The organism is Flagellimonas pacifica, assembly GCF_900215465.1.
Classification (GTDB): Bacteria; Bacteroidota; Bacteroidia; order Flavobacteriales; family Flavobacteriaceae; genus Flagellimonas; species Flagellimonas pacifica.
Window position 1 is genome coordinate 57,672 of the sequence record NZ_OBEH01000009.1, and the last position, 40,663, is coordinate 98,334.

A 40,663-nucleotide genomic window follows, 5' to 3' on the forward strand; every position below is an offset into this window, starting at 1 on the left:
GTTTTTTGGGGTTGTGGTCAATCGTTCCCCAATTAATTCATGTTTGTAATCAGCTCCCAAAGCTTTCAAAAGGTTTGGAAGATCGCTGGTCCCAAAATATTCATCCACATTAGGGATTTCCTTTTCCAAATCCGGTTTGTACCGTTCGCTAAGGCAACCTGTCACAAAAACCTTGTCCACATCTCCGGCTTCCTTTTTTTGAACATATTCCAAAATAGTGTTGACACTTTCCTCCTTGGCATTTGCTATAAATCCACAGGTATTGATGACCACCACGTTGCCCTCTTCCTCATGTACCACTTCTTTGTTATTGGCCTTTAATTGACCCATGAGCACCTCAGAATCGTAGACATTTTTACTACAGCCAAGTGTAACCACATTGATTTTGTTCTTCTTAAGGGATTTTGTGCGCATAATTCCTGTAAATGGGGTGCAAAAGTACAAAAGTTAATCCCATTAAAACTATCAGGTCAATCCTTATAGGTTTCAGGAATTTTGCGTGCTTTGACCAAGGCTTCAAAAGCAGCCCCAAGAGTGTATAATTTTCCTTCTTGGTATTGCTTTGCAATAAAAGTCAAATTAACAGGTTCTCCCGAATCTTTGTACCCCATTGGAATGGTTAAGGCGGGATATTCTGCTACGGCTGCAGCTCCAGCATCATAGTTATTGATGGATAAAACCGCATCCAATCGATGTTCTCGCATGGGAATATCAAAATAGGTTCGGCCGTTGGTTTTCAATGTTTTTTTGATGCTTTTAAGCCCCTCCGCAGATGTAGTGTCGTTTAAAATACCATCAAAACGGGCTTGCCCGTATGGAATTCGCTTCAAACTATCTTGCAGATTGAATTCCGCCATATCTTGCACAGTTTTAAGATGAAGAGAACCCTTATTCTTTATCTGGGTTTCAATATAGTCAGGCAGGTCGTTTTTCATATCAATGTTCAAAATGGAAAGAAAGCCTTCAAATTTCACTTCTGGTGGTTCAAATTCAATAATGGTAGCACCAGCTGCTTTCAATTTCTCCATGGTTTGAACATAAATGGAATCGCTTTTTATATAGTTTTTGAAAGCTCCAAACCTCTTGCCCTTAAGCGTAGATTCTTCTGCATACCATTTCTCTGGCCAATCTGCCTGCACCGATTTATCATCAGACTCGTCAAAACCACGCATGGCATCCAACAAAATCCCATTGTCAATTACATTTTTGGTCATAGGGCCAGGGGTATCCAGCGTGCTGGAAATAGGAACGATTCCCGTCCGACTTAAAAGACCAACGGTAGGTTTCATACCTACTACGGAGTTTTGACCAGATGGCGACAAAATAGAACCTGAGGTCTCCGTACCCACCGCTGCAACGGCATAATTTGCAGCTACCGAAGTTCCACTGCCCGCGCTTGAGCCTCCTGTATCAAAAACGCGACGACCATACGGGTTCAACGTTTGACCTCCCACTGCACTTTGTCCGTTTGGACAATCACAAATAAAATTTGCCCATTCGCTAAGATTTACTTTTCCCAAAATAAGAGCGCCATTCGTTTTTAGTTGGTTTACTATAAAGGCATCGTCTGTCCGATTGTCTTGAAAGGCAATCGCCCCGGCCGTTGTATTCATTCCTACAACGCCAATATTGTCTTTTAACAGTATGGGCATCCCGTAAATGGGATGATGGCCATCGGAATTGGCATCCAACCTTTTTGCTTTATCCAATATAGTTGGGTTCAAGGCTATTATTGTATTGAGTGTAGTTCCATTGGGCAATTCATATTTATAAATACGATGTAAATAAAAAAGAACCAAATCAACATAAGTGAATCTTCCACTTGAAATATGTTTTTGAATGGTCGGGATATCCTGCTCCAAAACCAAGGGTTTCATCATTTTATAAGTTTCCTTTGGAAATTTGGCAACCTCAGCATATAAAGGCGTAAAAACTTCATTCTTATCCAACACTTTGGACTGAATAAACTTGTACCGCATTCGCTCCTGTTCATGATTGGCATTCTCAGCAACTTCCGCTGAATCATTGTAAGGAATCCAAAGTGGTTGTTCTTTTTCAATTTCCTCAATTTCTTCAACATCAACTAGTACAGGAGACTCCTCAGTTTTATCCTTTGCATCTTTCTTTTCCAAAAATTGACAGGATTGCAACATGAAAAACAGTAGTAATAAACTTAAAGCTATTCCATTGGTATTTCTTCCCATAATTATTTCTGTTTTACCAGTTGTTTCCAGGCATCAATATTTTTCTGGTTCATTCGCACGAACTCGTCTTTTCCAAGGGAATCCGCTATTTTCAATGATTTTTCTGCAGATTTGACTGCAGACCCATAATCCCCAAGCTTTTCTTCCACCAAAGATTTTACCCTATGAGAATAATAAGTGTCCCCGCCCAACTCCAAGGCTTTGTTCAAATAATCCAATGCTATTGTATAATCAACCCCCTGTTCCTGCAAATAGCGAGCCGCCTCATAATACGTTTGTGCTGTGGGATTTTCCGCTAGCTGTTTGACAATTTCTTTTTTCATTTGGTCATGGGTATCCACTTCAAAAGGAACGGTTGCCATGGTATTGGCCCAAATCAATTTCATATTGGCCGTATTGTGGGTAATAGAATCAAAAGTGATTAAAAAATTCTCTTGATGATATGGTAATTCTTGAGGCATAACCGAAATACGAAACAAATCCTCTTTAGGATTGTAGTTTTTTCTGCCATCTCCCCAATGTTCGGTATTGGTATGAAAAACCACCTGCCAAAATTCTTTCTCTGGAAAAGCATAAAGGGCATAAGTACCTTTTGGTAAGGTATTCCCTATCACTTTCATGTCTGAATCGACCTTGATTTTGGTACTCTCATTTGCGCCAACCCTCCAAATTCTGCCGAACGGCACAAGTCCACCAAAAATTTTCCGCCCTTTTGTTGCAGGGCGTGAATACTTCACGGTTATTTTAGACAAACCAACCTCTTGCTCAACCTCAGAAAATGGACTTGCTTTAGGATGATTAATCTGAGCCATGCTTTGCACATAACTAAAGAGAACGACGAAAAACAGGACGCGAAACATCATAATGTCATTTTTAATCAATCTCTATCTCCCAATCATCTGTCCGAAAGGCAGAAGCTGGCAATCCGGCGCTATTGACAAGATTTGGAAGCGCTTTATCATAAAAAGCAAATCTTACCGCCACAGGTTCTTTCACTTCTTTAGCGTATACTTCAATCTGGTTTCCTTTAATTCTAGCTTTTGCTTCAACAAATTGTTTGTCCACACCAGCTATTTGGAATTCTTTCAATGTTTTTCCTTCCATTTTTAAACCATCTTTAGCATAGTCAAAAGACAGGATAATTTTATTCCTTTTGATTTCCATGCTCTTGTACACAGGCCCACTATATACCACATCTTTTACGCCATAAGTTTTGGCCAAGGCCCAAAGGGCCAATCGTCTACCAACTTCTTGTTTATTGGTAGGGTGAATATTTTTTAAGTTGCCGATGTCGTTGGTGACAGCCATTCCCGTATTTGGCACATTCAGCATGGTGTACAATTGGGCATCGCGTACCACGGCAGCTTTGATATCTTTTTTGTCTTTTTCATAATCGTACGGGGCAATCTGAGCAAAGTAAAACGGAAAATCTTTCTTCCAAAGATTTCTCCAGGTTTTAATTAGCAAGGGAAAAGATTTATAATAAGACTTCTCATTGGCCCGGTTTGATTCTCCTTGATACCAAATTGCCCCAGCTATATTAAAGTTCAACAATGGATGGATCATCCCATTGTATGTTGCTCCCGGCAGATGAGGCCACCATTCATATTCAGAAATTTGTTGAGCCGCAGCTTTAAGTTCACTATCATCTTCTATCAAAGCTTCAGGTATCCAAACCTCTACCGGGGTGCCTCCCCAATTAGAGCTTATCAGACCTATAGGTACAGATAGATTTTTATACAGTTTTCTCCCAAAGAAATAGGCGACGGAACTAAAGTTCTGCATGGTTTCTGAAGAACAAGAGACCCATTCGCCTGGAGTATCATCTTGAGGAGTGGAAGACTTACGTTGCGGCACCTGAAAGAAACGGATATCAGCATAGTTTGCATTTTTTATTTCTTCCTCTACATTGTCCAATCCCATATTAGGCGTCCATTGCATGTTGGATTGGCCTGAAGCAATCCAAACCTCACCTATCATAACATTGGAAAATGTAATTTCTTCGTGTCCCTTAATGGTCACTGTGTATGGCCCTCCAGCAACTGGAGTAGGCACTTGTACAGACCAGATACCTTGATGAGCTTTGGTTGTAACCTCAACATTATTCCATGAACCGATAATTGTAATGGTTTCACTGGTAGCCGTTGTCCATCCCCAGATGGTTGCCTCAGATTGCTGTTGCAGTACCATGTTATCCGATAGAATTGTGGGTGTCCATATTTTGGCAAAACTGAAGTTGAACAGCAATACAAGTATTAAAAAGAGTAATTTTTTCATTTCATTGTGTTTTTATGGTTGGTTGATTTTATCAAATTGTTTTCGAATATACATGGCCCATGTTTCATAACCTTTGGGTTGAAGATGAATTCCATCGTTACTGAAGTCCTCATTTTTAAGGGTTCCATCTTCATTGCTGAAATACTGTTCCAAATTATGATATTGTATGTTCCTGGGATATTTAAATCTTCCAAGCTTGGCATGGATTTTTCTATACTTTTCCCGCCTATCGGATGTTGGATCCAATCCGGTAGGAAGTGGACCAAAGAAAAGTATGGTTGATTTTGGAAACTTTTTCTCCGTTATTTCCAATGTTTTTTTAAGTCCTTCTACAATCTCATCAACAGAGTCCTCTGGAAAATTATTCACCCCAATGGCCAAGCTAACTATTTTAGGTTTGCAGGTTTCATATTTTCCTTTTTCCAATCGCCAGGCTATGTGTTGAGTTCGGTCTCCAGAAATTCCGGCTCCAATCCATTTTATGCCTTTAAAATGTGCTTCAGCAGCTAGCTGCCCTGGTTTGTATGTAACCCAACTTCGAGGGCCACCCCAACCTTGGGTTATGGAGTTGCCAATCAACAATAAATCTACGTCACCAGAAGCTTGGCATAAAGAATCAATTTGTTTGGCCTGGGACCACCAACCCCTTCCCTCTATCCATCCCGCACCGGAGCGATATTCTGAACCCGGAGCCGGAATTGTAGCAAAATTGGTTTTTTGACCAGTAGCTCGTAAAATAAAATTGACAATGGGGGTTGGGTTTTGCAAGCTATGTGGATGGTGTCCAACACCATTTTTGTAAATCGTTTTGATATTTCCTCCAAGCTCTTCAATTTTCTTTGCAAACAGTCGCGTATTTTCATCCACAGGAACCACCTCATCAGCTTCTCCACACACATGGAGCATTGGAATGCCAGATTTAGCAAAGAGTTCAGCTTTGCTAATGGGCCATCCTTTAAAATCAGCTCGAAGTGTGTCAGAATTCAATCCATATCTCATTTTGGCCTGCTCCCAATCCGTTGAACTACCCTTACCTACGCCAAATCCTCCAGGCCAGCTTTGAGCATCCAAAACTGGAGCATCTGCATAAATACAGGCCACTTTATCCAAGTTTTGTGCAGCCCAATTATACACAATCAAACCTCCCCTGCTCATTCCTTCCAAAGCAGGTTTTTGGCTTAGGCCTGCCTTTGTCATGATATCGTAACATTTGTTCCAACGTTTCACTGCTTCAGGATTGCCAAAATAGGTCCCAACCTCGCAGTAAACTATATGATAACCCCTTTCCAACAGCGCTACATCGGTCTGGGGTTCATGTCCAAAAAAGCGCGCCCTCCAAACCCAAGGTTTATCTTCCAAAGTTCTTTTGGGTTGAACAATTTTAAGTTGAAGCCCCTCAAGCTCAAAATCATATTGGGCAAAACCATGAAAATTTGACTTTTGGGCATCTTTAACCTGCAGTGTTTGTATCAAATTAAAGGTATCCGGGAGTTGTTTTACCGCTTCGTAAGCCCGCTTGGCCATTATTGTAGCTCCTAGGGAAGAAGGATGTATTTCATCAGGCATTAAACCTGGGTTACCTACAAACAATTGGTACAAATCAATGGTTTCCAAATTTAAGTCATACGCCACCTTTTGGGTTATGGGTGTGATTTCATCTTTGATGATTGGATTCCAAATACCAGTACTATCATTTGAATAAGAAGGAACAGGTAACAACAATACAATTCTGGCTTTTTCATTTTTATTTCTGAAAGACGCAATGAGTGATTTGTAGTTAGATTCAAATTCACCCATATGAACTCTGTTTTGTTGCTTTGCATCATTGGTTCCAAGCTTTATAAATACAATATCCGGGTTGTAACTCAATGCTTCCTGATATTGTTCGGTTTCCCAATAGGGAAAGTCTCCATTTTTGAGCAATGTTCTTCCATTGACCCCGAAGTTTTTAACCTCATAAGCATCACCCAACATATTTTGTAGCTGAGCAGGATAAGCATTGTTTTCCCGGTCTGCCATTCCAGCACCATAAGTAATGCTATTTCCCACACAAGCTATCTTTACAATCTCCTTTTCTTGAATTTGTGATTTTTTCTTCCCATTACAACCACAAATTGTTATGGCAAGGATAAACAGGATGCTGTATTTTCTCATTGTTGATTTTCTATTTTGGAGTCCCCAAAAGGTATAACACCACACCAGGACCAGATTTCACTCGTTCAGTTTCCCAATCATAGGTGTCTTTGTTTTCCAGTTCGTTGACCAATGCATTCATTTCGTTGACAGAGTAAGTGCGCAATGACGAAACCACACCATCCCAGAGTACAAACAATGGAACAATAGGAATTAGATACGTAAAAATTAGTCTACCTACCTTAAAAGGCCTTATAAAAAGAGTAGTCAATAAAACAGAAATAGGCGAAAAAAGCATGGCCAAGATACTTGGCACACTTCTTTCCTGTGCCTCAAAAATGCCAATAACGCTTTTAGTGTCAACAGCATTTTGTAATATCTGTTTGGCATCCTGTGGTTTAAAATGATGTAGGGACAAAAACTGCGTTCTAAAGCCCTTTAGACTTTCTGGTACTTTCTTAGCATCAATGGATGTCGTTATGAATTCAAAATTATCCGCCTGTTCTTTAGTGTATTCAAAGGCTTTTAGGTTGGGATAATAATCTGTCAGAATAATTTTTAGATCAGGATTGGTTTTCTTCAGTTCGGAATTCAACCAAAGTAATCCACCTCCCCCACCTGAGCCCAAATCCACAATTGTATTTGTTCCGTCAGCATTGAGGCCCTTTTCTAGTATAGGGATAACTGGCTTGTAGAGTTTAGTCTTATTGGATAAAAATTGAAGGAAATCGGTACCATAATCGCGTAGAAAACCAGGAAACCATTTTTGGTCTTCAAATTCGAACAAATGCATTCTTCCCATGATTTAGTTCTAGGTCGACTAAATTTAGGAAATATTTGGCTATCTAGAATAGGTTTGCCTTATTGCTAGATTTTGAAGAAAGAATCGACAAATTCATACTTATTGAAGACCTGAAGGTCTTCGATACCTTCACCAACTCCAATATACTTTACCGGTATCTGAAATTGGTCAGAGATTCCAATGACCACCCCACCTTTAGCAGTACCGTCCAATTTGGTCACTGCTAAGCTGGTTACTTCGGTTGCCTTGGTAAATTGTTTAGCTTGCTCAAAGGCATTTTGCCCCGTGGAACCATCCAAAACCAATAATACATCATGTGGAGCATCTGGAACTACTTTTTGCATTACCCTTTTTACCTTGGAAAGCTCATTCATCAAGTTTACTTTGTTGTGCAATCTACCTGCTGTATCAATTAAAACCACATCGGCATTATCCGCCACGGCTGAATTTAGGGTATCGAAGGCAACAGAAGCGGGGTCGCTTCCCATTTTTTGTTTTATAATAGGAACATCCACACGCTTGGCCCAAACTTCCAACTGATCAATGGCTGCAGCCCTAAACGTATCCCCTGCTCCCAAAACCACTTTTAAACCTTGATTTTTGAATTGGTTGGCCAATTTTCCAATGGTAGTGGTCTTACCTACACCATTAACGCCAACCACCATAATTACATAAGGTTTTTTATCTGTAGGAACGGTAAACTCTGAATCTTCACCAACATGGGTTTCAGAAAGTAATCCGGCAATCTCCTCCCTTAAAATGGTATTGAGCTCTTCCGTGCCCATGTACTTATCTGTGGATACACGTTCTTCTATACGCTCAATAATTTTAAGAGTGGTATCCACACCAACGTCGGAGGTAACCAAAACTTCCTCCAAGTTATCCAAAACCTCATCATCCACTTTGGATTTACCGGCAACAGCTTTGCTCAATTTGCCAAAAAAACTGGTTTTTGACTTTTCGAGACCTTTATCCAAGGTCTCCTTTTTATCTGAAGAAAATATTTTTTTAAAAAGACTCATATGCATTCATCATCAATGGCCAAAGATAGGAAAGTAAGGGGAGTTTTGTTAAATCCAATTTCAGTTTACCCTTCAAAAAGATTAAATTTTAAAACAAAAAAAGCCGCTTTAGAGCGGCTTTCAATTTTTTATAAGAAGGATTGGTTATTTCTTATTTAACCAATCGTTTACCAATTCTGGTGACATTACCGACTCTACAAATGTATAAGCTCCTGTTTTAGGAGATTTTACCATTTTGATGGCCTTTGTCAATCTTTTTGAACTTCCTTGAAGTGTTGCTACCGTCTTCTTTGCCATGGCCTAATTTATTTTATTTCTTTGTGAATGGTCATACGCTTAAGAATAGGATTGAATTTCTTAATCTCCATTCTATCTGGCGTGTTTTTCTTATTCTTAGTGGTAATGTACCTTGAAGTACCTGGCATACCAGACTCCTTGTGCTCTGTACACTCTAAAATAACTTGAATTCTATTTCCCTTCTTTGCCATTGTATCGTACTTAAAATCTTATTCTACCTATTTCTTGGAATTGATTTCCTTTAAAACAGCAGAGATTCCTTTTTTATTGATGATCTTCAATCCTCTTGAGGAAACATTAAGAGTCACCCAACGATCTTCTTCTGGAATATAAAATCTCTTTTTAGAGATATTTACATCGAATCTCCTCTTGGTTTTATTAATAGAAAAGGAAACGTTGTTTCCAAACATTACCTTTTTTCCTGTAACTTCACAAATTTTGGACATCTCCCTAACTTTTGAGTGATTTTATTGAGGCTGCAAATTTATAGCATTTTAATGGGACGCACAAAATTCTTTTTTAGAAATTTAAAATTTCTTTTAATAAGAGTTCAAATGCCTTATTCACGGACCTTTGTACTATGCGTTCCCTGCTATTTCCCATAGTGAATTTCTGGGCAAATGTACGCTTTGGAGTACTAATGGCAATATATACTGTTCCAACATCAGCATTAGAATCGCCTTTTGTTGGACCTGCATTACCTGTTGTTGCAATTGAAAAATCCGTATCCAACTTACACTTTACGTTCTTGGCCATGGCCTTGGCTACTTCTTCACTTACAACTGAATGCTCGGTAATCAAATTTTCAGGAACTTCCAATAGTTCGATTTTAGCCTCAGTCGCGTAACTGACTATACTTCCTTTAAAATAAGTTGATGCTCCTGGAATAGCCGTGATTTGCTCAGCAATCTTGCCTCCAGTGAAGCTTTCTGCGGTAGCCAATGACATATTTTTTTGAACCAGTAACTTACCAACTTGGTTTTCTATCGTTCCTTCTTCCTCTTCTCCGTAGATAATATCTCCAATCAGCTTATACAGTTTTTTTATTTCTGTTTCCACCGCATCTACTAAACTTTGTTTATCTGCTCCCTTGGCAGTAAGTCTCAATCTAACACGTCCTAAATTGGGAAGATAGGCTAGCTTAACAAAGCTCGGAAGATTATCTTCCCAGTTTTCAATTTTATCCGCTATGGCACTTTCTCCCATTCCATAGGTCATTATAGTCCTATGAAAAATATGCGGGCGGTCATATTCGCTTATAATTTTTGGCAATACCTGATCTTGAATTAGATACTTCATCTCAAAAGGTACGCCCGGCAAGGAAACATATGCTGTATCGCCTTTTTTCATCCAAAGTCCTGGTGCGGTTCCATTAGCGTTGTGCAAAACCGTCGCCTTTGAAGGCACCAGTGCTTGTTTTCGGTTCAAATCTGAAATAGGAGTTGAAATGTACTTTTTAAATAGTTCTTCAATATGCTCTAACACAGCATCATCTTGAACCAGCTTATCATCAAAAAACTGACACAAAGTATGTTTAGTGACATCATCTTTGGTTGGACCCAATCCACCAGTAATTATAACTACGGATGACCGTTTTCCTGCAGTCGCCAAAGCATCCAAAATATGGTCGCTGTCATCCTGTATAGAGGTAATCTGATAGACCGAAACGCCAATCTTGTTAAGTTCTTTGGAAATAAACGCAGAATTGGAATCCACAATCTGCCCAATGAGAATTTCATCCCCAATGGTGATGATTTCGGCTTGCATTTATAAATTGAAGTCTTTTTGTAATTCGGATATCACTTGTAGAACATCTTTTTTTAGCAAAGGGAATTTCTGTTCAATTTCCTCCATGCTGGTAGAACTCTTCCCTAATGTTTCTATCTCAAGTGCTGTAGCCCGGGTCTGTTCCATTCCCAATAAATCCACATTTGGTTTTATTTTATGGGCCAACTTGTACACGTTTTCATAATCCCTTTCATTGATGGCTTTTTCCAAGTCTTCCAAATCTGCAGGGACTTCTTCCAAAAATACAGAAACAACAGAGGTTATGAAATCTTGGTCTCCTTCCGCCATTTCATTTATCTTGTCGAGGTTGTAAATCATTATCTCACATTAATTTCAAATAGCTGCTCTCCTTCGAGTATACCAGAAAGGTAATCATTTGGACTTACTTTACCAACCCCGGCAGGAGTCCCTGTGAACAGAATATCGCCCTTTTTAAGGGTAAAATAGGTCGAAACATAGGAAATAAGTTCGTCTATCTTCCACAGCATCAAGGAAGTATTGCCATTTTGCACATTTTCCTCATTTTTTAACAAGGAAAACCCCAGTTTGTCAACGCTTTCGTACATATCTTTGGAAGTCCACTTACCAACAACGGCTGAGCCGTCAAATCCCTTAGCTTTTTCCCAAGGCAATCCTTTGGCTTTGAGTTTAGATTGAAGGTCTCTTGCCGTGAAGTCTATTCCCAATCCTATTTCATCATAATATTTGTGTGCGAATTGTTCAGAAATGTGTTTGCCCACTTTTTTGATCTTGACCAATACCTCAACTTCATAATGTATTTCTTCCGAAAACTTTGGGATATAAAAATCTTGTTCTTTAGGCAAAATGGCCGAATCTGGCTTTATAAAAACAACAGGTTCCGTTGGGCGTTCATTTTCCAACTCTTCAATATGGGCAGCATAGTTTCTGCCGATACATATCAGTTTCATAGTGCAATATTTAATTTTTCTTCTAAGACAGCTTATTGTTCAACTTGCTGAGTTTAATTTGGGTAAGCACTTTCTTGGTATACAGAGGAAAATCTGCATTTAAAATCCAACCAAAATAACCAGGTTCTGCCTCCATAACTTCATCTACAGTTTTGCCCTTGTGCTTGCCAAAGGAAAAGATAGGTTGTTTATTCTCATCCAAACCTATAAATCCTGCAAAATCCAATGATTGTTTTCGGGTAGTGAACTCTGATAGTTTTTTAACGTTGTTCTCCAACTCTGGGTATCTATCCAATTGCGCCAATAATACTTCGTAGGTAGCCAGAGTATCTGCTTCGGCACTATGGGCGTCATCAAGGTTTTTATCGCAATAAAATTTATATGCTGCACCCAATGTTCGCTTCTCCATTTTATGGAAGATGGTCTGCACATCCACAGAAACCATGTTTTTCATATCAAAATCAACTTCTGCGCGTAACATTTCTTCTGCCAAAAGTGGTATATCAAACCTATCAGAGTTAAATCCTGCCAAGTCACTATCCTTTATCATTTTATAGATTTCTTTGGATAGCTGCTTAAAGGTTGGCTCATTGGCCACCTTGTCATCAGAAATACCATGCACGGCAACAACGACTGGCGGAATAGGCATCTCTGGGTTTACCAGCCATGTTTTGCTTTCTTTGTTTCCGTTGGGAAAAATTTTAAGAATTGAGATTTCAACAATTCTATCTTTGGCCACATTGGTTCCCGTAGTTTCTAAATCGAAAAAACAAATGGGCTTGCTAAGTTGTAATTGCATAGGTTTATTTTATCTTGATTTGGAGAATACCCATGCCAATAATTCCGGTTCGGCAAATGCATTGTCCCAACTGTTATGGCCAATACCTGGATAAACGGAATATTTTACATCGATATCTATTTTTTTCATTGCTTTCACCATACCAGCAGAATACTTCTCGGGAACTACTTGGTCCTCATCACCATGAAATACCCACCAATCGGGTTTAGCTAGTTTTTTGCTAATTAAAGGGTTTGCTCCTCCGCAAATGGGAAAAGCTGCTGCAAACATTTTAGGGTTTCGTCTTACAAGTTCAAAAGTCCCCATACCTCCCATGGAAAGTCCTCCTACATAGATTCTATTTTCATCGACCTTATAACTCTGCTTAAGGTTCTTTAAAAGGTTTTCCAACAAAATCATATCTTTAGTAGGCTCAGGGTCTTCGTAAAAAATGAACTCTCTATTAGGATACCTTCCTTCAGAATCTACCTTAGCCCAAGAGCTATTTGCCGCACATTGTGGAAAAACAACTATTGCTTTATACTTTTCCCTTACCTCATCTTTCAAAAACAAACTAGATCCGTGAACCAGTTGGGACTTGTTATTATCTCCTCTTTCTCCAGAACCATGCAAAAAAAGTAGTAAGGGATACTTTTGGGAAGAATCATAGTCTTTGGGCAGCAAAATTCGATAAGGCATTGTTTGCCCGTTTTTTTCAAAAACTTTTTTCTGATACGCGGAAAGGTCCTGTCCCTTCATATTTGTACAAGACAATAATAAAAGGCTTACACCCCAAGAGGCTAAAAACTTCATGAACTGATGAATTTGATTAGACCTCTAAATTAAGAATAGTGGAAAGAATAAAAGTGATTTTAATGTTAGATTTCTCTATTAATATCCCAGGCTTCAAGATAATCTGCCACGGTTTTTACAAACATTCCCCCCAAAGCACCATTGACCACTCTGTGGTCATAGCTATGGGAAAGAAACATTTTACTTCGGATCCCTATGTATTCTCCTTGATCTGTTTCTATGACCGAAGGTATTTTTCTAATAGCTCCCAATGCCAAAATACCTACTTGTGGCTGATTTATGATTGGGGTTCCAAAAATACTTCCGAAGGAACCTACATTGGTAACTGTATATGTACCGTCTTTTATCTCATCTGGCTTCAATGCATTATTTCTTGCCCTATTTGCAAGATCATTCACAGTCTTGGCCATACCGACCAAGTTTAGCTGATCTGCATTCTTAATTACAGGAACGATAAGGTTCCCATCTGGAAGTGCAGCTGCCATTCCTAGATTTATATTTTTCTTTTTTATCACCTTGTCCCCATCCAACGAAATATTGATCATGGGGTACTTTTTTAAAGCTACGGCTACGGCCTCCATGAATATTGGGGTAAAGGTCAACTTCTCCCCTTCTCTTTCTTCAAAGGCCTTTTTATGTTTATTTCTCCAATTAACCACATTGGTCACATCCACCTCAACAAAACTTTGCACATGTGCAGAGGTAGATATGCTATCCACCATATGCTGGGCAATCAATTTACCCATTCGGGTCAATGGAATAATTTCATCTCCATCTGATACTGGAACAGGAGCAGCTTTTAATTGTTGTGTAGGTTGTTTTGGAGTTTCAGCCTTAACATTGGTTGTTGGTGCTTCAGTAGTTACAGGTGCTACCTGTATTGATGTGCTTCCATTTTTGGAGCGATTTTCCAAAAATGCTTTGATATCATTTTTAGTGACCCTACCTTCTTTACCTGTCCCTACAATAGCCTCAAGCTCATCCATAGAAATTCCTTCTTCTTTTGCAATATTCTTCACCAACGGAGAGTAAAAGCGCTCGGAGCTTGAAAAATCTTGTACTGGAGGAGCAATTGTTTCTTTTAGTTGGGCGATTTGGGATTCTATTTCAGCTACCGGAGCTTCCACAACATCCTCAACCGCTTCAACAGAGTCAGCGCCATTTGAACTGACTTCGGCAGAACCATCCGTTTGTATTACCGCAACTACCTCCCCCACTTTTATGACATCATCAACGTTAAATCGTCTTTCTAGCAATACGCCTTCCACCTCACTAGGAACCTCAGAATCCACTTTGTCCGTTGCAATTTCAAAAACTGCTTCGTCCAATTCTATGGTATCTCCTATTTCCTTTAACCAAGTGGTCAATGTTGCCTCAGCAACACTTTCTCCCATTTGCGGTAATTTCAATTCAAATTTTGACATATTCTTATTTAACGAAGTGATATCGACTTATATTTTGCAAAAATACTAAAGAAATCCACTTTTTATTAATTTATATGTATTATTTCTCTTCTAACTTGCCTTTATGGAGTTTTCAAAAGGAACCCTGTTCAGGATACTCCTACCCAAAGTGACCTCATCGGCGTATTCCAATTCATCTCCTACCGAGATACCTCTGGCAATGGTAGAAGTGGTAACATTTAAGCCTTCCAATTGCCTGTAGATATAAAAGTTGGTCGTATCGCCTTCCATTGTTGAGCTTAATGCAAAAATCAATTCTTTGACCTCTTTTTCCTTTACACGCTGAATCAAAGAAACAATATTCAAGTCTTGCGGACCAACACCTTCCATGGGTGATATTTTACCTCCCAGTACATGATACAATCCATTAAATTGAGATGTATTTTCAATGGCCATAACGTCTCTTATGTCTTCCACCACACATACTATTGTTTCATCTCTCTTGGGGTTGGCACAAATTTCACAAACCTCAGTATCTGAAATATTATGGCAGCTTTTGCAAAAATTAACCTCACTACGCAGTTTGGTTATAGCTTCGGACAGTAAATTGGTTCTTTCTTCTGGTTGCTTTAGAAGATGCAGTACCAACCTCAACGCTGTCCGCTTACCTATACCTGGGAGCTGGGACATTTCATAAACCGCATTTTCCAAAAGCTTTGATGAAAATTCCATATTTCTTATTCTCAAACAAAATTACAATTTTACAGTTACCAATTTACTTTTGTACTTTGCAAATCAAATTCCATATATGTCCGCAACACAGATTCTATTGCTCATTGGAGCCTACTTCATTGTACTGATGATTATTTCTTATTTCACAGGAAAAAACGATTCTAATTCAGATTTTTTTAAAGCGGGCAAACAATCACCATGGTATTTAGTGGCCTTTGGTATGGTTGGCGCCTCTCTTTCTGGCGTCACATTTATTTCTGTTCCAGGATGGGTAGAAGCTTCACAGTTTAGTTATATGCAGGTGGTCTTGGGTTACTTATTTGGATATTTTGTGGTTGCCTTTGTGTTATTGCCTTTGTATTATAAACTAAATCTTACTTCCATTTATGAATATCTTTTAGAACGTTTTGGAGCTGTAAGCCATAAAACCGGGGCGTTTTTCTTTTTTATATCCCGTGTTTTGGGCGCTGCGTTCAGATTATATTTGGTGGCCATAGTTTTACAGCAATTTGTTTTTGATGATTTAGGGGTACGGTTCGAATTTACCGTGATTATTTCGATACTTCTAATTTGGATCTATACTAACCGAGGAGGAATAAAGACCATTGTCTGGACGGATACTTTGCAAACGTTATTTATGATTCTTGCGGTAATTCTATCCATTATTTTAATCAATCAGGAGTTAGACTGGAGCTTTGGAGAATTTTTAGCTTCCGAAGAGTTAAAAACCTATAACAGATTTCTTTTTACAGAAAGTTTTTTAGATCGTAATCATTTTATAAAATCCTTTGTTGGAGGAATGTTCGTGACCATTTGTATGACTGGTTTAGATCAAGATATGATGCAAAAAAACCTCACTTGCAAATCACTGAAGGATGCTCAAAAAAATATGGTGTCCTTTAGTTTTGTTTTGGTTGGGGTTACCTTTCTTTTTATGCTGTTGGGAGCTTTGCTCTATATTTTTTCAAGTAAAAACGGAATCTCCATTCCACTTATGGACGGGGAACCAAAAACGGACTTGCTATTTCCAGAAGTTGCACTAAACGGAGGTCTAGGGTTACCATTGGCCATAACATTTATGTTAGGCTTAATAGCAGCTGCCTATAGTAGCGCTGATAGTGCACTAACTTCATTGACCACATCTTTTTGTGTTGATTTCTTGAATGTTGAAAAAAGGGAAGAGGCTGAGCAGAAAAAGATAAGAAAGCGCACCCATATTGCAATGAGTGTGATGCTGATCTTGGTAATTATCGCTTTTAAATATATTCTGAGCAGAAACGTTATTGATAGTCTTTTGATTGTTGCAGGATATACCTATGGTCCTTTATTAGGGCTTTTTGCCTTTGGAATTTTCACAAAACATGCGGTTAAGGATAAATATGTATGGATTGTAACCATATTATCTGTAGTCATAATTGCTACAATCGCCAATATTCCATCTTCCTATTTAGGTGGATATGTTGTAGGTTATGAATTATTGCCATTAAATGGATTATTGACATTCTTTGGACTATGGCTCATTCGTGGTAAGAAAACTGATTAATTTTTGTATTGCCCTGTGGCCAATAATACTAGGGTACAAGCTACCTCTACTTCGATTCCAGCTTCGCGAAGCATTTGATAAAACTCAGGGTTTTCTGTTCCTGGATTAAAAATCACCCTTTTTGGTTTTATACCAAGTATTTTTTGGTAGTATTCTTGTTGCCTAACCGGGTTTAGGTACAAAGTAATGGTGTCAATATTTTGAAAATCATCTAACTTAACCTTAACTTGCACTCCAGAAACAGTTCCCTCTCTTGCTCCAAAGGCCACTGTTTCCACGTTATTGTCAACCAAACGATGGATTGCCAGATTGCTATATCTACTTGGATTTAATGATGCTCCAAAAACAAGTGTTTTAAACATTTGTTAATTTATATGTTAAACTAATTCAAAGATTGTAACTAATCAAAAAAAAACTCGTCTATTGTACGTATAAAATATATCATTGGTAAGACTGTATTTTTTATAGTTAATGGTTAGTGTTTAGTATAGCTTATCAATGTAAAAGACCCTGGTGTTTCAATATTTATTGGAAGCCAGGGTTTCTCTTTTTCAATTGATTTCACTTTTTTGTACGGTTAAGACGAAAACCCTTACAAGCAATTATAGACCTTTCCATTGTTAAAAAATGTTAAACTTATGTTTAGGTGTAACATCTTTTATCAAATGTCGTCTTGTAGACACTATCAATCAATCAAAAACAAACAAACTCATGAAAAGGGTTACACTACTTTTTACACTGCTTATATGCGGTTTTTATTCCATTAATCTATCGGCAAACAACAATTCGGAACCTCCAATAGGTTCCATTTCGGGAATTGTTGTGGACAATAGCCTTAACCAACCTGTAGCTTATGCAGCCATTGTGGTCAAATCTGAAGATGGCAGCGAGACCATAACGGGTGGAATCACAAATGAAGACGGTAGTTTTGAAGTTAAAAAGCTCCCTGAAGGTTCTTTTATCTTAGAAGTACAGTTTATAGGTTATAAGACCCACTCACAAAAACTGGTCATTACCAAAAAGAATAGAAAAGTAAATGTGGGCACCATTACACTAACTGAGGAAACCGCAGAACTTGATGAAGTTGAAGTGGTTGCCGAACGCACCACTATAGAACAACGTGTAGACAGAAAGGTAATCAATGTTGGAAAAGACTTAACAACTGCGGGAGCCACGGCATCGGACATTATGAACAATATCCCATCAGTCAACGTGGATTCGCAAACCGGTGATATTACCATGCGAGGAAACTCAAATGTAAGGGTAATGGTAGACGGTAAGCTTTCCAATGTTCCAGTAGCACAGTTACTCCGTCAAATACCATCGACCTCTATAAAATCAATAGAGTTGATCACCAACCCATCTGCCAAATACAATCCAGAAGGTATGAGTGGTATTATCAATATTGTTTTGCACAAGAATGCCAATATTGGATTTAACGGAAGCATAACCACTGGTCTTACCAAAGGTGTTGAAGCAAAATTCAACTCTTCAATAGATTTAAACTATAGGAATGGAAAGTTCAATTTTTATGGTAATTATGGTAATAACACTGGTAAATATGTAAACAACGGTAATATTTCAAGAATTGATGAAAACTCACTTCAATTGTTTGATTTCTTCAATAACAACAAATCGCATTTGTACAAGGTTGGGGTAGACTTTTATTTAAATGATAAAAACACCATTTCCGTATTTACAAATCAGAACATATTTGATGGAAAAGGAGAAGGGAATACAGCTGTCACCTACAATAACGACCCATCCCGAAACTTAACTCAGATTTTTAGAGATGTTAGTGAAAATACCAGTGAACAGTACAATTTTGACTATAAATTAGATTTCAACAAAGAAGGACACAATATAGAACTGGAAGTTGACTACAACAGGTTTGATAGTGGTCAAGATGCTGATTTTAGAACCACAGGAGCTTCGTTGTTCCCTGATTATATGGATTTTGTGGATACAGACCGTACACAAACCATCGCTAACTTGGATTACGTTAATCCTTTGGACAGTATTTCTAAATTGGAAGTAGGTCTGGAGTCCAGAAATTTTGAGACAGATGTGGATTATTCATCTACTGGTCAATCTTTCAATTCAGAAGGAAATCTGATTCCAACACCAAGCACCAATTTCTTGTATAATATGGATATCTATTCTGCCTATGCAACTTTTGGACAAACCAGGGAAAAATGGTCATATCAAGTAGGGGCTAGAATTGAAGATGTTGAAGTGAAAGCAGATGCTAATGGGACCAACGCCTTTACCGACAACTATACCGAAATATATCCTTCTGCTTTTGTTACATATAGTCCAAACGAGAAGGACCAGTTTCAAACAAGTTATAGCAGACGTGTAGACAGACCTGGCTTAGGCCAAGTAAACCCAATTAGGGAATGGGCCACTCCTTTAATATCTTCCTTTGGAAATCCAAGTCTGGAGCCTCAGTTCACCAACTCATATGAAGTAAACTATACCAGAAGAATTAAAAATGGAAGCATAACCTCTGGCATTTTCTATAGAACCATCTCTGATGAAATAAACCGGGCCGTTTACGTGGATAGACTGGATTTTAACAAGTTGATCTTAACATTTGATAATTTTGATAACACTTCTGCTTATGGTTTTGAGCTTTCCACTAATTACAAACCCGTTAAATGGTGGAGCATCAATGGAAGTTTTGACTTCTATTCCCAAACACAAAGAGGAATTACGGAAAGTTTAAGTGGCAACAGTCCAAACCCTACCGAAAATGATATTGTTGTTGAGGAAGTAGAAGTGGACAATACCGCCTGGAATTTAAGATTGAACAATAGCTTTACGGTAACCAAAAAACTTACCTTACAGGCATTTGGTTTTTATCGCGGTGAAAATAGAACGCTACAGTTCAAAATCAATCCCATGTATTTTGTAAACCTTGGAGCCCGATACAGTTTTGCACAGGGCAAGGGAACAATAAGCATCAATTATAATGATATCTTCAACACCATGCAGTTTGATTTCAATGGTGAACGTCCATATGTACAAGAAGGCGATTTTAATTGGGAAAGCAACAATCTTTATGTAGGCCTCAACTATCGCTTTGGTGGTGGTAAATACAGAGCTAAACAACGTAAAAGAAGAGATAGTAACACCAAGCAGTCCGGAGGTGGAATCTTATAGACAAGATTTGATTTTCCTTGAAAGCGTGTTGGTTGGTTAGTCTTTCAAGGTTTATCAATTAAAAACCCGGCTCTTTATGAGAGCCGGGTTTTACTTTTTGGTCAAAAATCTATAGAGTGACCATCAAAACTAGTAGTATTTTTCTTTTCCCAATACTTTTTCAATCCATCCTCACCTTGTTTCTCTGCCCAGTCAATAAGTGATTCCCTTTGATTTTTATACTCCATCATAGGCACACCCATTCCGCAAGATGTTTGAACCAAATCAATCTCAACATCTATTAACTGTCTGCCACCTGCTATGTCTGGAAAAAGATTTACATGTTCCCTCCAAAAAGAAGAATCGGTATGGTGCACAGTTGCTTTGCCATACAATCTCAATATCAAGGGAGGTCCATCAAACGCGCAGAACATTATGGTAATACGATTGGTCTTGCTTAAATGAGCAGCAGTCTCGTTGCCACTACCGGTCAAATTCAACCAAACTACCCTATTGTTGTCCAAAACCCGTAAGGAATCCAATCCCTTTGGGGATAAGTTAACAGAACCATTCTCCATGGCAGTGGCTACAAAGAAAAGTTTTTGATTCTTTATGAAATCGATAAGGGTCTCATTCAATGCAACAAGTTTTCTACCCATATAGAATTACCATTTGATAATTGCACTGCCCCAGGTAAAACCACTTCCAAAAGCAGCTAAAACCACTACATCTCCTTTTTTAATTTTATCCTGTTCCCAGGCCTCTGTCAGCGCAATAGGAATTGATGCTGCCGTAGTATTTCCATAATTCATGATATTATTGAAGACCTGGTCATTAGAAAGACCAAACTTCTTTTGAACAAACTGCGAAATTCTCAAATTGGCTTGGTGAGGAATCAACATATCTATATCCTGTGGGCCCATGTTATTAACCTGTAAACCCTCCATAATTACCTCACTGAACCTGACCACTGCATTTTTAAACACAAACTGCCCATTCATATAAGGAAAGTATGAAGTATCTTCAGGGTTTTCATCCTCAATGATATCGGTAACCCATCTTTTTCCCATGCCAGGAGCAATCAATGACAGCTCTTCTGCATGTTGCCCTTCTGAATGAAGATGTGTTGATAAAATTCCTTTTGAAGTATCCTCTTCCCGTGTCAATACAGCTGCGCCAGCTCCATCTCCAAAAATTACTGACACTCCCCTACCTCTGGTTGTCATATCCAAACCATGTGAGTGCAGTTCAGAACCAATGACCAATACATTTTTGTACATACCACTTTTAATATATTGGTCCGCAACTGATACTCCGTATACAAACCCTGAACACTGGTTTCTAACATCTAAGGCACCCACTGTCTTTATGCCTAAATCACGTTGAACAAGTACACCAGGTCCAGGAAAGTAATAATCAGGACTTAAGGTGGCAAAGACGATAAAATCAATATCATCCTTATCTATACCGGCACGCTCAATGGCAATTTTGGCAGCTTTCACCCCCATAGATGTGGTTGTATCCGTTCCTTTTACCACGTGTCTTCTTTCCTTTATTCCAGTCCGCTCCTGAATCCATTCATCACTGGTTTCCATTACTTTAGACAGATCATCATTGGTCACAACATTTTCAGGAACATAAAAACCAAGTCCAGATATTTTTGAATTGTACATATTTTGAATGCTTATATAATTAATTAAAAACTACAGGCTAGTTAATGGAAAAGTAAAAAATATATTCATAGAACTGTGGATATAATGGAAAAAATAGCTCATGTGCCCATTAAAACGATTTGCATCGTCAGTCTTAGATATGTATCGAGAAACAGCAAACATCATTTCTCAAAACATTTTAAATAGGGAACGCACTTTCAATGAAAGTGCGTTCTCAACAACCTAACCAATAAATAAACAAACTTGTTGCAGCTTGACTTTTTCATAGCAATCTTTCCACAACAATGCTAAAATAGCAATTTTGTTTAATATTTATATATAAAACTTAAACAAAATTATGTTAAAATTATATATATCCATCAAAAGATTCCTTGCAGTGTCAGTTTGTCATATTAACCACTATGGTATTTTTTTTGCCATTCATCATAAAAATCAAAGAAAACTATTTAACAATGGCTACAGGTAAAATCAATGTTTCAGTAGAAAACATATTTCCCTTAATTAAAAAATTTCTATACAGTGATCATGAAATTTTTCTAAGAGAACTTATATCCAATGCTACTGATGCCACACTAAAGTTAAAGCACCTGACCTCTATTGGCGAAGCCAAAGTGGAATACGGAAATCCAATGATCGAAGTGAAGATTGACAAGGATAAAAAACGTATCCATATCACAGATCAAGGAATTGGAATGACCGAGGATGAAGTGAAAAAGTATATAAATGAAGTGGCTTTTTCTGGGGCGGAGGAGTTTTTGGACAAATACAAGGACGCAGAAAAGGATGCTGGTATTATAGGGCATTTTGGACTTGGCTTCTATTCTGCATTTATGGTTGCAGATAAGGTAGAGATCATCACAAAGAGTTTTAAGGACGAACCGGCTGTTCATTGGTCATGTGATGGATCTCCTAAATTTACCTTGAAAGAGGCAAAGAAAAAGGACCGGGGAACTGAAATTGTACTTCACGTTGCCGAAGATTCCACAGAATTTTTAGAAGATGGAAAAATCCGTGAATTGTTGAAAAAGTACAACAAATTCATGCCCATTCCCATAAAATTTGGCACAAAGACGGAGACACTTCCAAAATCAGAAGGAGCTAAAGAAGAAGATCCTGCACCCACTCAGGAAGTAGATGACATCATAAACAACCCTACACCAGCTTGGACAAAGCAACCAGCGGATTTAAAGGAGGTAGATTACAAAGAGTTTTATAGGGAACTCTACCCCATGCAGTTTGAAGAACCGTTGTTCAATATACATTTGAATGTGGATTACCCTTTTAACTTAACGGGTATCCTATATTTTCCAAAACTGACCAACGATCTTAATGTTCAAAAAGATAGAATCCAACTATACCAGAACCAGGTTTTTGTTACTGATAATGTTGAAGGTATTGTACCTGAGTTCTTGACCATGTTGCGCGGAGTTATCGACTCTCCTGACATTCCATTGAACGTTTCAAGATCTTACCTGCAGGCAGATGGGGCTGTAAAGAAAATATCATCTTACATCAGCAGAAAAGTTGCGGACAAGTTAAATTCCCTGTTCAAAAACAATCGTGAAGATTTTGAACAGAAATGGAACGACATTAAAGTGGTTATTGAATATGGTATGCTTTCCGAAGAGAAATTCTTTGAAAAAGCAGAAAAATTTGCACTCTACCCTACTGTAGATGAAAAATTCTTCACTTTTGAAGAACTGGAAGCTAAGATAAAGGACAATCAGACAGACAAGGATGATAAATTGGTGATTCTTTATGCTTCGGATAAAGAAGCACAGCACAGTTATATTGAAGCCGCCAGGACCAAAGGTTATGAAATACTTTTGATGGACTCTCCAATTATATCGCATTTAATGCAAAAACTGGAAACTTCTAAAGAAAATCTGTCTTTTGTCAGAGTAGATGCGGATCATTTGGATAATCTCATTAAAAAAGAGGACACAGCAATTTCCAAACTTTCAGATGAAGAGAAGGAAAAGTTAAAAGGTGAGCTTGAAGAAGTAATCAAGGAAAAAGGATACACCATTCAAATGGAATCCATGGACAGTTCTGCATCACCATTTATTATTACTGAACCAGAGTTCATGCGCAGAATGAAAGAAATGCAGCAAACTGGAGGTGGAGGAATGTTTGGCATGGGCAATATGCCGGAAATGTATAACCTCATCGTAAATACCAATCATGAATTGGTTAGCGAAATCCTTAACACAAAAACTGCTAAAAAGAGGGAAAGATTGATTAATCAATCCCTGGATTTGGCAAGATTGTCCAAAGGACTGTTGAAAGGTGAAGAATTGACCAATTTTATTGCACGTAGCTACGATATGATCAAATAAATCGAGATACACATTCTAAAAAAAGCCGCAATAGTATTGCGGTTTTTTTTATTGGTTTATAGCTGTCTTTCCATGAATCGTTTCAAGGTCATGATCTGGATACAAGAAAAAATGGCTAAAAGTACGCTTCCAATAACCACGGTATCGGAAAAATGGATTCCAGAGAAAAAATCAATGGAAATTGAATCGAATACTTTGTTCAAAATAGTCTCTTCTTCATTTACTCTGTCTCTTCCACTATAAAAGGACAATGCAAAAACCACTATTACGGAACAGACAACCAATGCCCAGCCTCTTTTGGTAATTAGTGGTCTATAAACAATCTGAGGTGATTGTATTTCTTTCTTCGGAAGTTTTGACAGTATTTGATGGGTAAAGTCATCTGATGGACTTTCCAGCCCAACCTCCTTGATCCCTTCTTCAATCCAATCTTCCAAGCTTGTTTTCTTATCTTTTCCCATAACACTTGATCGTTTCCGTAGTCATTTTTTTAGATAAAATTTCAGCCAAACGTTGCCGACTCCTGTACAAACGTACTTTTATCGCATTCTCTTTTATTTCCGTAATTTTTGAAATCTCCTTTAAAGATAGTTCTTCAAAATAAAAGAATACCATCAAGGCATTATCTTGGGGCGATAATTGCCGTAAAGCATCTTTAACGACCATTTTTCTATCTTCCAATTCAAAACCTCTTATTATTTCATCATCCAATGGTTCGTTGCTCTTTTCATAAGAGTCCATTGCAACCATTATTGAATTTCGATTGCTCTTTAAATGATCCAACGCCCTATTGTAAGCTATCCTATACAACCACGACGAGAACTTGGACTGTTTCTTGAACTTCCTTAAATTCTTATGGACATTCAGAAAAACATCTTGAGAAACCTCTTCAGCGTCCTCATGTCTTTTTACCATTCTAAAGGCAATAGTATAGACCATATGCTTATACTTTTCCACCAACTGTGCAAAAGCATCCACATTGCCATCCAATATAAGTTTAATAAGTCGTTGGTCTTGATTGGTGCTCATTCAGCATATAAGACGAAAGTTTTGTGCCAAGGGTTACATATTTTATAAATAATTGATCCTTATGTAACCTCAACAAGTTGGGTGTCGTCTTATTAAGTGTAATCAAAAAAAGTAAAAAAATGCCAGAATTAGTATTTATCTCCTTGTTTTTAATCATTTTCGGAATCTGCTACCTCTATTATTCTACCAGAAATAAAGAGCGTATGGCCCTTATTGACAAAGGTGCTGATGCCAGTATTTTTATTGGAGGGAAACGAGAAAGAAAAAAAGTTGCGCCCGTATGGAAAATTATCATTCTAAATTTATCCTTGTTACTTATGGGGATAGGTTTTGGAATAATTCTATCTACGCTATTAGTCGAGTATGTGGATTATAGGGACAACGGACCAATTTATGTAGGAACAACATTTCTATCAGCAGGCATAGGGCTCTTCATTGGTTTTTTTATGACCAAAAGGTTGTATAAGGAAGAAGAGTAAACAAGACTATTGGCTATTTAACATTGACCTCCTCTGAATTAAGAATCACAATCCCTTTAAAAGAATGAGATTAGTAATCATTTTCATATTCTTGTCAACGATCATCTCCTGCTCTTTTAGGGATAAGGTTGCGCCAATGAAACTAAACGGGCAATACTCCATTATTGGTTATGGTACTGCTCAAAATTTCTTGGAGGATTATGACAGTAGATATGAACTTATCTCAATTTTAAAGGAAAACCATTTTCAATTTGATTTTTCAGAAATTGATTCAACCGTCAGAATTGACAAAAGATTGGGTAACAAACTATTTGGAAGTTCCACTTTTAAATATAAATTGGGGCATAAAACCATTACTCTTATAAACCATGAAAGAAGTATTGAAATACCATATTGGAAAGTCAATGAAACAATAATGCTAAAAATCACTAGACATGGAATAATGCACTTTTCAATTACCTCTTACCATAATACGAAAAAGCATAATAAAAGATCTTAACCTCCTTTCTTTTATAGAACATAAAAACAACTATAAACCATCGCTATCTGCGATGGTTTATCTATTTTCATTGTATGGAAATAATAAGCACTAACATTGCCCGACCAACCAAAATACAATGGAATGGACAAGAATTGATTACAGGTATCTATAAACAACCTGTAAACCAACCCATTACTCTAGAAAGGGAAATTGTGGCCAATGATGTTATTGCAGATAGAAAGGTGCATGGAGGTGTTTACAAAGCCTGTTATCTTTTTTCAACGGACCACTATCCCTATTGGAAAGAAAAGTATCCTGATTTAGATTGGAATTGGGGCATGTTTGGCGAAAACCTTACTGTCGAAGGTTTGGATGAATCAAAACTACGTATAGGCAACATATATCGCTTAGGAACAGCTTTGGTTCAGGTTACACAACCAAGAGAACCTTGTTTTAAATTGGGAGTAAAGTTTGAGACACAAGATATTCTGAAACAATTTATAGACCATGGATTCCCAGGAACCTACGTCAGTGTTTTGGAGGAAGGAGAAGTAACAGTTGGAGATGTTCTAAAATTGGTCCAAGAATCTGAAAACACCTTGACCGTTCAACAATTTTATCGATTATTGTTTTCTAGAAAGAAAGATAAAGACATTGTAAAACTGGCCATTGACAATGAAGCTTTACCCCAATATAAAAGAGAGCGTTTAAAAAAAATTTTATAGCGGGCTTAATGGGACTGTTCTCAGAAAAAATAATCTTGTACCTACCCGATAGTGATATCACATATTATCCAAATTTCTTTGAAAATAGAGATGCGGACTCCTACTTCAAAACATTGAAAAGAGAAATTCCCTGGCAACAGGACAAAATAAAAATCTTTGGAAAGGTTTATGACCAACCAAGATTAACTGCACTTTATGGAAACAATGATAAAACCTATACATACTCAGGTATCACTATGCAGCCCCACGAGTTCACCCCAGAATTGTTGAGCATAAAAAAAATGGTTGAAAAAAAAGCGCAGACCAAATTCACTGCATGTCTTTTAAACTATTATCGAGATGGAAAGGACAGTAATGGTTGGCATGCCGATAATGAAAAAGAATTAGGGCAAAACCCAATTATAGCTTCCGTATCCTTGGGAGGTGAACGTTTTTTTCATTTACGGCATCAAAAAAATAAGAGCTTAAAACACAAAATACTATTGGAAAATGGTAGCCTATTGTTAATGCAAGGGGAAACACAGCACTTCTGGCATCATCAAATACCAAAAACCTCTAAAAATATTGGGGAACGAATTAATCTAACATTTCGGGTAATTATCTAACTAATCAAATAAGTCGTTCAACACTTTGGCCAGTCTTAGACCTCCTTTTTGCAGTTGTTGAAATAGGATATCATTATACTTATAGCTGTATTGATACCCAAGCTTTTCTCCAACCTCAGCAGACTCATAGATCTTACCACATAACTTATGAGACTCATCAACCCAATTATAAATGGTTCCTTCTTGTATTTTTTTGCGTTCTTTCCTTGAAACCTGATCTAGTTCATTGGCAAGTTCGGTATAAGTCATTCCATAAGAAAGAATCAAATTCTTATCCCAGACCCGATGTAAGTTGGTTCCCTCTCCAAACCACTGTAACTGAATATCGTTCCCTCCTTTATCTTCAGCCCTACTGGCATGCATAGGTTGATGCAAATCACCAATTAAATGAATCAGCATTTTAAGATAAAACACCCTATCCTCCCTGCTTCTATCCTTATCCTTAACAATCTGCGTGCATTCTTCAATAGCAGTTATCAAATCCCCATATTTGCTTTTGGGTGCATCCTCATAACGCATGTCCAAAGGATAATTGACATAATGCCAGGCTGAAAACTTTGAATATTTACGGTCTGCTTTGATCTCATCGGCAAAAGTTGAAACAAAAGCCAAACTATGCCCATCCAATAAATCCTTCAAAGCTCGCTTTGCTTTTCCTGTAAGATGGTTTTCCGCAATATGTCCAGTAACCCTATGGCCCGTTTTACCCCAATAATTGGTAAAACCCAATATTGGAAACAGTAAAAACAAGGCAATTATTTTCTTCATGATTGATGGTTTTTTCAAATGTAAAAAACTGAACATTAAATAAGCAGAAAAAACTCTTGGAATTGTGTTTTAGTAATCATTTGTTAAAAGTGCATGGGGTAAGTCGTTTTTTGGGATTTTTTTAACGAAGCTTACCCTTAAATTTGGGCAGCTAACTCAAATTATCCAATGTCAAGATTTTATTTTGTATTCGCTGCAGCGCTTACACCATTTCTATTTTTTGCCCAGTCTCAACCCAAAAGTTTTACTGTAAAATACATTTCTCAACCCATTAAGGTAGATGGGATTCTAGACGAATCTGTCTGGGAAACAGCAGACAGTGCACATAATTTCAATCAAAACTTTCCATCAGATTCTATTTTGGCAACTCAAAAAACAGATATTAAAATGCTGTTTGACGATACCACATTGTATATTGGAATTAGACAAGAAACCCAAGGAAAAGACTATATAACGCCTTCTTTAAGAAGAGATTATAGAGCAGGTGGCAGTGACAATATAAGTCTACTTTTTGACACCTTTAATGACGGGACCAATGCTTTTTTATTTGGCATCAATCCCTTAGGTGTGAGGCGAGAAGCCCTTATATCAGGAGGTGGTAGCGATAGGAATGGATTTACAACTTCTTGGGATGTAAAATGGCGAGGAGAATCCAAAATTCACGACAACTACTACATTTCAGAACTGGCCATTCCATTGACTTCTTTCAAATTTCGGGAAGGAGAAACCAAATGGCGATTCAACAGTTACAGGTTTGATATGCAGGCCAATGAACGTAGCACCTGGATAAGAATACCGCAAAACCAGTTCATCGTCAGTCTAGCCTTTATGGGAGATATGATTTTTGAAAGACCGTTGGGAAAATCAAGAACTCCACTTGCCATAATTCCTTACTTAAATGGATTTTCTGGAAAGGATTATGAAAATGATGATTCAAAAAATAATGTTAAGGTTGGGGGAGATGCAAAAATTGCCATAGGTAATGGTATGAACTTAGACATTACCGTAAATCCTGATTTCTCACAGGTGGAAGTTGATAATTTTATCACCAATCTCACCCGTTTTGAGGTTTCCCTGCCAGAAAGGCGTCAATTTTTTATTGACAACAGTGATCTATTTGGAAATTTTGGAGGACGTAGGGATTCCAATCCATTCTTTTCAAGGAGAATAGGGATTGCCAAGGACAAGGATGATAATACTATAGAAAACAGAATTATTGGCGGGGTACGTTTAAGTGGAAAGCTCAACAATAACCTACGCCTTGGTTTTTTAAGTATTCAAACAGAGGAAGATGCCGAAAACGAAATAGCCTCCAATAACAATATGATGCTGACCTTACAGCAAAAAGTATTCTCTAGATCCAACATTGGTATGTTCTTTATTAATAGACAAACTTTTGACTCTCCAGATTTTTTGGATGAAAGTGAAGAATATAACAGAGTGGTTGGAATGGATTATAATTTAGCATCTGCTGACAATGTATGGAGAGGTAAAATATATGGGCATAAATCCTTTCAACCAGATGATAGCGAGGGCAATTATTCAACCGGTGCATTCTTGGCCTATAACTCCAAGAATTATGGAGGATTTGTAGATGCCGTTTATGTTGATGAGGAATTTCAATCTGATTTAGGTTTTATTCCAAGAAAAGATATTTTTAAGGTTGCGGGAAGTGTAAACCGTAATTTTTGGCCTAAAAGTCAGGATAGCAAAATAAACAACCATGGTTTTGAAATCTTCTCCATATTTACCTGGAGACCAAATTTGGAGTACCAGAACACAGACCATATGATCAATGTTGAATGGGGGGCGGAGTTCAACAATCTATCAGAACTGGAAGCCTCCTATACCAACAATTTCATTTTTTTAACAGATGAGTTTGAACCTACCGGTAAAGATGATGCAGTAGCTTTACCCGCCAACACTGGATATTATTTTAACGTATTTGAACTGGAGTATAGATCTGATCGCAGAAAAGCCTTTTCATACAGTCTTGAACCTTCATATGGTGGTTTTTTCAATGGAACCAGATATTCTTTGGAAGCTGATCTGAACCTTAGGTTTCAGCCTAAGATAAATATGTCGCTAGGTCTTAATTATGACCATATTAATTTGCCATCTCCTCACTCCAGAGCAGACATTTGGTTAGTTGCTCCGCGAGTGGATATCACTTTTAGCAAATCTGTATTTTGGTCCACTTTGGTACAATATAGCAACCAGAGGGACAATTTAGGTTTCAATTCGCGATTGCAATGGCGTTTTGCTCCACTTTCCGACCTCTTTTTGGTCTATAACGACAATTATTTTGTAAATTCTTTTATGCCAAGGAATAGGTCCATTAACCTAAAACTAACCTACTGGCTAAATATCTAAAATGAATTTTAAAATTCTTTGTTCCGATTTGGACGGCACCCTGCTTTCCACAAAAAACGATGTGTCTGAATTCACCATTTCCGAAATACATCGTATTAAAGAGCAAATGCGGATTATTTTGGTTTCGGCAAGAATGCCAAAGTCCATGGTATACCTTCAAAAAAGGATGGGGATAGAACAAAACCCCATCATTTGTTACAACGGTGCATTGGTACAGAAAGAAGGCTTACAACTAAGTTCTTCAATGATTCCCATTGAACTAACAATTTACTTAAATACTATCTGCCAAACCGATAATATCAAACTTGGACTTTACCATAAAAATGAATGGTGTGTTGACCAAACTTCTGAGAGGGTACAAAAGGAAATTTTCCACACCAAAGCAGAGCCAATTCTTGAAACTACCAGTAAAACTTTGGAAAGATGGGAGAGAAACAATATTGGTCCCCATAAAATAATGCTAATGGGCACCAAAAGTACAATGGATGCCATTGCTCCTATGTTGGAAAGCAATTTCTCTTCCAAAGTAAATTGTTATCGTTCCAACGACACGCTTATTGAAATAGCTCCAAAATCCGTTTCAAAACTTTTGGCCATTAAATCCCTATTACTACCCAACGAATCTCTGGATAACGTAATTGCTTTTGGAGATAATTACAATGATGTTGAAATGTTACAGCATGTAGGCTATGGTGTAGCCGTTGAAAATGGAAGAAAAGAGGCCAAAGAAGCTGCAAAAAAGGTAACGCTTAGCAACAAAGATCATGGAGTAGCACAATTTATCAAAGACCATCTTTGATTTTCCTATATTTGAAAATACTGCTATAATAATTCTATGGACCAACTACCATTCACCGAAGATACCGTAATCTTTGGTCTACTCTGTCTCTGTTTAGGTTTTGTATTTTATACTTCTTCTTTTAAAACCGGTTTTTGGAAGAAATTCTATGGAATTGTTCCCACAGTTTTGATGTGCTATCTGTTACCGGCTATTCTGGCAAGTACGGGAATTGTAGATGAGAGCAAATCCCAAACGTATTATATCGCCAGTAGATATCTATTACCAGCAGCTCTTATTTTAATGACTTTGAGCATAGACTTAAAAGCTATAGCCAATTTAGGTTCCAAAGCTTTGATCATGTTCCTTACAGGAACGGCGGGTATTGTTATTGGCGGACCATTGGCTATTTTGATTGTGTCCATTTTTTCACCAGAAACTGTCGGTGGAAACGATTTTGATGCTGTTTGGAGAGGTTTGGCAACCATAGCCGGTAGTTGGATCGGTGGAGGTGCCAATCAGGCAGCAATGTTGGAAGTTTTTCAATACAACCAAGAAAAATACGGAGGTATGGTACTGATAGATATTGTTGTAGCTAACTTATGGATGGCCATACTGTTATTGGGAATTGGAAAAACCAAAAAGATTGATAAATGGTTACAAGCTGATACTTCCTCCATTGAAAAATTAAAGGAAAAAGTATCTACCTATACCGCAAAAATAGCTAGGGTAACATCCATCCATGATTTAATGATGATGTTGTTATATGCTTTTGCAGGAGTGGGCATTGCACATTTTTTAGGGCATCATTTTGCCGGATTTTTGGAAGATAACTTTGAAGTTATCCGAAACAAAGAAAAAATTCTATCCTCTCTAGGGTCCAAATTCCTTTGGATGGTGGTCTTTGCAACAGCCATTGGTATTGGATTGTCCTTTACCAAGGCCAAAAATTATGAAGGAGCTGGAGCCAGCAAGATTGGTGGAATGTTCATTTATATTTTGGTTGCCACCATTGGAATGAAAATGGATTTGGGTAAGGTTATGGAAAACCCAGGTCTAATTGCCATTGGTTTGGTCTGGATTTTCATTCATGCCGGGCTTTTAATCCTTGTTGCCAAACTCATAAAAGCTCCCTACTTTTTCTTGGCTGTGGGAAGTCAGGCCAATGTAGGTGGGGCAGCTTCTGCACCAGTGGTAGCCGCAGAATTCCATCCTTCATTGACTTCTGTAGGTATTCTTCTAGCCGTTTTTGGCTATGTGGTGGGCACTGCCGGGGCTTACTTATGTGCTCTTTTAATGGAGGTTGCCTCAAAAGTTTAGTTTTTAAAAGCCTCAAATCAAATGGATTGAGCGATTCGTCAATCCATAACAAGCATTTGTTAAACAGTCACTTACAATATAGTTGACCAAGCCTATCTTCACGCTATTAATTCATGGGGATTTGATATTTCATGGACAATCTCCATCGCTTAATACTATCAAGTGGCTGGTGTTGTAGTTTACTGGAAGAATAGAAAAAAACTTTGCTTGTCCTGTATAGGTATACTCACACTAATTTACATCACTTTTTCAAATTATTATTCCAATAACGGGCACTCTCAAAACAATGATATCATCCAAAAGGGAATATTGTTAATTGATCAAGGTAACTATGTAGGTGCTGAAAAACATCTTGAAACCAGCTTAGAAACCTTTCCAAGTGATAATGAATTACATATTAACCTAGGCATTGTAAAAAACTTACTGGGCAAAACAAAAAAAGCGGAACATCATTATAGAACTGCATGTAGATTGGAAAAGAGCAAATCATCTAGTTTGTGTGCTTATGCCAACTTCTTGGCGCTACATAAAAGATATGACGAAGCTGAAAGGCTTCTGGTAAGATCCATTGCAATTTCACCAAAGTCAAAAGACCCATATCTCTTTTTAATGGAAGTATATCACCGAGAGGAAAACTGGAAACAGCTTTCGGAACTTGCAAGAAAGGTACTTACGAACAACAGTTCTGATTTGTATGCTAAAAAATACTTGGAAATCTCATCCAACAAAACCTCCATACTTTCCATTTTTGAAGAAGAAGCCAGAACAACACCTAATGCACAAAATTATTTGAAATTGAGCAAAGAATATTATTATGAGAATCTCTTCGCCCAATCTTTTCATGCTGTCCAACAGGCACTGAAACTTGAGGAACAATATACCCAAGCGCACTACCAAATGGCATTGATATACGAAAAACTAGGAAATACCAAATGTGCAAAAGCTTCTTATAGAAAAGCAACAATTCCTAATACTAATTTACTTTTAGCAACAAATAAGCAGAGAGAATTAAACCCTGATTCTTAGCCCGTTCAATATTATTTCAGTATTCTTTCTTTAAATTATCTCCATCTCTTTAGTCTACAGCTAAGGTATTTCAATAAATATTTTGATATTTGCCTCGCTAAATTTTTAAAATGAAGAGGATTCTATTTGTATTGGTATTTGGTATTGCCTTTTTGTCTTGTGAAAAAAAGACCGAAAGCACGATGACTGTTTCTGGTAATATTAAAGGTCTGAAAAAAGGAACGCTTTTTTTGCAACATTTCCAAGATTCTACTTTGGTAGCATTGGATTCTTTGGAGATTGAAGGAAACGGTGCATTCTCTTTTTCGCAAGAGGTTAAAACTCCTGAGCTATTCTACCTCTATCTCAAGAAGGAGGATAACAACGATATCAATGACCGAATTCCATTTTTTGGAGAGTCAGGGGAGATAATAATAAACACCTCTTGGAATACTTTTGATATGGGCCCTGAAATTTATGGATCAAAATCCCATGAAAAGTTCCAGGAGTTCAATGATATGATGACCAATTTTAATCTTCGCGAACTAACGCTTATCCAAAAAAGTGGATTGCCCAAGTTTCAGGAAGATTCGTTGGCTTTGGATTCCATTCAAAACCTGGTAAATCAAAATATAGTGGGTAAATACCGGTATACGCTCAATTTTGGTCTAAACAATGGTGATTCTTATGTAACACCCTACATCATGTTGACATCAGCTTTAGAAGCCAATCCAAAGTATTTAGATTCTGTGTACAAAGTATTAACGCCCAAAGTGGCATCTTCCAAATACGGAGAAGAATTTAAAAGATTTTTGGATAAGTAAAAACCTGGTTAACTTCCAAGTTTATTTAGTTCTTCTACCAATTCAGTAGCTTTTTCCTCTAACTGCGCACGAATATCCTTAAAGTGTGCCTTGTTATTGTCCACGTCTTTTTGGTGAATTTTATCCATGAGGTCATCAAACACCGCAATGGCCTTATCAATAATAATTGTTCCTTCTTCGGAATCCCTATTATTGGAACCAGCTTCCCATAGATAAACTGCTTCAATGATATCTCCCAAAACAAAATTGACATCCTTCTTTAAATCACGAATACTTGCCATACTACTGTTTTTTCAAATGTACTATTAAATGGTTACTTCTAAAAGTTTAGCTCCCTTGGTATCAATATGGATTGACTTGCTTTCCGCCGCAACGAGTAGTGTCTCTCCTTTTTTTATTGATACAGAACCCCAATCGTTGGTAATCTCAGCCTCTCCTCCAACACACATATAAATGGTAAAAGAATCCCTTTCAGAAACATCTTGATCCAGATTATCATTAAGTTCCAAGAAATTGGTCTTAAAATAAGGGCAATCCACCATTTCGTTTACTGCATCCTGCTTATTGGAATAGTTTACTTTAAAATCATCCTTTTTAGAATAATCAATGGCATCCATAGCCAAATCTGTATGTAACTCACGTAGATTCCCATTTTTATCCCTTCGGTTAAAGTCAAATACTCTATAGGTAACATCAGATGTTTGTTGAATCTCAGCCAACAGCACTCCTGCTCCAATAGCGTGAATTTTACCGGTATTTATAAAAAAGGTGTCCCCTTCCGTTACTTCTTCATAATTCATCAAATCCAGAAGGGTATCATTCTCAAGGCTTTCTACATACTCTTCTTTTTCTACATCTTTATTGAACCCCACAATGAGTTTGGCACCGGGGTCTGCATCCATTACATACCACATTTCCGTTTTGCCAAATGAATCGTGCCTTTTTTTGGCCAGTTCATCATTAGGGTGTAATTGAATGGATAAATCCTGTTTAGCGTCTATAAACTTTATAAGGATTGGAAAATCCTTTCCAAATCGTTCCACAACACTTTTACCCAACAACTCTTCAGCTCTTTCATTAATCAAAGCCTGTAAAGATGTTCCACTAAAAACGCCATTGGAAACTTCTGAAATATCTCCACGAACCCCGGAAAGTTCCCAACTTTCACCAGTGATATCGCTTTCTATGGGTTTCCGTAATACATCTTTAAGTTTAGTTCCTCCCCAAAGACGTTCTTTAAGAATTGGGGTAAATTTTAAGGGGTATAATGCCATTTTATCCTGAATAAGTTACAAAGTTACGAGGTGTTTCATAAAGTATCACCTCTAATTTCTTGGTTTCTTCTATGTGGGGTCTAAGTTTATTCCAAATGACTACTGCAATGTTCTCTGCTGTTGGATTCAAATTTTTAAACTCAGGAACATCTGCATTAAGATTTTTATGATCCAGCGATTCCTCTACATGCATTCTAATCAAATCCTTAAGTACTTTCAAATCTATAACAAAGCCGGTTTCTTGATCAATCTCCCCTTCTACACTAACAATAAGTTCATAATTGTGTCCATGATACCTTGGGTTGTTACATTTACCGAAAACAGCATTGTTCTTTTCTGGACTCCAATCCGGTCTATGTAATCTATGGGCGGCATTAAAGCTCGCCTTTCTGCTGACCTTAACCTTCATCTTGATTGGCGTTATCCATTAAATGATTGTAGAAACGTTCAAAGATTATTTTGAACCATACTGTATATTGTCCAGGGTTAGCGGCGATGTCTTCCTTTATGGCTGATGGACACATCCATTTCCAATCTTCAACTTCTTCAGGATTTATTGATGGATTCCCATTGTAGTGCCCAATCATCACATGATCTAACTCATGCTCCGTAAGTCCATTATCAAATGGAGCTTTATAAATAAAGGAAAACAATTCTTTAAGTTCAGTTTGAAAACCCATTTCTTCCAAAAGTCGACGCTTGCCAGCTTCTATATTGGTTTCTCCATCTCGTTGGTGACTACAGCAAGTATTGGTCCAAAGCAATGGTGAATGATATTTATCCCCAGCTCGTTGTTGAAGCATGGTCTCTCCATGATCATTCATAATAAAAACAGAAAAAGCCCTATGCAGAACCGCTTTTTCATGGGCTTCCATTTTAGGCATCAAACCAATGGGCTCATCGGCTTGATTGACCAATATCACATTTTCCTCTTTCATAGGGTAAAAATATGACGTTTGTCAAGAAATATCCAGATACAGTCCTTAAAATGTTACTAAAACTGTTGAATTCTAAAAGAAGCGCGGGGATTTAAGGTTGCCAAGATTTTTAATAAAATCATATCGGAGAATTACTTCAAAGGATCCATCATTGAAGGTCGCCGCCCCTAAATCCGTGATTTCACGATCATAGGCTACACCAATAAAAAACTCATCGGATATCCTGAAACCAAAAAGACCGCTGAAAGCTGCATCCCATCGATACGCCAATCCGCCAATAAACTTTTCATTCAACATAAAATTGGCAGACAAATCTACTTGTACTGGTGCTCCTTTGACCGCTTTGGTCAAAAGTGTTGGTTTAAACTTCAAAAAAGGATTTAAATCCCATACATATCCCGTAATCAAATATAAGTTTACTTGTTCCGTGGCGGTAGAAATAGAAGCCTCATCAAAATGAGTGGTTTCCAGCAACCTAGGTGCAGAGACTCCAGCATAAAAACGTTCTGTATGATAATAAATTCCTGCTCCAACATTTGGAGAGAATTTATTTCTGATATCCTGTTGTGATTGCAATTGAGGGTCAATCTCAAACTCGTCCAATTCTGAATATCTAATATCCAACATATGGGCACTACCCTTAAGTCCAAAACTTAATTTAGCATCTAATGACGTTTGAATGGTATAGGAGAAATCCACATCAAAATAGGTTTCCGAAGTAGGACCTATTTTATCATTGACCACAGAAACCCCTACACCTACTCCTCTATAGCCCATTGGCGTATGGAGATTAAGGGTCTGTGTTTCTGGCGCACCATCCAACCCTAACCACTGGTTACGATAAAGGGCTGCAATGCTCAAGTGTCCTCTAGAACCTGCATAGGCCGGGTTAACACTAACTGTATTGTACATATATTGCGTGTATTGGGCATCTTGTTGACCATAAACACAGCCCATAATACCAAATACACATACAAAAAGTTGCTGTAGTATTCTTTTCTTAAATGTTTTGTTCTCCACAGTAATCATCTCTTTTATCTATTGATATATAGGTAACCAGAAAGTTGTTTCATATTTCCATTTAAATCTTCATAATCTATAATATAGAAATACGTGCCAACAGGAAGCTTATTGTCCTTATCTACCGTTACCCTTCCTTCGGAAGTGCCATCAAAAACATTTCCAGTTGTGTTGTATGCCTTGGTTGCGTAAACCTGCACACCCCATCTGTTATAAATTTTTACTGTGTTGTTTGGATAATCTTCTAGGTTATTTATGGTGAGTACATCATGTATACCATCACCGTTAGGTGTTATTACGTTTATTACATCTACTGGATCTACTTGTGTTGGCCCAAGATCTGGATCTAGATAATTGGGTATGCCATCTTCATCTGAGTCATCATTTGCATAGTTACCATCTTCATCCAAATCTTCATCTATGGTTTCAATACCATCGTCATCGTCATCAGTATCCCTATAGTCAGGGACATCATCTGAATCTGTATCCAACAAACTTGTACTTGGGTCATCTATTTCATCATTGACATCCACATCAAGAACGGTACTTCCTTCGTAGCCGTCATCCAGACCATCGTCATCTTTATCAGATCCAGTGAATACTGCATCTGCCACTCCATCTTGATTTTGATCATGGCCTTCTATACGATCTGGCACATTATCATTATCGCTATCATCATCAACATAATCTGGCAATCCATCAGCTTCTGAGTCAACTGGAATCAAACCAGTATTCCCTCCAGTTTCATATGCATCATCTAAACCATTATCATTGGCATCTACTAGACTAGGTGCTATATAACCAATTGTTGGTTGTGCTTCAACATTATCTGGTATTCCATCATCATCACTATCAATGTCTAAATAATCTGGTATTCCATCTCTATCTGTATCCGTTGGATCAGTGGTTGGATCATTATCATTATCGGTGTTGAGGTCTTCAAAGGCATCTACAATACCGTCATTATCACTATCCAAGTTAATCCCTGGTGGATTAACCATCACCGTGACTGTTCCTGTACTACAGTTTCCACTTCCATCGCAAATCGTGTAATCAAATGTATCTGTACCCAAGAAACCTGGGTTTGGCGTATATGTTATAGAATCGTCAGATGGGTCTATTGGAGTACCACTATTATTAATGATCACAACTCCATTGGTTGGACTAGTCGCAGTTAATGTACCAGAAGTGGGCACATCATTATCATTAGCTAAAATATCAATATTAAGCGCAATGTCTAGTTCCGTGACTGCTGAATCGTCAATTGCATCAACAATTGGAATTACATCTACTGTTACCGTTGCAGAACTACAAGCTCCACCTGAAGTACATACGGTGTAATCAAAAGTGTCAGTCCCATTGAAATCAGAATCTGGTGTATAGGTCACTATATCATCAGTTGGGTCATTAACCGTACCATTGGTATTAATTGAAACCGTTCCGTTAGAAGGGTTTGTTGTAGTTAAAATACCATCCGTAACCACATCTGTATCATTGGCAAAAATGGGTACAATAACTGAATCATCTTCGTTGACAGCTATTAAATCATCTACCAAGATCCCAGCTTGACTCATACATACCACTGTAAAACGAGGAAGTTCACTACTGTTTCCTACTTTGGTAATTGTAGCTATATATCTTTCCACATTTATAGTGCTTGTTACGGTAGGTCGAGTTTGATCTCCGGTCAATGGAGGACTCCAACTTACTGCTGCTCCAGAGGAAATACTCTCAGAGATGTCTAAGGTTACTTCATTCTCAGGAGCTGTGCACTCCGTTAATATGAAATAACCAGTTGCATTGGATCCACAAAGTGTGCCATCATAGGTGGCAAAATATACGCCCGGTTGAGTAGCTTCATAAAAGGAATTGGTGCCGAGAACCGTTCCCAAATCCGAAGCCTCAAACCATTGATAATTACTTTCGTCTCCACCGCTAGGTGCTTGAAGTAAAAATTGTGCATTCGAAAAGTTAATCCCAAAAAACAGGATAAATATTCCTAAAGATAAAGACTTATGTAAGTTGTTTAATTTCAAAATCTTTTCTAGTCTTTATTGTTATTTTACCACAAATACTACGTTGATCAACGAGTTGTAATCTGTTGGCACCGCATCCACTGTGAAATTCATGATTCCTGCATCACTTACAGTAACTCCGGAAAAAACACTTGTATCGTAATATGTTATATAGTAATGCAATTCACCTGCCAAATAGGTAGGAATGGCAGCGGGTGCTGATGGACTTTTTACTGCTGGAGTACCATATTGTGCTACATACTGACTATAAAGATTGATAGGCGTCCCTGGCCCTACAGTTGAAGCATCCACCGCTATAGATGGAGGATAGAAAATCCTTCCTGATTTGGCGGTAACTTTTGTAATATCTGCCATAGCCGCATCAACGGTAGCTTCAGAAGTTCCATCTCCATCTACATCAATATCTGTCATTTCAAAAGAAGCTCCTCCATCAGTTCCCACAATAAGTTCATTGGCTGTATTAGTAGCGCTTACTACATTGGCAGTTTCGGCTGCTCCACCATCTTCATCAGTATAACTGATTACACCAGTAGTTGTGTTTTGAGATAATGATGTTACCGTTTCATTTATATCCACAGGAGTAATACCAGTTTCAGAAATTGTAGCAATACGATTACCTGTAACCGTATTGGTTACACTAACATCATCATCTGCAAGACTATCAACATAGTTCTTCGTGGCGGCGTCCTGTGCATTGGTAGGGTCGGCCAGGTTCGTAATGGCGTTGTTCCCTGCACTGGCATCCTCGCCGATAACGTCCTCAAGGTCCTGGATCTCGTTGTTAGGATCCGAATCAGCATCGTCCACACTGAGGTTGTCAACATAGTTCTTTGTCGCGGCGTCCTGTGCATTGGTAGGGTCGGCCAAGTTCGTAATGGCGTTGTTCCCTGCACTGGCGTCCTCGCCGATAACGTCCTCAAGGTCCTGGATCTCGTTGTTAGGGTCCGAATCAGCATCGTCCACACTGAGGTTGTCAACATAGTTCTTTGTCGCGGCGTCCTGTGCATTGGTAGGGTCGGCCAGGTTCGTAATGGCGTTGTTCCCTGCACTGGCATCCTCGCCGATAACGTCCTCAAGGTCCTGGATCTCGTTGTTAGGGTCCGAATCAGCATCGTCCACACTGAGGTTGTC

The 40,663-nt window shown here is 38.0% G+C and carries 42 protein-coding genes (1 of these 42 running past the window's edge); 12 read left to right on the plus strand and 30 right to left on the minus strand.

The genetic code is table 11. From position 1 onward, the window contains the following. The 17 genes from rimO to recR form a co-directional block, all read right to left on the minus strand. A protein-coding gene (rimO, locus tag CRO15_RS19325; protein WP_097047497.1) for a 30S ribosomal protein S12 methylthiotransferase RimO crosses the window boundary here: on the minus strand, positions 1-414 show its start. The gene continues 894 nt to the left of window position 1, outside the view; 414 of the gene's 1,308 nt are visible here — the first part of the coding sequence; the start codon lies at positions 412-414; its stop codon lies off the left edge, out of view. A gap of 56 nt (positions 415-470) precedes the next feature. Next, a complete protein-coding gene (locus tag CRO15_RS19330; RefSeq protein ID WP_243397029.1) occupies positions 471-2,204 on the minus strand; it encodes an amidase family protein in 1,734 nt (577 codons plus the stop codon). Positions 2,205-2,206: 2 nt separating this feature from the next. Continuing rightward, positions 2,207-3,016, minus strand: coding sequence for a DUF2911 domain-containing protein (locus CRO15_RS19335; protein ID WP_243397030.1), 810 nt, complete (start codon positions 3,014-3,016; stop codon positions 2,207-2,209). 61 nt (positions 3,017-3,077) lie between these two features. Then, a complete protein-coding gene (locus tag CRO15_RS19340) occupies positions 3,078-4,481 on the minus strand; it encodes a sialate O-acetylesterase (protein ID WP_097047498.1) in 1,404 nt (467 codons plus the stop codon). Between the two features lie 12 nt (positions 4,482-4,493). After that, positions 4,494-6,635, minus strand: a complete 2,142-nt coding sequence (locus tag CRO15_RS19345) for a GDSL-type esterase/lipase family protein (RefSeq protein WP_097047499.1) — start codon at positions 6,633-6,635, stop codon at positions 4,494-4,496. Positions 6,636-6,645: 10 nt separating this feature from the next. Further along, on the minus strand, positions 6,646-7,416 hold the full coding sequence (locus CRO15_RS19350) for a hypothetical protein (RefSeq protein WP_097047500.1): 771 nt from the start codon (positions 7,414-7,416) through the stop codon (positions 6,646-6,648). Positions 7,417-7,481: 65 nt separating this feature from the next. Then, positions 7,482-8,438 (minus strand): signal recognition particle-docking protein FtsY, encoded by a 957-nt coding sequence (gene ftsY, locus CRO15_RS19355; protein ID WP_097047501.1) that lies wholly within the window; start codon positions 8,436-8,438, stop codon positions 7,482-7,484. 144 nt (positions 8,439-8,582) lie between these two features. Beyond that, positions 8,583-8,735: a DUF4295 domain-containing protein gene (locus tag CRO15_RS19360; RefSeq protein WP_097047502.1), complete on the minus strand. Its 153-nt coding sequence runs from the start codon at positions 8,733-8,735 to the stop codon at positions 8,583-8,585. 8 nt (positions 8,736-8,743) lie between these two features. Then, entirely contained in the window at positions 8,744-8,926 is a 183-nt protein-coding gene (gene rpmG, locus CRO15_RS19365; protein WP_053972430.1) for a 50S ribosomal protein L33, read from the minus strand. Between the two features lie 27 nt (positions 8,927-8,953). Next, positions 8,954-9,181, minus strand: a complete 228-nt coding sequence (gene rpmB / locus CRO15_RS19370) for a 50S ribosomal protein L28 (protein ID WP_097047503.1) — start codon at positions 9,179-9,181, stop codon at positions 8,954-8,956. 73 nt (positions 9,182-9,254) lie between these two features. Beyond that, positions 9,255-10,502 (minus strand): competence/damage-inducible protein A, encoded by a 1,248-nt coding sequence (locus CRO15_RS19375; RefSeq protein ID WP_097047504.1) that lies wholly within the window; start codon positions 10,500-10,502, stop codon positions 9,255-9,257. After that, entirely contained in the window at positions 10,503-10,841 is a 339-nt protein-coding gene (locus CRO15_RS19380; protein ID WP_097047505.1) for an Hpt domain-containing protein, read from the minus strand. Further along, positions 10,841-11,452: a fumarylacetoacetate hydrolase family protein gene (locus CRO15_RS19385; RefSeq protein WP_097047506.1), complete on the minus strand. Its 612-nt coding sequence runs from the start codon at positions 11,450-11,452 to the stop codon at positions 10,841-10,843. Before CRO15_RS19385 ends, CRO15_RS19380 begins: the two co-directional genes overlap by 1 nt. 22 nt (positions 11,453-11,474) lie before the next feature. Then, entirely contained in the window at positions 11,475-12,251 is a 777-nt protein-coding gene (locus CRO15_RS19390) for a 3'-5' exonuclease (protein ID WP_097047507.1), read from the minus strand. A 9-nt stretch (positions 12,252-12,260) separates the two neighbouring features. After that, the gene (locus CRO15_RS19395) at positions 12,261-13,043 is read right to left on the minus strand and encodes a carboxylesterase family protein (RefSeq protein WP_243397032.1); all 783 of its coding nucleotides are present in this window, start codon (positions 13,041-13,043) and stop codon (positions 12,261-12,263) included. Positions 13,044-13,108: 65 nt separating this feature from the next. Beyond that, positions 13,109-14,467: a dihydrolipoamide acetyltransferase family protein gene (locus tag CRO15_RS19400; RefSeq protein WP_097047509.1), complete on the minus strand. Its 1,359-nt coding sequence runs from the start codon at positions 14,465-14,467 to the stop codon at positions 13,109-13,111. A 90-nt stretch (positions 14,468-14,557) separates the two neighbouring features. Further along, positions 14,558-15,178 carry a recombination mediator RecR gene (recR, locus tag CRO15_RS19405; protein WP_097047510.1) on the minus strand — a complete coding sequence of 207 codons (621 nt, stop codon included), beginning with the start codon at positions 15,176-15,178 and terminating at the stop codon, positions 14,558-14,560. Positions 15,179-15,254: 76 nt separating this feature from the next. Here recR and CRO15_RS19410 point away from each other — a divergent pair, with 76 nt between their 5' ends. Continuing rightward, positions 15,255-16,721 (plus strand): sodium:solute symporter, encoded by a 1,467-nt coding sequence (locus CRO15_RS19410; protein WP_097047511.1) that lies wholly within the window; start codon positions 15,255-15,257, stop codon positions 16,719-16,721. Here CRO15_RS19410 and CRO15_RS19415 read toward each other — a convergent pair. Next, the gene (locus tag CRO15_RS19415) at positions 16,718-17,083 is read right to left on the minus strand and encodes a CoA-binding protein (protein ID WP_097047512.1); all 366 of its coding nucleotides are present in this window, start codon (positions 17,081-17,083) and stop codon (positions 16,718-16,720) included. The two genes, CRO15_RS19410 and CRO15_RS19415, sit on opposite strands and share 4 nt — an antisense overlap. Before the next feature lie 349 nt (positions 17,084-17,432). Here CRO15_RS19415 and CRO15_RS19420 point away from each other — a divergent pair, with 349 nt between their 5' ends. Further along, the gene (locus CRO15_RS19420; RefSeq protein ID WP_097047513.1) at positions 17,433-19,886 is read left to right on the plus strand and encodes a TonB-dependent receptor; all 2,454 of its coding nucleotides are present in this window, start codon (positions 17,433-17,435) and stop codon (positions 19,884-19,886) included. 101 nt (positions 19,887-19,987) lie between these two features. On the opposite strand, the gene CRO15_RS19425 is transcribed toward CRO15_RS19420, so the two are convergent. Together CRO15_RS19425 and CRO15_RS19430 are read right to left on the minus strand one after the other, a co-directional pair. Continuing rightward, positions 19,988-20,524 carry a pyridoxamine 5'-phosphate oxidase family protein gene (locus tag CRO15_RS19425; RefSeq protein ID WP_097047514.1) on the minus strand — a complete coding sequence of 179 codons (537 nt, stop codon included), beginning with the start codon at positions 20,522-20,524 and terminating at the stop codon, positions 19,988-19,990. Between the two features lie 6 nt (positions 20,525-20,530). Then, entirely contained in the window at positions 20,531-21,538 is a 1,008-nt protein-coding gene (locus tag CRO15_RS19430; protein WP_097047515.1) for a 3-oxoacyl-ACP synthase III family protein, read from the minus strand. 452 nt (positions 21,539-21,990) lie between these two features. On the opposite strand from CRO15_RS19430, the gene htpG reads away from it, so the two are divergent. Beyond that, positions 21,991-23,877: a molecular chaperone HtpG gene (gene htpG, locus CRO15_RS19435; protein WP_097047543.1), complete on the plus strand. Its 1,887-nt coding sequence runs from the start codon at positions 21,991-21,993 to the stop codon at positions 23,875-23,877. Positions 23,878-23,933: 56 nt separating this feature from the next. On the opposite strand, the gene CRO15_RS19440 is transcribed toward htpG, so the two are convergent. Next, a complete protein-coding gene (locus CRO15_RS19440) occupies positions 23,934-24,338 on the minus strand; it encodes a hypothetical protein (protein WP_097047516.1) in 405 nt (134 codons plus the stop codon). After that, complete coding sequence (locus CRO15_RS19445) at positions 24,325-24,906, minus strand: RNA polymerase sigma factor (protein WP_097047517.1); 582 nt, start codon at positions 24,904-24,906, stop codon at positions 24,325-24,327. Before CRO15_RS19445 ends, CRO15_RS19440 begins: the two co-directional genes overlap by 14 nt. 119 nt (positions 24,907-25,025) lie before the next feature. Here CRO15_RS19445 and CRO15_RS19450 point away from each other — a divergent pair, with 119 nt between their 5' ends. From CRO15_RS19450 to CRO15_RS19465, 4 genes are all read left to right on the plus strand, one after another. After that, positions 25,026-25,385 carry a DUF6249 domain-containing protein gene (locus CRO15_RS19450; RefSeq protein WP_097047518.1) on the plus strand — a complete coding sequence of 120 codons (360 nt, stop codon included), beginning with the start codon at positions 25,026-25,028 and terminating at the stop codon, positions 25,383-25,385. A gap of 64 nt (positions 25,386-25,449) precedes the next feature. Then, positions 25,450-25,884 (plus strand): hypothetical protein, encoded by a 435-nt coding sequence (locus tag CRO15_RS19455; RefSeq protein ID WP_133067298.1) that lies wholly within the window; start codon positions 25,450-25,452, stop codon positions 25,882-25,884. A gap of 74 nt (positions 25,885-25,958) precedes the next feature. Next, entirely contained in the window at positions 25,959-26,591 is a 633-nt protein-coding gene (locus CRO15_RS19460; RefSeq protein WP_097047520.1) for an MOSC domain-containing protein, read from the plus strand. An 8-nt stretch (positions 26,592-26,599) separates the two neighbouring features. Then, a complete protein-coding gene (locus CRO15_RS19465; protein WP_097047521.1) occupies positions 26,600-27,196 on the plus strand; it encodes an alpha-ketoglutarate-dependent dioxygenase AlkB family protein in 597 nt (198 codons plus the stop codon). On the opposite strand, the gene CRO15_RS19470 is transcribed toward CRO15_RS19465, so the two are convergent. Beyond that, positions 27,197-27,964, minus strand: coding sequence for a S1/P1 nuclease (locus CRO15_RS19470; RefSeq protein ID WP_097047544.1), 768 nt, complete (start codon positions 27,962-27,964; stop codon positions 27,197-27,199). It abuts the gene before it with no gap. A gap of 168 nt (positions 27,965-28,132) precedes the next feature. Here CRO15_RS19470 and CRO15_RS19475 point away from each other — a divergent pair, with 168 nt between their 5' ends. The 5 genes from CRO15_RS19475 to CRO15_RS19495 all read left to right on the plus strand — a co-directional run bounded on the left by CRO15_RS19475 (position 28,133) and on the right by CRO15_RS19495 (position 34,264). Continuing rightward, positions 28,133-30,337, plus strand: a complete 2,205-nt coding sequence (locus tag CRO15_RS19475; protein WP_097047522.1) for a DUF5916 domain-containing protein — start codon at positions 28,133-28,135, stop codon at positions 30,335-30,337. Between the two features lies 1 nt (position 30,338). Then, positions 30,339-31,136, plus strand: a complete 798-nt coding sequence (locus CRO15_RS19480; protein WP_097047523.1) for a Cof-type HAD-IIB family hydrolase — start codon at positions 30,339-30,341, stop codon at positions 31,134-31,136. Between the two features lie 36 nt (positions 31,137-31,172). Beyond that, positions 31,173-32,435 carry a DUF819 family protein gene (locus tag CRO15_RS19485; RefSeq protein ID WP_097047524.1) on the plus strand — a complete coding sequence of 421 codons (1,263 nt, stop codon included), beginning with the start codon at positions 31,173-31,175 and terminating at the stop codon, positions 32,433-32,435. 207 nt (positions 32,436-32,642) lie between these two features. Then, positions 32,643-33,461, plus strand: coding sequence for a tetratricopeptide repeat protein (locus tag CRO15_RS19490; RefSeq protein ID WP_165770009.1), 819 nt, complete (start codon positions 32,643-32,645; stop codon positions 33,459-33,461). A 110-nt stretch (positions 33,462-33,571) separates the two neighbouring features. After that, positions 33,572-34,264, plus strand: a complete 693-nt coding sequence (locus CRO15_RS19495) for a DUF4369 domain-containing protein (protein ID WP_097047526.1) — start codon at positions 33,572-33,574, stop codon at positions 34,262-34,264. Positions 34,265-34,272: 8 nt separating this feature from the next. On the opposite strand, the gene CRO15_RS19500 is transcribed toward CRO15_RS19495, so the two are convergent. The 7 genes from CRO15_RS19500 to CRO15_RS19830 all read right to left on the minus strand — a co-directional run. Beyond that, entirely contained in the window at positions 34,273-34,545 is a 273-nt protein-coding gene (locus tag CRO15_RS19500; RefSeq protein ID WP_097047527.1) for a hypothetical protein, read from the minus strand. A gap of 24 nt (positions 34,546-34,569) precedes the next feature. After that, positions 34,570-35,538, minus strand: coding sequence for a type I phosphomannose isomerase catalytic subunit (locus tag CRO15_RS19505; RefSeq protein WP_097047528.1), 969 nt, complete (start codon positions 35,536-35,538; stop codon positions 34,570-34,572). A gap of 1 nt (position 35,539) precedes the next feature. Further along, positions 35,540-35,947 (minus strand): 6-pyruvoyl trahydropterin synthase family protein, encoded by a 408-nt coding sequence (locus CRO15_RS19510; protein ID WP_097047529.1) that lies wholly within the window; start codon positions 35,945-35,947, stop codon positions 35,540-35,542. After that, positions 35,937-36,476, minus strand: coding sequence for an isopentenyl-diphosphate Delta-isomerase (idi, locus tag CRO15_RS19515; protein ID WP_097047530.1), 540 nt, complete (start codon positions 36,474-36,476; stop codon positions 35,937-35,939). The genes CRO15_RS19510 and idi overlap by 11 nt, the downstream gene beginning before the upstream one ends. 72 nt (positions 36,477-36,548) lie before the next feature. Continuing rightward, entirely contained in the window at positions 36,549-37,505 is a 957-nt protein-coding gene (locus CRO15_RS19520) for a PorP/SprF family type IX secretion system membrane protein (RefSeq protein WP_097047531.1), read from the minus strand. Positions 37,506-37,510: 5 nt separating this feature from the next. Beyond that, positions 37,511-39,532, minus strand: a complete 2,022-nt coding sequence (locus CRO15_RS19525; protein ID WP_097047532.1) for an Ig-like domain-containing protein — start codon at positions 39,530-39,532, stop codon at positions 37,511-37,513. A 21-nt stretch (positions 39,533-39,553) separates the two neighbouring features. Beyond that, a partial coding sequence (locus tag CRO15_RS19830) for a hypothetical protein (RefSeq protein ID WP_097047533.1) occupies positions 39,554-40,663 on the minus strand: 1,110 nt, incomplete at its 5' end.

Bases quoted from the DNA above. Each gene is read 5' to 3' on its own strand.
- CRO15_RS19330 (WP_243397029.1), bottom strand. From the start codon at position 2,204: ATGGGAAGAAATACCAATGGAATAGCTTTAAGTTTATTACTACTGTTT.
- CRO15_RS19335 (WP_243397030.1), bottom strand. From the start codon at position 3,016: ATGGCTCAGATTAATCATCCTAAAGCAAGTCCATTTTCTGAGGTTGAG.
- CRO15_RS19340 (WP_097047498.1), bottom strand. From the start codon at position 4,481: ATGAAAAAATTACTCTTTTTAATACTTGTATTGCTGTTCAACTTCAGT.
- CRO15_RS19345 (WP_097047499.1), bottom strand. From the start codon at position 6,635: ATGAGAAAATACAGCATCCTGTTTATCCTTGCCATAACAATTTGTGGT.
- CRO15_RS19350 (WP_097047500.1), bottom strand. From the start codon at position 7,416: ATGGGAAGAATGCATTTGTTCGAATTTGAAGACCAAAAATGGTTTCCT.
- ftsY (WP_097047501.1), bottom strand. From the start codon at position 8,438: ATGAGTCTTTTTAAAAAAATATTTTCTTCAGATAAAAAGGAGACCTTG.
- CRO15_RS19360 (WP_097047502.1), bottom strand. From the start codon at position 8,735: ATGGCAAAGAAGACGGTAGCAACACTTCAAGGAAGTTCAAAAAGATTG.
- rpmG (WP_053972430.1), bottom strand. From the start codon at position 8,926: ATGGCAAAGAAGGGAAATAGAATTCAAGTTATTTTAGAGTGTACAGAG.
- rpmB (WP_097047503.1), bottom strand. From the start codon at position 9,181: ATGTCCAAAATTTGTGAAGTTACAGGAAAAAAGGTAATGTTTGGAAAC.
- CRO15_RS19375 (WP_097047504.1), bottom strand. From the start codon at position 10,502: ATGCAAGCCGAAATCATCACCATTGGGGATGAAATTCTCATTGGGCAG.
- CRO15_RS19380 (WP_097047505.1), bottom strand. From the start codon at position 10,841: ATGATTTACAACCTCGACAAGATAAATGAAATGGCGGAAGGAGACCAA.
- CRO15_RS19385 (WP_097047506.1), bottom strand. From the start codon at position 11,452: ATGAAACTGATATGTATCGGCAGAAACTATGCTGCCCATATTGAAGAG.
- CRO15_RS19390 (WP_097047507.1), bottom strand. From the start codon at position 12,251: ATGCAATTACAACTTAGCAAGCCCATTTGTTTTTTCGATTTAGAAACT.
- CRO15_RS19395 (WP_243397032.1), bottom strand. From the start codon at position 13,043: ATGAAGTTTTTAGCCTCTTGGGGTGTAAGCCTTTTATTATTGTCTTGT.
- CRO15_RS19400 (WP_097047509.1), bottom strand. From the start codon at position 14,467: ATGTCAAAATTTGAATTGAAATTACCGCAAATGGGAGAAAGTGTTGCT.
- recR (WP_097047510.1), bottom strand. From the start codon at position 15,178: ATGGAATTTTCATCAAAGCTTTTGGAAAATGCGGTTTATGAAATGTCC.
- CRO15_RS19410 (WP_097047511.1), top strand. From the start codon at position 15,255: ATGTCCGCAACACAGATTCTATTGCTCATTGGAGCCTACTTCATTGTA.
- CRO15_RS19415 (WP_097047512.1), bottom strand. From the start codon at position 17,083: ATGTTTAAAACACTTGTTTTTGGAGCATCATTAAATCCAAGTAGATAT.
- CRO15_RS19420 (WP_097047513.1), top strand. From the start codon at position 17,433: ATGAAAAGGGTTACACTACTTTTTACACTGCTTATATGCGGTTTTTAT.
- CRO15_RS19425 (WP_097047514.1), bottom strand. From the start codon at position 20,524: ATGGGTAGAAAACTTGTTGCATTGAATGAGACCCTTATCGATTTCATA.
- CRO15_RS19430 (WP_097047515.1), bottom strand. From the start codon at position 21,538: ATGTACAATTCAAAAATATCTGGACTTGGTTTTTATGTTCCTGAAAAT.
- htpG (WP_097047543.1), top strand. From the start codon at position 21,991: ATGGCTACAGGTAAAATCAATGTTTCAGTAGAAAACATATTTCCCTTA.
- CRO15_RS19440 (WP_097047516.1), bottom strand. From the start codon at position 24,338: ATGGGAAAAGATAAGAAAACAAGCTTGGAAGATTGGATTGAAGAAGGG.
- CRO15_RS19445 (WP_097047517.1), bottom strand. From the start codon at position 24,906: ATGAGCACCAATCAAGACCAACGACTTATTAAACTTATATTGGATGGC.
- CRO15_RS19450 (WP_097047518.1), top strand. From the start codon at position 25,026: ATGCCAGAATTAGTATTTATCTCCTTGTTTTTAATCATTTTCGGAATC.
- CRO15_RS19455 (WP_133067298.1), top strand. From the start codon at position 25,450: ATGAGATTAGTAATCATTTTCATATTCTTGTCAACGATCATCTCCTGC.
- CRO15_RS19460 (WP_097047520.1), top strand. From the start codon at position 25,959: ATGGAAATAATAAGCACTAACATTGCCCGACCAACCAAAATACAATGG.
- CRO15_RS19465 (WP_097047521.1), top strand. From the start codon at position 26,600: ATGGGACTGTTCTCAGAAAAAATAATCTTGTACCTACCCGATAGTGAT.
- CRO15_RS19470 (WP_097047544.1), bottom strand. From the start codon at position 27,964: ATGAAGAAAATAATTGCCTTGTTTTTACTGTTTCCAATATTGGGTTTT.
- CRO15_RS19475 (WP_097047522.1), top strand. From the start codon at position 28,133: ATGTCAAGATTTTATTTTGTATTCGCTGCAGCGCTTACACCATTTCTA.
- CRO15_RS19480 (WP_097047523.1), top strand. From the start codon at position 30,339: ATGAATTTTAAAATTCTTTGTTCCGATTTGGACGGCACCCTGCTTTCC.
- CRO15_RS19485 (WP_097047524.1), top strand. From the start codon at position 31,173: ATGGACCAACTACCATTCACCGAAGATACCGTAATCTTTGGTCTACTC.
- CRO15_RS19495 (WP_097047526.1), top strand. From the start codon at position 33,572: ATGAAGAGGATTCTATTTGTATTGGTATTTGGTATTGCCTTTTTGTCT.
- CRO15_RS19500 (WP_097047527.1), bottom strand. From the start codon at position 34,545: ATGGCAAGTATTCGTGATTTAAAGAAGGATGTCAATTTTGTTTTGGGA.
- CRO15_RS19505 (WP_097047528.1), bottom strand. From the start codon at position 35,538: ATGGCATTATACCCCTTAAAATTTACCCCAATTCTTAAAGAACGTCTT.
- CRO15_RS19510 (WP_097047529.1), bottom strand. From the start codon at position 35,947: ATGAAGGTTAAGGTCAGCAGAAAGGCGAGCTTTAATGCCGCCCATAGA.
- idi (WP_097047530.1), bottom strand. From the start codon at position 36,476: ATGAAAGAGGAAAATGTGATATTGGTCAATCAAGCCGATGAGCCCATT.
- CRO15_RS19520 (WP_097047531.1), bottom strand. From the start codon at position 37,505: ATGATTACTGTGGAGAACAAAACATTTAAGAAAAGAATACTACAGCAA.